The 56,264-nt window shown below is 66.5% G+C and carries 58 protein-coding genes and 1 pseudogene (1 of these 59 running past the window's edge); 28 read left to right on the top strand and 31 right to left on the bottom strand.

Annotation, left to right across the window (positions count from 1 at the left end):
* The 4 genes from AB0M45_RS25400 to narI form a co-directional block, all read left to right on the top strand.
* A protein-coding gene (locus AB0M45_RS25400) for a nitrate reductase subunit alpha (protein WP_364334041.1) crosses the window boundary here: on the top strand, window positions 1–3,124 show its 3' portion. The gene continues 587 nt to the left of window position 1, outside the view; 3,124 of the gene's 3,711 nt are visible here — the last part of the coding sequence; its start codon lies off the left edge, out of view; it ends in the stop codon at window positions 3,122–3,124.
* A gap of 71 nt (window positions 3,125–3,195) precedes the next feature.
* Window positions 3,196–4,932, top strand: coding sequence for a nitrate reductase subunit beta (narH, locus tag AB0M45_RS25395; protein ID WP_364334186.1), 1,737 nt, complete (start codon window positions 3,196–3,198; stop codon window positions 4,930–4,932).
* Window positions 4,929–5,609, top strand: coding sequence for a nitrate reductase molybdenum cofactor assembly chaperone (narJ, locus tag AB0M45_RS25390; protein ID WP_364334038.1), 681 nt, complete (start codon window positions 4,929–4,931; stop codon window positions 5,607–5,609). The genes narH and narJ overlap by 4 nt, the downstream gene beginning before the upstream one ends.
* Window positions 5,606–6,364 carry a respiratory nitrate reductase subunit gamma gene (gene narI / locus AB0M45_RS25385; RefSeq protein WP_364334035.1) on the top strand — a complete coding sequence of 253 codons (759 nt, stop codon included), beginning with the start codon at window positions 5,606–5,608 and terminating at the stop codon, window positions 6,362–6,364. The genes narJ and narI overlap by 4 nt, the downstream gene beginning before the upstream one ends.
* A 63-nt stretch (window positions 6,365–6,427) precedes the next feature.
* Here the strand turns inward: narI and AB0M45_RS25380 are convergent, their stop codons facing one another.
* The 4 genes from AB0M45_RS25380 to AB0M45_RS25365 form a co-directional block, all read right to left on the bottom strand.
* A complete protein-coding gene (locus AB0M45_RS25380) occupies window positions 6,428–6,559 on the bottom strand; it encodes a hypothetical protein (protein ID WP_364334031.1) in 132 nt (43 codons plus the stop codon).
* Window positions 6,560–6,600: 41 nt separating this feature from the next.
* Window positions 6,601–6,852: a type II toxin-antitoxin system RelE/ParE family toxin gene (locus AB0M45_RS25375; protein WP_364334028.1), complete on the bottom strand. Its 252-nt coding sequence runs from the start codon at window positions 6,850–6,852 to the stop codon at window positions 6,601–6,603.
* On the bottom strand, window positions 6,849–7,121 hold the full coding sequence (locus tag AB0M45_RS25370; RefSeq protein WP_364334025.1) for a type II toxin-antitoxin system Phd/YefM family antitoxin: 273 nt from the start codon (window positions 7,119–7,121) through the stop codon (window positions 6,849–6,851). Before AB0M45_RS25370 ends, AB0M45_RS25375 begins: the two co-directional genes overlap by 4 nt.
* 192 nt (window positions 7,122–7,313) lie before the next feature.
* Window positions 7,314–7,487, bottom strand: a complete 174-nt coding sequence (locus AB0M45_RS25365; protein WP_364334183.1) for a DUF397 domain-containing protein — start codon at window positions 7,485–7,487, stop codon at window positions 7,314–7,316.
* Here AB0M45_RS25365 and AB0M45_RS25360 point away from each other — a divergent pair.
* On the top strand, window positions 7,483–7,920 hold the full coding sequence (locus AB0M45_RS25360; RefSeq protein WP_364334022.1) for a hypothetical protein: 438 nt from the start codon (window positions 7,483–7,485) through the stop codon (window positions 7,918–7,920). The genes AB0M45_RS25365 and AB0M45_RS25360 overlap by 5 nt on opposite strands.
* A 20-nt stretch (window positions 7,921–7,940) precedes the next feature.
* A pseudogene (locus AB0M45_RS25355) lies at window positions 7,941–8,270 on the top strand (respiratory nitrate reductase subunit gamma); the annotation flags it as partial.
* 63 nt (window positions 8,271–8,333) lie between these two features.
* Here AB0M45_RS25355 and AB0M45_RS25350 read toward each other — a convergent pair.
* Window positions 8,334–8,786, bottom strand: a complete 453-nt coding sequence (locus tag AB0M45_RS25350; RefSeq protein WP_364334019.1) for a VOC family protein — start codon at window positions 8,784–8,786, stop codon at window positions 8,334–8,336.
* A 329-nt stretch (window positions 8,787–9,115) separates the two neighbouring features.
* On the opposite strand from AB0M45_RS25350, the gene AB0M45_RS25345 reads away from it, so the two are divergent.
* Genes AB0M45_RS25345 through AB0M45_RS25300 form a run of 10 tightly spaced genes read left to right on the top strand, consistent with a single transcriptional unit; the run spans window position 9,116 to window position 14,576 of the window.
* On the top strand, window positions 9,116–9,781 hold the full coding sequence (locus AB0M45_RS25345) for a hypothetical protein (RefSeq protein WP_364334016.1): 666 nt from the start codon (window positions 9,116–9,118) through the stop codon (window positions 9,779–9,781).
* A gap of 5 nt (window positions 9,782–9,786) precedes the next feature.
* Window positions 9,787–11,031 carry an SRPBCC family protein gene (locus AB0M45_RS25340; protein ID WP_364334013.1) on the top strand — a complete coding sequence of 415 codons (1,245 nt, stop codon included), beginning with the start codon at window positions 9,787–9,789 and terminating at the stop codon, window positions 11,029–11,031.
* Window positions 11,028–11,432: a gas vesicle protein GvpJ gene (gene gvpJ / locus AB0M45_RS25335; protein WP_364334010.1), complete on the top strand. Its 405-nt coding sequence runs from the start codon at window positions 11,028–11,030 to the stop codon at window positions 11,430–11,432. Before AB0M45_RS25340 ends, gvpJ begins: the two co-directional genes overlap by 4 nt.
* The gene (locus AB0M45_RS25330) at window positions 11,432–12,229 is read left to right on the top strand and encodes a GvpL/GvpF family gas vesicle protein (RefSeq protein WP_364334007.1); all 798 of its coding nucleotides are present in this window, start codon (window positions 11,432–11,434) and stop codon (window positions 12,227–12,229) included. Before gvpJ ends, AB0M45_RS25330 begins: the two co-directional genes overlap by 1 nt.
* 3 nt (window positions 12,230–12,232) lie before the next feature.
* Window positions 12,233–12,490 carry a gas vesicle protein GvpG gene (locus AB0M45_RS25325; protein ID WP_364334004.1) on the top strand — a complete coding sequence of 86 codons (258 nt, stop codon included), beginning with the start codon at window positions 12,233–12,235 and terminating at the stop codon, window positions 12,488–12,490.
* Window positions 12,491–12,494: 4 nt separating this feature from the next.
* Complete coding sequence (gvpO, locus tag AB0M45_RS25320; protein WP_364334001.1) at window positions 12,495–12,827, top strand: gas vesicle protein GvpO; 333 nt, start codon at window positions 12,495–12,497, stop codon at window positions 12,825–12,827.
* A complete protein-coding gene (locus AB0M45_RS25315; protein WP_364333998.1) occupies window positions 12,824–13,267 on the top strand; it encodes a gas vesicle protein in 444 nt (147 codons plus the stop codon). Before gvpO ends, AB0M45_RS25315 begins: the two co-directional genes overlap by 4 nt.
* Window positions 13,260–14,048, top strand: coding sequence for a GvpL/GvpF family gas vesicle protein (locus AB0M45_RS25310; RefSeq protein ID WP_364333995.1), 789 nt, complete (start codon window positions 13,260–13,262; stop codon window positions 14,046–14,048). The genes AB0M45_RS25315 and AB0M45_RS25310 overlap by 8 nt, the downstream gene beginning before the upstream one ends.
* Window positions 14,045–14,278 carry a gas vesicle protein gene (locus AB0M45_RS25305; protein ID WP_364333992.1) on the top strand — a complete coding sequence of 78 codons (234 nt, stop codon included), beginning with the start codon at window positions 14,045–14,047 and terminating at the stop codon, window positions 14,276–14,278. Before AB0M45_RS25310 ends, AB0M45_RS25305 begins: the two co-directional genes overlap by 4 nt.
* Window positions 14,271–14,576 carry a gas vesicle protein K gene (locus AB0M45_RS25300; protein ID WP_364333989.1) on the top strand — a complete coding sequence of 102 codons (306 nt, stop codon included), beginning with the start codon at window positions 14,271–14,273 and terminating at the stop codon, window positions 14,574–14,576. Before AB0M45_RS25305 ends, AB0M45_RS25300 begins: the two co-directional genes overlap by 8 nt.
* A gap of 70 nt (window positions 14,577–14,646) precedes the next feature.
* On the opposite strand, the gene AB0M45_RS25295 is transcribed toward AB0M45_RS25300, so the two are convergent.
* A complete protein-coding gene (locus AB0M45_RS25295; protein ID WP_364333986.1) occupies window positions 14,647–15,234 on the bottom strand; it encodes an alpha/beta hydrolase in 588 nt (195 codons plus the stop codon).
* On the opposite strand from AB0M45_RS25295, the gene AB0M45_RS25290 reads away from it, so the two are divergent.
* Window positions 15,221–15,469, top strand: coding sequence for a hypothetical protein (locus tag AB0M45_RS25290; protein ID WP_364333983.1), 249 nt, complete (start codon window positions 15,221–15,223; stop codon window positions 15,467–15,469). The two genes, AB0M45_RS25295 and AB0M45_RS25290, sit on opposite strands and share 14 nt — an antisense overlap.
* 1,057 nt (window positions 15,470–16,526) lie before the next feature.
* Here the strand turns inward: AB0M45_RS25290 and AB0M45_RS25285 are convergent.
* Window positions 16,527–16,973 carry a cupin domain-containing protein gene (locus tag AB0M45_RS25285; RefSeq protein WP_364333980.1) on the bottom strand — a complete coding sequence of 149 codons (447 nt, stop codon included), beginning with the start codon at window positions 16,971–16,973 and terminating at the stop codon, window positions 16,527–16,529.
* A 101-nt stretch (window positions 16,974–17,074) separates the two neighbouring features.
* On the opposite strand from AB0M45_RS25285, the gene AB0M45_RS25280 reads away from it, so the two are divergent.
* On the top strand, window positions 17,075–18,778 hold the full coding sequence (locus AB0M45_RS25280; RefSeq protein ID WP_364333977.1) for a metallophosphoesterase: 1,704 nt from the start codon (window positions 17,075–17,077) through the stop codon (window positions 18,776–18,778).
* A gap of 6 nt (window positions 18,779–18,784) precedes the next feature.
* Here AB0M45_RS25280 and AB0M45_RS25275 read toward each other — a convergent pair whose 3' ends face one another.
* Window positions 18,785–19,123 carry a TfoX/Sxy family protein gene (locus AB0M45_RS25275; RefSeq protein ID WP_364333974.1) on the bottom strand — a complete coding sequence of 113 codons (339 nt, stop codon included), beginning with the start codon at window positions 19,121–19,123 and terminating at the stop codon, window positions 18,785–18,787.
* 535 nt (window positions 19,124–19,658) lie between these two features.
* Here AB0M45_RS25275 and AB0M45_RS25270 point away from each other — a divergent pair.
* The gene (locus AB0M45_RS25270; protein ID WP_364333971.1) at window positions 19,659–21,857 is read left to right on the top strand and encodes a hypothetical protein; all 2,199 of its coding nucleotides are present in this window, start codon (window positions 19,659–19,661) and stop codon (window positions 21,855–21,857) included.
* Between the two features lie 87 nt (window positions 21,858–21,944).
* Here AB0M45_RS25270 and AB0M45_RS25265 read toward each other — a convergent pair whose 3' ends face one another.
* From AB0M45_RS25265 to AB0M45_RS25230, 8 genes are all read right to left on the bottom strand, one after another.
* Window positions 21,945–22,922 carry an alpha/beta hydrolase family protein gene (locus AB0M45_RS25265; protein ID WP_364333968.1) on the bottom strand — a complete coding sequence of 326 codons (978 nt, stop codon included), beginning with the start codon at window positions 22,920–22,922 and terminating at the stop codon, window positions 21,945–21,947.
* Window positions 22,923–23,134: 212 nt separating this feature from the next.
* Entirely contained in the window at window positions 23,135–23,974 is an 840-nt protein-coding gene (locus tag AB0M45_RS25260; RefSeq protein ID WP_364333965.1) for an NAD(P)H-binding protein, read from the bottom strand.
* Between the two features lie 96 nt (window positions 23,975–24,070).
* Window positions 24,071–24,817 carry a sirohydrochlorin chelatase gene (locus AB0M45_RS25255; RefSeq protein WP_364333962.1) on the bottom strand — a complete coding sequence of 249 codons (747 nt, stop codon included), beginning with the start codon at window positions 24,815–24,817 and terminating at the stop codon, window positions 24,071–24,073.
* Window positions 24,814–26,055: a uroporphyrinogen-III synthase gene (locus tag AB0M45_RS25250; protein ID WP_364333959.1), complete on the bottom strand. Its 1,242-nt coding sequence runs from the start codon at window positions 26,053–26,055 to the stop codon at window positions 24,814–24,816. The genes AB0M45_RS25255 and AB0M45_RS25250 overlap by 4 nt, the downstream gene beginning before the upstream one ends.
* Window positions 26,056–26,060: 5 nt before the next feature.
* Entirely contained in the window at window positions 26,061–26,462 is a 402-nt protein-coding gene (gene nirD, locus AB0M45_RS25245) for a nitrite reductase small subunit NirD (protein ID WP_364333956.1), read from the bottom strand.
* A 64-nt stretch (window positions 26,463–26,526) separates the two neighbouring features.
* On the bottom strand, window positions 26,527–29,052 hold the full coding sequence (nirB, locus tag AB0M45_RS25240) for a nitrite reductase large subunit NirB (RefSeq protein WP_364333953.1): 2,526 nt from the start codon (window positions 29,050–29,052) through the stop codon (window positions 26,527–26,529).
* Between the two features lie 29 nt (window positions 29,053–29,081).
* Window positions 29,082–30,590: a nitrate/nitrite transporter gene (locus AB0M45_RS25235; protein WP_364334180.1), complete on the bottom strand. Its 1,509-nt coding sequence runs from the start codon at window positions 30,588–30,590 to the stop codon at window positions 29,082–29,084.
* 308 nt (window positions 30,591–30,898) lie between these two features.
* The gene (locus AB0M45_RS25230) at window positions 30,899–32,044 is read right to left on the bottom strand and encodes an MFS transporter (protein ID WP_364334177.1); all 1,146 of its coding nucleotides are present in this window, start codon (window positions 32,042–32,044) and stop codon (window positions 30,899–30,901) included.
* 167 nt (window positions 32,045–32,211) lie between these two features.
* On the opposite strand from AB0M45_RS25230, the gene AB0M45_RS25225 reads away from it, so the two are divergent.
* Window positions 32,212–32,883: an FCD domain-containing protein gene (locus AB0M45_RS25225; RefSeq protein ID WP_364333950.1), complete on the top strand. Its 672-nt coding sequence runs from the start codon at window positions 32,212–32,214 to the stop codon at window positions 32,881–32,883.
* Between the two features lie 200 nt (window positions 32,884–33,083).
* Window positions 33,084–34,562, top strand: a complete 1,479-nt coding sequence (locus tag AB0M45_RS25220) for a nitrate/nitrite transporter (protein ID WP_364333947.1) — start codon at window positions 33,084–33,086, stop codon at window positions 34,560–34,562.
* Window positions 34,563–34,763: 201 nt separating this feature from the next.
* Here the strand turns inward: AB0M45_RS25220 and AB0M45_RS25215 are convergent, their stop codons facing one another.
* Window positions 34,764–35,078 carry a WXG100 family type VII secretion target gene (locus AB0M45_RS25215; RefSeq protein WP_364333944.1) on the bottom strand — a complete coding sequence of 105 codons (315 nt, stop codon included), beginning with the start codon at window positions 35,076–35,078 and terminating at the stop codon, window positions 34,764–34,766.
* Between the two features lie 150 nt (window positions 35,079–35,228).
* Window positions 35,229–35,429 carry a hypothetical protein gene (locus AB0M45_RS25210; RefSeq protein WP_364333941.1) on the bottom strand — a complete coding sequence of 67 codons (201 nt, stop codon included), beginning with the start codon at window positions 35,427–35,429 and terminating at the stop codon, window positions 35,229–35,231.
* Window positions 35,430–35,441: 12 nt separating this feature from the next.
* On the opposite strand from AB0M45_RS25210, the gene AB0M45_RS25205 reads away from it, so the two are divergent.
* Together AB0M45_RS25205 and AB0M45_RS25200 are read left to right on the top strand one after the other, a co-directional pair.
* A complete protein-coding gene (locus tag AB0M45_RS25205; RefSeq protein ID WP_364333938.1) occupies window positions 35,442–36,863 on the top strand; it encodes an alpha/beta hydrolase in 1,422 nt (473 codons plus the stop codon).
* A 76-nt stretch (window positions 36,864–36,939) separates the two neighbouring features.
* Window positions 36,940–37,437 carry an LppA family lipoprotein gene (locus AB0M45_RS25200; protein ID WP_364333935.1) on the top strand — a complete coding sequence of 166 codons (498 nt, stop codon included), beginning with the start codon at window positions 36,940–36,942 and terminating at the stop codon, window positions 37,435–37,437.
* 232 nt (window positions 37,438–37,669) lie between these two features.
* On the opposite strand, the gene AB0M45_RS25195 is transcribed toward AB0M45_RS25200, so the two are convergent.
* The 5 genes from AB0M45_RS25195 to AB0M45_RS25175 form a co-directional block, all read right to left on the bottom strand.
* The gene (locus AB0M45_RS25195) at window positions 37,670–37,993 is read right to left on the bottom strand and encodes a cytotoxic translational repressor of toxin-antitoxin stability system (RefSeq protein ID WP_364333932.1); all 324 of its coding nucleotides are present in this window, start codon (window positions 37,991–37,993) and stop codon (window positions 37,670–37,672) included.
* 101 nt (window positions 37,994–38,094) lie between these two features.
* A complete protein-coding gene (locus AB0M45_RS25190) occupies window positions 38,095–38,508 on the bottom strand; it encodes a prevent-host-death protein (RefSeq protein WP_364333929.1) in 414 nt (137 codons plus the stop codon).
* A gap of 128 nt (window positions 38,509–38,636) precedes the next feature.
* Window positions 38,637–39,050, bottom strand: a complete 414-nt coding sequence (locus AB0M45_RS25185; protein ID WP_364333926.1) for an ESX secretion-associated protein EspG — start codon at window positions 39,048–39,050, stop codon at window positions 38,637–38,639.
* Window positions 39,051–39,061: 11 nt separating this feature from the next.
* Window positions 39,062–40,378 (bottom strand): hypothetical protein, encoded by a 1,317-nt coding sequence (locus tag AB0M45_RS25180; RefSeq protein WP_364333923.1) that lies wholly within the window; start codon window positions 40,376–40,378, stop codon window positions 39,062–39,064.
* 158 nt (window positions 40,379–40,536) lie between these two features.
* Window positions 40,537–43,986, bottom strand: a complete 3,450-nt coding sequence (locus tag AB0M45_RS25175) for a protein kinase (RefSeq protein ID WP_364333920.1) — start codon at window positions 43,984–43,986, stop codon at window positions 40,537–40,539.
* Window positions 43,987–44,504: 518 nt separating this feature from the next.
* On the opposite strand from AB0M45_RS25175, the gene AB0M45_RS25170 reads away from it, so the two are divergent.
* Window positions 44,505–45,710 carry a cytochrome P450 gene (locus AB0M45_RS25170; RefSeq protein WP_364333917.1) on the top strand — a complete coding sequence of 402 codons (1,206 nt, stop codon included), beginning with the start codon at window positions 44,505–44,507 and terminating at the stop codon, window positions 45,708–45,710.
* A gap of 41 nt (window positions 45,711–45,751) precedes the next feature.
* Here the strand turns inward: AB0M45_RS25170 and AB0M45_RS25165 are convergent, their stop codons facing one another.
* A complete protein-coding gene (locus tag AB0M45_RS25165; RefSeq protein WP_364333914.1) occupies window positions 45,752–46,825 on the bottom strand; it encodes a helix-turn-helix transcriptional regulator in 1,074 nt (357 codons plus the stop codon).
* Between the two features lie 702 nt (window positions 46,826–47,527).
* On the bottom strand, window positions 47,528–48,262 hold the full coding sequence (locus AB0M45_RS25160) for a hypothetical protein (protein WP_364333911.1): 735 nt from the start codon (window positions 48,260–48,262) through the stop codon (window positions 47,528–47,530).
* Window positions 48,263–48,769: 507 nt separating this feature from the next.
* Between AB0M45_RS25160 and AB0M45_RS25155 the strand changes: the two genes are divergently transcribed.
* Window positions 48,770–49,741 carry a hypothetical protein gene (locus AB0M45_RS25155; protein WP_364333908.1) on the top strand — a complete coding sequence of 324 codons (972 nt, stop codon included), beginning with the start codon at window positions 48,770–48,772 and terminating at the stop codon, window positions 49,739–49,741.
* A 143-nt stretch (window positions 49,742–49,884) separates the two neighbouring features.
* On the opposite strand, the gene AB0M45_RS25150 is transcribed toward AB0M45_RS25155, so the two are convergent.
* The 4 genes from AB0M45_RS25150 to AB0M45_RS25135 form a co-directional block, all read right to left on the bottom strand.
* Window positions 49,885–50,268 carry a hypothetical protein gene (locus tag AB0M45_RS25150; RefSeq protein ID WP_364333905.1) on the bottom strand — a complete coding sequence of 128 codons (384 nt, stop codon included), beginning with the start codon at window positions 50,266–50,268 and terminating at the stop codon, window positions 49,885–49,887.
* A gap of 15 nt (window positions 50,269–50,283) precedes the next feature.
* On the bottom strand, window positions 50,284–50,808 hold the full coding sequence (locus AB0M45_RS25145) for a DUF3558 domain-containing protein (RefSeq protein ID WP_364333902.1): 525 nt from the start codon (window positions 50,806–50,808) through the stop codon (window positions 50,284–50,286).
* Window positions 50,809–50,923: 115 nt separating this feature from the next.
* Window positions 50,924–51,133: a DUF397 domain-containing protein gene (locus AB0M45_RS25140; RefSeq protein WP_364333899.1), complete on the bottom strand. Its 210-nt coding sequence runs from the start codon at window positions 51,131–51,133 to the stop codon at window positions 50,924–50,926.
* Window positions 51,130–52,005 carry a helix-turn-helix transcriptional regulator gene (locus AB0M45_RS25135; RefSeq protein WP_364333896.1) on the bottom strand — a complete coding sequence of 292 codons (876 nt, stop codon included), beginning with the start codon at window positions 52,003–52,005 and terminating at the stop codon, window positions 51,130–51,132. The genes AB0M45_RS25140 and AB0M45_RS25135 overlap by 4 nt, the downstream gene beginning before the upstream one ends.
* Window positions 52,006–52,324: 319 nt before the next feature.
* On the opposite strand from AB0M45_RS25135, the gene AB0M45_RS25130 reads away from it, so the two are divergent.
* The 3 genes from AB0M45_RS25130 to AB0M45_RS25120 all read left to right on the top strand — a co-directional run bounded on the left by AB0M45_RS25130 (window position 52,325) and on the right by AB0M45_RS25120 (window position 53,811).
* Window positions 52,325–52,648 carry a hypothetical protein gene (locus tag AB0M45_RS25130; RefSeq protein ID WP_364333893.1) on the top strand — a complete coding sequence of 108 codons (324 nt, stop codon included), beginning with the start codon at window positions 52,325–52,327 and terminating at the stop codon, window positions 52,646–52,648.
* 7 nt (window positions 52,649–52,655) lie between these two features.
* Window positions 52,656–52,991 (top strand): hypothetical protein, encoded by a 336-nt coding sequence (locus AB0M45_RS25125; RefSeq protein WP_364333890.1) that lies wholly within the window; start codon window positions 52,656–52,658, stop codon window positions 52,989–52,991.
* A gap of 157 nt (window positions 52,992–53,148) precedes the next feature.
* The gene (locus AB0M45_RS25120) at window positions 53,149–53,811 is read left to right on the top strand and encodes a hypothetical protein (RefSeq protein ID WP_364333887.1); all 663 of its coding nucleotides are present in this window, start codon (window positions 53,149–53,151) and stop codon (window positions 53,809–53,811) included.
* A 167-nt stretch (window positions 53,812–53,978) separates the two neighbouring features.
* Here AB0M45_RS25120 and AB0M45_RS25115 read toward each other — a convergent pair whose 3' ends face one another.
* Together AB0M45_RS25115 and AB0M45_RS25110 are read right to left on the bottom strand one after the other, a co-directional pair.
* The gene (locus tag AB0M45_RS25115) at window positions 53,979–54,449 is read right to left on the bottom strand and encodes a pyridoxamine 5'-phosphate oxidase family protein (protein ID WP_364333884.1); all 471 of its coding nucleotides are present in this window, start codon (window positions 54,447–54,449) and stop codon (window positions 53,979–53,981) included.
* Between the two features lie 297 nt (window positions 54,450–54,746).
* A partial coding sequence (locus tag AB0M45_RS25110; RefSeq protein WP_364333881.1) for an IPT/TIG domain-containing protein occupies window positions 54,747–56,264 on the bottom strand: 1,518 nt, incomplete at its 5' end.

Below are 56,264 nucleotides of genomic sequence, written 5' to 3'. Positions count from 1 at the left end.
GCAGTACGGACCGGACCGCGTCGCCGGGTTCTCGCCGATTCCGGCCATGTCGATGGTCAGCCATGCCGTCGGCGCCCGGTTCATCTCGCTGCTCGGCGGGTCCATGCTGTCGTTCTACGACTGGTACGCCGACCTGCCGGTGGCCTCGCCGCAGGTGTTCGGCGACCAGACCGACGTGCCGGAGTCCGCGGACTGGTTCGACGCGGGCTACCTCATCATGTGGGGCTCGAACGTGCCGGTCACCCGGACGCCGGACGCGCACTACATGACCGAGGCGCGCTACCGAGGCCAGAAGGTGGTGGTGGTCTCCCCCGACTACGCCGACAACACCAAGTTCGCCGACGAGTGGGTGCCCGCGCGTCCCGGCACCGACGCGGCCCTGGCCATGGCGATGGGCCACGTGGTGCTGAAGGAGTTCTTCGTCGAGAAGTCGACGCCGCGGTTCCTCGACTACATCAAGCGCTACACCGATCTGCCGTTCCTCATCACGTTGGATGAGCGCGACGGGTCATATGTGCCCGGAAAGTTCCTCACCGCGGCCGACCTCGGCCACACCGGGGAGAACGTGCAGTTCCAGACGGTGCTGCTGAATGACGAGGCGCAGCCGGTGGTGCCCAACGGGTCGCTCGGCCATCGCTTCGGCGAAGCGGGCGCCGGAAAGTGGAACCTCGATCTCGGGGACGTCGATCCCCTGCTGACTCTGTACGGTCGCACCGACGACGCTGCGGCCGTACAGATTCCCCGCTTCGACAGCGACACTCCCGGCGTGCTCACCCGCGGCGTGCCGACCACGACGGTCGCGGGCAAGCGCGTGACCACGGTCTTCGATCTGCTGCTTGCCCAGTACGGCGTCGGCCGCGACGGCCTGCCCGGTACCTGGCCGAGCGACTACGACGACGCGGCCGAGCCCTACACCCCGGCCTGGCAGGAGGCCATCACCGGCGTGCCCGCCGTGCAGGCCCAGCGCATCGCGCGGGAGTTCGCCGACAACGCCGACCGCTCCGGCGGCCGGTCGATGATCCTGATGGGCGCGGGGACCAACCACTGGTTCCACTCCGATCAGATCTACCGCGCGTTCTTCACCCTGACCCTGCTGACCGGCTGCCAGGGCGTGAACGGCGGCGGCTGGGCGCATTACGTCGGCCAGGAGAAGTGCCGCCCGGTCACCGGATGGTCCACGCTGGCCTTCGGGCTGGACTGGCAGCGTCCGCCGCGGCAGATGCAGGGCACGGTGTTCTGGTATCTGACCAACGACCAGTGGCGCTACGACCCGTTCACCGCGGAGTCGTTCGCCTCCCCGCTGGGCGCCGGGAAGTTCGCCGGTCGCACGGCCGCCGACAATATCGCGCTGGCCACCCGGCTGGGCTGGATGCCGAGCTACCCGACTTTCGACCGCAATCCGCTCGATCTGGTGGATGAGGCCGAGGCCGCGGGCAAGACCGCGCCCGAGCACGTGGTGGACGGGCTGAAGTCCGGCGACCTGCGGTTCGCCTGCGAGGACCCGGACGCGCCGGAGAACTTCCCACGCTGCCTGACCGTGTGGCGGGCGAACCTGCTCGGCTCCTCCGGCAAGGGCAACGAGTACTTCCAGCGCCACCTGCTCGGCGCCGACTCCAACCTGCAGACCACCGACGCGACCGGTGTGCGGCCCCAAGAGCTGACCTGGCGCGAGACCGCCGCCACCGGCAAGCTGGACCTGCTGCTGTCGCTGGACTTCCGGATGACCAGCACCACGCTGTTCTCCGACATCGTGCTGCCCGCCGCCACCTGGTACGAAAAGCACGACCTGTCCTCCACCGACATGCACCCGTTCGTGCACGCCTTCTCCCCGGCCATCTCGCCGCCCTGGGAGGCGAAGACCGACTTCGACGCCTTCCACCGGATCGCGCGCGGCTTCTCCTGGATGGCCGAAAAGCACCTGGGCAAGCGCAAGGACGTCGTGGCCGTGCCGCTGCAGCACGATTCGCCGGACGCGACCGCGCAGGCGGGCGGGCGCGTGCTGGACTGGAAAGCCGGTGAGTGCGAGCCGATTCCGGGCAAGACCATGCCGAAGCTGGTGGTCGTCGAACGCGACTACCCGAAGCTCGCGGAGAAGATGGCCGCGCTCGGGCCGCTGATCGACACGCTCGGCGTCACCACCAAGGGCATCACCACCTACCCCGACCAGGAGGTCGAGTACCTCGCCGGGGTGAACGGCACCGTGGTGTCCGGCGTCGCGCAGGGACGCCCGTCGCTGGCCAAGGACACGCACGCGGCCGAGGCGATCCTCGCGCTGTCGGGCACCACCAACGGCAGGCTCGCGGTGGAGGGCTTCCACGCGCTGGAACGCCGCACCGGCACCAAGCTGGCCGACCTGGCCGCCGAGCACGAGGGCAAGCGGATCTCCTTCGCCGACACCCAGGCTCGCCCGGTACCCGTGATCACCTCGCCGGAGTGGTCGGGCAGCGAGACCGGCGGACGCAGGTACTCTCCGTTCACCATCAACACCGAGCGGCTCAAGCCCTGGCACACGCTGACCGGGCGGCAGCACTTCTACCTCGACCACGACTGGATGATCGAGCTCGGCGAGCAGCTGCCGATCTTCCGCCCGCCGCTGGACATGACGGCGCTGTTCCGCGAGCCCTCGGTGGGCGAGGTCGGCGAACAGGGCGTCACCGTGCGCTACCTGACGCCGCACTCGAAGTGGTCGATCCACTCCGCCTATCAGGACAACCTGCACATGCTGACGCTCTCCCGCGGTGGGCAGACGATCTGGATGTCCGACCGCGATGCCGCGAAAATCGGTGTGGCGGATAATGATTGGATCGAGGCGATCAACCGCAACGGTATCGTGGTCGCCCGCGCCATCGTCAGCCACCGGATGCCGGAGGGCACGGTGTTCATGTACCACGCCCAGGACCGGGCCGTGGACGTGCCGCGCATCGAGGGCATCGGCGAGGACACCAAGGGCCGCGGCAAGCGCGGCGGCATCCACAACGCGCTCACCCGCATCATGATCAAGCCCTCGCATCTCATCGGCGGCTACGCGCAGCAGTCCTTCGCGCTGAACTACCACGGCCCCACCGGAAATCAGCGCGACGAGGTCACCACGATCCGCAAACGCTCGCAGGAAGTGGAGTACTGACATGAGTCCGACGAGGTCACCACACAGCGTCGGTAGACGGCCGCAGGAAGTGGAGTACTGACATGCGAGTCATGGCACAGCTGGCCATGGTGATGAACCTGGACAAGTGCATCGGCTGCCACACCTGCTCGGTCACCTGCAAGCAGGCGTGGACCAACCGCGGCGGCACCGAGTACGTCTGGTTCAACAACGTGGAAACCCGTCCAGGACAGGGCTACCCGCGGCAGTACCAGGATCAAAAGAAGTGGAAGGGCGGCTGGACGCTGAACAAGCGCGGCAAGCTCACCCTGAAATCCGGGTCCCGGCTCAAGCGGCTGCTGAACATCTTCGCCAACCCGGACCTGCCCACGGTCGAGGACTACTACGAGCCGTGGAGCTACGACTACGACAACCTGCTGTCCTCGCCGCCCACCGACACCACGCCGGTCGCGCGCCCGAAATCGTTGATCACCGGCCAGGATACGAACGTCACGTGGAGCGCCAACTGGGATGACGACCTGGGCTCCGGTCCCGAGCAGGTCGGCAAGGACCCGCTGCTGGCGAAGCTCTCGAACCAGGTGAAGCTGGAGTTCGAAGAGACGTTCATGTTCTACCTGCCGCGGATCTGCGAGCACTGCCTGAATCCGTCGTGCGCGGCCTCCTGCCCCTCCGGCGCGATCTACAAGCGCGCCGAGGACGGCATCGTGCTGGTCGATCAGGACAAGTGCCGCGGCTGGCGGCAGTGCGTGTCGGGCTGCCCGTACAAGAAGATCTACTTCAACCACAAGACGGGCAAAGCGGAGAAGTGCACCTTCTGCTACCCGCGCGTGGAAGTCGGCATGCCGACGGTGTGCTCGGAAACCTGCGTCGGACGGCTGCGCTACATCGGCGTCATGCTCTACGACGCCGACGCCGTGCTGGAGGCCGCGTCGGTCACCGAGGACAAGGATCTCTACCCGTCCCAGCTCGGGGTGTTCCTCAACCCGCACGACCCGCGCGTGGTCGCGGAGGCGGAGCGGGCCGGGATCTCGCCGGAATGGATTCAGGCGGCCCAGGATTCGCCGGTCTACAAGCTGATCGTGGACTACCAGATCGCGCTGCCGCTGCATCCGGAGTATCGCACCATGCCGATGGTCTGGTACGTGCCGCCGCTCTCGCCGGTGGTGGACGTGCTCACCGAGACCGGGCACGACGGCGAGAACGTGTCGAACCTGTTCGGCGCCATCGACGCGCTGCGCATCCCGGTGGAATACCTGGCCGAGTTGTTCACCGCGGGCGATGTGGGGCCGGTGCGCGCGTCGCTGCAGCGTCTGGCGGCGATGCGCTCGTTCATGCGCTCGGTGAACCTCGGCGAGGAGCCCGATCCCTCGATCGCGCCGTCGGTGCGGCTGGAGCCGGAGGAGATCGAGGCGATGTACCGGCTGCTGGCCATCGCCAAGTACGAGCACCGGTATGTCATCCCGACCGGCGCGGGAGCGCGTGCGCACGAATTGGATTCGCTCGCCACCGGGTGCAGCCTGGACACCGACGGCGGACCGGGCATGACGGCCTTCGACCAGATGGTAGAGAAGTTTCACCTCACCGACACCAACGGCGCGGCGCCGGAGGAGAAGTCGGGCCGGATCAACTTGCTGAACTGGGACGGTAAGAACACCGAGGGGCTGGTGCCGACCAATGGCAAGCACAACGGGCACGCGAGCAACGGTGTTCCGGCCAATGGCTCGACAAACGGCCGGCCCACCAATGGCTCGGGCATCGGCGTGGGCGCGAATGGCGACGGCGCCCACGCCGATGACCCGGCCTCCGCACCCAGCGGGGCGGGCCGATGAGCCTGCTGAAGCTGCGCCGCCGCCCGGAACCGTCCGTCGAGCTCGCGCAACGCGACCGGCAGCTGGTCTGGCGGATCGCCGCGCTGCTGCTGGACTACCCGAGTGAGCAGACGCTCGCCATGGTCGGCCAATTGGCCACCGCGGTAGCGGAATTGCCGGACGAGGTGCGCGCCCAGCTGAGCGAATGCCTCGATTACCTGCGCATGACCCCGCCGTTGGAACTCGCGGCCCGCTACGTCGAGACCTTCGACATGCGCCGCCGCGCCAGCCTGCACCTGACCTTCTACGCCTACGGCGACACCCGTAAGCGCGGGATGGCGCTGTTGCGGTTCAAGCACGCCTACCGGCACGCCGGTGTCGAACTCGGCGACGAAGAACTGCCCGACCATCTGCCGGTGCTGCTGGAGTTCGCCGCCACCGTGGATCCGATCGGCGGTGAGCGACTGCTCGGCGAGCACGTTCCGGTGCTGGAGCTGCTGCGACTTTCGCTGTCCGACAGTGGTTCTCCGTATGCCGGGGTGCTCGCCGCGGTAGGGGCGACGCTCCCGCCGCCCACTACCGCCGACCGGCGGCGCATCGCCGAGCTGGCGGCGCAAGGACCGCCGGAGGAAGAGGTCGGGTTGGAGCCCTTCGCGATGGACCCCTCCCTGTTCGACGGATCGGAAGGCCGACGATGAACGCATCCCCGAATCTGCCGATCTCGCTGTGGCTGATCCTGCCGTACATCGCGTTCACCTCGTTCCTGCTCGGGCACCTGTGGCGCTACCGCAACGATCAGTTCGGCTGGACCACCCGCTCCTCGCAGATCTACGAGAGCCGTCTGCTGCGCTTGGGCAGCCCGCTGTTCCACTTCGGCATGGTCGGGGTGTTCGGCGGTCACGTGCTCGGCGTGCTGATCCCGGAGTCCTGGACCTCGGCGGTCGGCATCTCCGAGCACGCCTACCACGTCATCGCCGTCGGCGCGGGCTCGGTGGCCGGTCTCGCCGTGCTTGCGGGCGTCGCCATCCTGCTCTACCGGCGCATCACGGTCCCCGCCGTCCGCAAGGCCACCACCGGCAACGACAAGATGATGTACGTGCTGCTGGCCGCGGCGCTGATCACCGGACTGCTCAACACCTGGGGCAGCAACCTGCTGTGGGGCACCTACAACTACCGCGAGACCGTCTCCCCCTGGTTCCGCAGCCTGTTCACCCTCAGCCCCCAGCCCGAGCTCATGGTGGACACCCCGTGGACCTTCCAGCTGCACGGGCTGGTCGTGCTCGCGCTGATCGGGCTGTGGCCATACACCCGGTTGGTGCACATGTTCAGCGCGCCGGTCGGGTATCTGGTCCGGCCGTACGTGGTGTACCGCAGCAAGGAATACGACGCGCCCGACAAGCGCCGCTACGCCCGCGCCTGGGAGGCGCCGGTCACCCCCGAACGCTGGCGCTGAACGACGCCGTCGCGCCACGCGAAGACCCGCCCGGCCATCGTCGTCCGGGCGGGTTTTCGTGTGTCAGGCGTTGTCGTAGGCGTCCTGCAAGGCCTTGACCTCCAGCTTGGACATCGCGCGCAGGGCGGTGCCGACGGCGATGGTCTTGGCGGGATCGTCACCGCTCATCAAATCCAGCAGCACTCGACTGCACATGGCTGCGGCATTTCGCGACCGAGAAAAGCCCTCCACTCGGTTCAGCGGTAGACATCGGACCTCTTGGCTACCGTGTAGATCGTCACCAACTGTTCTTCGTCATCGATCTCGTACACGATGCGGTACTGGCCGATTCGGACCCGCCAATCATCACGGCTACCGACAAGCTTCTTTGCACCGGCGGGCCGCGGCTCTTTACTCAGCCCGATGATGGCCTGCAGCGCGGCTTCGAACACATCGCGCGGAAGCCTCTGCAGTTGCTTCAGTGTGTCGGGGTGGAACTCGATCCTCACGACGCGAGAACCGTCGCCAGGTCGACACCCAGCTCCTCGACCATTTCCGACATCGACATCGTTTCGAAGGGCACTTCCCGCATCCGCCGCAATCGAAGGGCGTCGGCGATGTCGGCGTGCTCATGCAGGCGCTCGTAGTCGGCCATGCTGATGAGCACCGCGATTTCGGTGCCGCTGTCGGTGATGACGACCTCGTCGCCGGTCGCAGCGACCTCCCGCACGATGGCACCAAGCCTTGTCCGCAGGTCCCTCAGACTGTAGGTACTCATGTCACACATGTTACACAGACGTGGCGAATTTGCCTCAGTCATCGGCTGAGCGCCGGGCAAGAGGGAGGGAGCAGCAGCTTGCCGATTGACAGGCATCGACGGCACCGGGCGTCGGACGGAACTGTCCTATACACAGAACGAAGCCCCGCACCGCGTCGATTCGCGGGCACAGGGCTTGCTCGGGCAGTACTGCTATGAGCGAGTGAACTCGCCGTCTACGACGCCAGCGGTGAAAGCATCCCACTCGCTCGGGGTGAAGATCAGCGCAGGACCGGTCGGGTTCTTGGAGTCGCGCACGCCGACCATGCCACTGTCCAGGTGTGCAACCTCAACGCACTGGTCTTGCCCGGCACTCTGAGTGATGATCCATCAGAGCACAGTCGCTCCAGGCACCCGTCGGTTCATCGTCTACCGTCGATTCATCTTCCCCCGCCGGTTCATCGTCAGCGCCGACCCCAGCGAGTTGATGTTGTTCCGGATCCGGCAGGATTCTGGACGGCGCCTTACCGCACTGGGCGCAGGGCTGGAGATCACTCTGCTAGCCGCGGTTACTGGACAGATTGTGATCGCGGTACTCCTCGCGGGCCGGGTTCCGTGGCTGATGCTTAGCGGGCTGGTCGTGCTCACCTCTGGTGTGGCGGTGGCAATCGTCCTCCGCCTGCCGCAGGTCATATTTGCGCTGGCCCGCCTCGAGTCCGCGCTCAATGACAGTCCAACACGTGGCATCGGGCACGATTGCGCTGATTCTCGGGAAGCGGTAAGGCAGGGCAGCGACGATCGTCAGGCGGCGACGAGCTGAATCCCTACGCGGACGACAACGGACTGCTCAACACCTGGGGCAGCAACCTGCTGTGGGGCACCTACAACTACCGCGAGACCGTCTCCCCCTGGTTCCGCAGCCTGTTCACCCTCAGCCCGCAGCCCGAGCTCATGGTGGACACCCCGTGGACCTTCCAGCTGCACGGCCTGGTCGTGCTCGCGCTGGTCGGGTTATGGCCCTACACCCGATTGGTGCACATGTTCAGCGCGCCGGTCGGCTATCTGGTCCGGCCCTACGTGGTCTACCGCAGCAAGGAATCCGACGCACCCGACAAGCACCGCTACGCCCGCGCCTGGGAGGCGCCGGTCACACCCGAGCGCTGGCGCTGAACAACGCCGTCGCGCCACGCGAAGACCCGCCCGGCCATCGTCGTCCGGGCGGGTTTTCGTGTATCAGGCGTTGTCGTAGGCGTCCTGCAGCGTCTTGACGTCCAGCTTGGACATCGTGCGCAGGGCGGTGCCGACGGCGATGGTCTTGGCGGGATCGTCACCGCTCATCAAATCCAGCAGTACTGAGGGCACGACCTGCCAGAACAAGCCGTACCGGTCGGTGAGCCAACCGCACGGACCCGGGTGGCCGCCTTCGGTGAGGGCGTCCCACAGGCGGTCCACCTCGTCCTGGGTGTCCACGACCACCTGCAGCGACGCCGCGTCCGTGAGCGGGTGGTCCGGTCCACCGTTCATGATCGTGATCGCTTGGCCGTCCAGATCCAGCGAGACGATGAACGCCGACCCGTCGGAGTCGCGCGAGATGTCGACCACCCGCGAGTTCGGGATCACCGAGACGTAGAAATCGGCCGCTTCCTCGGCGCCGTTCTCGAACCAGAAGAACGTGTTGACGGACATGATGTGCTCCTTGCGGGTTGCTGTGTGGCCTGCTGTCACCCTTCGGTCGGAGCCGACGGCACGGTTTCGACGTAGTTCGCGAACTTTCTCGAGAAATATTTTCGCCCCTGTCGGCGACATTGAACACTCGTAAGTCGCTGGTAGACATCGCGCAATCGGATCTGACGGAATCTTCGCAGGCAACACCGGAATCTCCTCCGGTAACCCGGCATGCGCTGACCAGGTTTGGGTAGTGCGATGTGGTCTAACCCGCACGTGGGGCGAACAGCGCCTCGACTGTCTTGCTGTCTCCCCGCAACGGCAGCCGAAGGCAAGCACAAGGAGTGATGATGAAGGGCGGAGCGAAGATAGCTGTAGGGGTGGGTGCCGGGTACCTGCTGGGCCGCACGCGCAAGATGCGCCTGGCGCTGGCACTGGCGGGCGCGGCAATGTCCAGGCGGTACGGGTCTTCCGGCGGGGGGCCGACCCAAGAACTGCTGGAGCGCGGGACGTCGCTGCTCAAATCGTCGCCGGAGCTGGCCGGGATCACCGAAACGGTCCGCGAGGAGTTGATGGGCGCCATGCGGGCCGCGGCGGTCACCGCCGCGAGCAACCGCATCGATGCATTGAACGCCCGCCTGCAACGCCAGGCCGCGATACCCGAGACGGTCGAAGAACCTCCATCGGGCGCAGAAGAGTACGAAGGCGAGACGACCGAGGACGAGCAGGGATACGCCGGCGAGGACATGGAGGACGAGTACCCGGCGGAAGAAGAGGACGAGTACCCGGAAGAAGAAGGAGAGACGGAAGAGGACGAGTCCGAGGAGAGTCAGGACGAGTCCGAGGAGAGTCGGGCGCCTACCGCGGCACGCCGGACGGCATCCACCACCCGGCGGCGTGCCGGTGAGCCCCGGTCCCGGAAGTCCGGTGCACCGGATCGGACGGCCGCGTCGCCGCGTCGGCGCCGGATTCGTGCCGAGGCCGAGGAAGCGCCCATACGGCGCACGAGGAGGTGAGTCCGATGGCATCGAGATCTCTGTCGGACGCAGCGGACAAGGCGGGTAAGACCGCCGTCCGTACTACGGGAAAGGCAGGTAAGACGGCCGCCCGCGCTACCGGAGAGGCAGGCAAGACGGCCGTCCGCGCTACGGAAAGGGCGGGCAAGACCGCTGGGCGCGCCGCGGGAAAGGCTGGCACGACCGCCGGCCGCGCCGCAGGCCAGGCGAGCGGAGTCGCCACCCGCGCAGGCACGACGGCCCAGAAGGCAGTCCAGGAAGCCACCCCGGCGGGCCACCTTCAGCATTCGCTGCAGACCCTGGCCGGAACCGTGGTCGACCGCGCTCTCTTGGGAGTCTCCGGCAAGTTGTCGAACACAGCCGGCCGCTTGAACGAATACGCCGAAGGAGAGGGAAGCCTGCTGTCGGCGATAACCGGTGTCGAGAAGCTCGCAGGCGGAGCATCGCCGCTCAAGGCGGCCATGAGCGGCGGGTTGATGCAGCTCCAGCACACCGTCCAGGACACGTTCCACGAAGTCAAGCAGAACCTGGCCGGTGGGAAGGGGAAGGGCGCCGGCGGCAAGAAACTGAAATTGACGAACATCGTGGAGCAGATCGACGTCGGCGTTCCGATAGAGCTCGCCTACGACCAGTGGACGCAGTTCGCGGACTTCCCGAAGTTCATGAAGAAGGTCGAGCAGGTCGAGCAGGTGTCCGACGAGAAACTCGCGTGGACCGCAAAGGTGTTCTGGTCCCGGCGATCCTGGGAGTCCACGATCGTCGAGCAGGTGCCGTACGAACGGATCGTCTGGCGCTCCAAGGGCCACAAGGGCTACATCGACGGTGCCGTGACCTTCCACGAAATCACTCCGGATCTGACCCGCATCATCCTGGTGCTCGAGTACCACCCCGGCGGATTGTTCGAGAAGACCGCCGATCTGTGGCATGCGGTCGGCCGCCGCGCTCGCTTGGAACTCAAACATTTCGAGCGGCACGTCATGACCCAGAGCGCACTGCACCCGGACGACGTCGAGGGCTGGCACGGCGAGATCCACGACAGCAAGGTCGTCAAGGACGACGAGACCGCCCGCCGCGAGGAGCAGGCGGCCACCACCGGAGACGAAGACACCGAAACCGAAGAACCCGAATACGACGTGCGGGATGAAGAAGAGGCCGAGGCCGAGGAACCCGAGCGACGCCGTCGACCCGCGACCCAGCACCGCAGCACCGCCGCACGCCGACAGAGTGACAGGCAAGGAGACCGGACATGACTATCGAACCTGTAGGCGGCGGAGGTGGTGGCGCAGGCACAATGGCGCGGCCGAACTCGTCCAGCTTGGCCGATGTCATCGATACGATTCTCGACAAAGGGCTGGTCATCGACGCGTTCGTGCGCGTATCGCTGGTCGGCATCGAACTTGTGACCATCGACGCCAGGGTCGTCGTGGCCAGCGTCGACACGTATCTGCGCTTCGCCGATGCCGTCAACCGGCTCGAAATGGGCGCTGAACCGAAGGGCCTTACGGACCTGGTCGGCGACGTCACCAGCGGCGCGGCGAAGCACAAGACGAAGGGCGCGCTCGAGGCCGCAGGCGAGAAGGTCTTGGGCTTCCTCGACGAGGTCGAGGACAAACGCCAGCCCGTATCCCGGCCGAGGCGCAAGGAGGAATGATGACCACGCAGCATGCAACCGAAGCACGGGAAACCGAGAGCGCTCAGCGCACCGGCGTATACGTCTACGGCATCGTGCCCGCCGACGTGGAGCCCGAGGAGCAGGCCGCCGGTGTCGGCGACCCCCCGAGCACCATCGACGTGGTGCGGCACGACGAGATTTCCGCGCTGGTCAGTAACGTCGCGGTCGATCGGCAATTCGGCACACCCGATGACCTGACTGCCCACGCGCGGCTGCTCGACGGCGCGGCGGCCGTCGCTCCGGTGCTGCCGCTGCGATTCGGAGCGGTCATGTCCGACCCGGAGGCGGTGAAAAGGGAACTGCTCGAGGCGAACTACGACGAGTTCCGCGCCGCGCTGGAGGAACTAGAGGGCAAAGCGCAGTTCGTGGTCAAGGGACGCTACGTCGAGGGCACCATCCTGCGGGAGGTGCTCGACGAGAACGCCGAGGCAGCGCGGCTGCGGGACGAGATCCGCGACAAGCCGGAGGACGCCACCCGGAATGCCAGGATCGCGCTGGGCGAGATAGTCAATCAGGCGGTGACGGCCAAACGAGCGGAGGACACCCGCCAGCTGCTCACCCTGCTCGAGCCGCTCACATCCCTGGTCAACCAACGCGAACCCACCCATGAAGAGGACGCGGCCCACTTCGCGATTCTTCTCGAACTGTCCAAGCAGAGTGACTTGGAGGCGACGTTGAGTCAGCTCGCCGATGAATGGGAAGAGCGCGTGGAGCTGAGCCTGCTCGGCCCGATGGCGGCGTACGACTTCGTGACCAAGCGAGCCCCAGAGGGCTGACCCATGGGCTTGCTCACGTCGATCTTCACGCTGCCGATCGCCCCGGTCCGGGGCGTGATCTGGCTGAGTGAGGTGATCCAGGATCAGGTCGAACAGAAGCTGCGGGATCCTGCCGCCATTCGTCGCCGGATCGAGGCGATCGACGAGGCAGCGGCAGCCGGTCACCTGTCCGAAGAAGAGCGGGAACAAGCACAGCAGGCCGTCCTGGACCCCCTGATCCAGCCACCCACCGGCACCACGCCGACCGAGGAGAAGGAGTGACCGCGTGAACCGGAACACCTCCCCCGAAGAGTCCGAGGACGTCCACTCCGAATCGGGTCGGCCGCAGCTGGAGGCGCAGCAGGCCGGCGCGGCCGCGACCGAGCATCTGCTGGAGCTGACATCGAAGGAGGCGGAGGGAGTCACCTCCATCGAGCCGACGCAGGACGGCTGGCTGGTGGAGATCGAGGTGGTCGAGGCCCGCCGCATCCCCTCGTCGGCTGACATGCTGGCGCTCTACGAGGTGGAGATCGATCTGGACGGGAATCTGCTGGCCTACCGTAGGACTCGGCGTTACGGCCGCGGCAGCACCGACATCGGCGAAAGGGATCGGCCATGACGGTAGTCCCAGAAGGCGGCGCGCCGGCGCCGATGCCCTACGGGGCCGCGCGTCAATCGACGAACCTCGGCGACATCCTCGAGCGGGTCCTCGACAAGGGCTTGGTGATCGCGGGCGACATACAGGTCAATCTGCTCGACATCGAACTTCTCACCATCAAACTGCGTTTGGTCATCGCGTCGTTGGAGACGGCCAAGGCGGTGGGCATCGACTGGTGGGAGACCGATCCCTGGCTCAACAGCAAGGCACGCGCGCTGCAGCGACAGGATCACGATCTCGAACTGGAGAACCGGCAACTCCGCGAGCGGATCGCCGAACTGGAGGCCTCGGACGAGCGCCGCATATCCCTCGAACGTCGCCGCGAACCTGCCGAAGCCGACGACCGCCGCAAATCACTCGAAAGCCGTCGCGCTCCTAGGAAAGCGAGGGACCGTGACTGACGGCGTCTGGCTGTACGCGGTGACGACCGCCGAAAGCGTCGCGGAGGAGCTGGGCCAGATAACCGGGGTTGCCGGTGAGCCGGTGCGCACCGTGTTCTCGGACGGGTTGGCAGCAGTTGTCGGTTCGGTGCCGCTCGAGGTTTTCGGGGAGGAGCCGCTGCGCCGGAATCTGGAGGATCTGGACTGGCTGGAGGCGACGGCCCGGGCGCACGACGCCGTCGTCTCGGCCATGGTGCGCCGCGGCCCGGCCGTTCCGCTGCGCCTGGCCACCGTCTTCCTCGACGACGACCGGGTACGCGACCTGCTCGACGAGCGGCGAGCGGACTTCGATTCGGCGCTGACCCTGGTGAGCGGCCGGACGGAGTGGGGTGTGAAGGCGTATGGTGACCGCGCCGCACTCGTCGCCGCGGTGGCCGAAGCCGCGAGCCGCGACGAGGGCAGTGGAAAGGGAAGGGGGACAGCGTATCTGGCGCGCCGCCGCGCGCAGCTGTCCGCGCAGGAAACCGTCGAACGCGACGCCGCGGTGCGCGCCGACGAGATCCATGCGCGCCTGGTCCGGCACGCCGCCGCGGGCCGCCGTCAACCGGCGACGGACCCGGCGCTGACCGGACGGCGGGAGTGGATGGTGCTCAATGGCACCTATCTGGTGGACGACGATCGCGCCGACGATTTCGCGGCGATGGTCGACGAGCTCGGCAAAGAATTCCCCGGTATCCGGCTCGAACTCACCGGTCCGTGGCCACCGTATTCGTTCGCGGGCGTGGAAAGGGAACCCGCATGAAACACGTCGCCGAGAATGTCGACGGCGAGCGCCGCGTCGCGCTCGTCGACCTGCTGGACCGGGTGCTTGCCGGTGGAGTGGTCATCACCGGCGACATCAGGCTCTCCCTCGCGGACGTCGACATGGTCCAGATCTCGCTGCGCGCCCTCATCTCCTCCATCAGCCCCCTGTCCACGCCCGCGCTGGACTCCGCGACACACCGCGCGCTGGAGCCGCCCCCAGATGACTGAATTCGGCGGCATCCCACCGCGTATCGACTCCGACCCCGAATCAGTCGAGCGCGGGCTCGTCCAACTCGTCCTCACCCTGGTGGAACTCCTCCGGCAACTGATGGAGCGGCAGGCACTGCGACGCGTGGACGAAGGCGACCTGACCGACGCCCAGATCGAGCGAATCGGCACCACGTTGATGCTGCTCGAGCAGCGCATGGACGAACTACGCGACCACTTCGGCCTCACTCCGGAAGATCTCAACATCGACCTGGGCCCACTCGGCACCCTCCTCCCCCGCTACCCGGACGAACGCTGACAGACCTGCGGCAGCCTTCCATCGTTTCAACAGGCCCTCCCGCATCTGCGTCGTTCGGCCATTGTGGGTTTCAGCTCGGTGGGCAGGGGGTGTCGGAGTCAGGGAGTTGTCCGTTGAGGAGGTAGCCCGCCGCGAGAGCGCGAGCGCATGTGCTGGTCCCGGGGATCGTACCGGGAAAGCCGTTGGGTTTGGTTTGCGGCAAAACCAGGTGTCCGGCTTTGCCGACGACCGTGATCAGCCGTGCATCGGGGATCGACGCGCGAACAGCTCGCGCACCTGAAATCGATGTGACCGGGTCCTTCTCATTACCGATCAGCAGGGCGGAACCGATCTGGTCGTAACCCGCCGAGCTTGTGCTCGTGTGCGATTCGGGCCAGAACGCGCAGACCGCGGTGAATCCCATGCCGAGATAGGTCAGCGGCGCGCGTTCGGCCAGTTGCTCTGCGGCACTGACACTCTGGTCGAGGTCGTGGCTGAAGCCCGCGCTGTTGCAGCTGCGCGCGGTCCACCATCCGACACGGGAACCGGCGAGGTACACATTCTGGCCGATCTCCTCGAGCATCGGCGTTGCCCGGAACGTCACGGCGGCGGTGAGTTGTGTCGCGATCGAGGGCTTGTCGAGGGCCGTCCGCAAAGTCAGCAGTTTGCGTTCCAACACTTGGGCTGTTGTCGACCCCGAACAGGACAGTGTTGAGGTCGTTGCCGCTGAAGGACCGGTCGAACGGCAGAGGGACTGGATGGGCGATGAGGTCGGCGCGCAGCGTAGTCAGAGCCGCGAGGACATCCTCCCTGGTATCACCGAATTCGGTAGTGCGTGCGGCGAGCCATGGCGCGAAATGGTCTTCGATCACCTTTTGCTGCCGCAAGACTCGTTCGGTGTAGCCATCGGCTAGCGAAACCATGGGATTGCCCACCGAGTCCAGGACCATACGGTCGATACGAGCGGGGAGGTCCGGGCAAGCTCGAGTCCGAGCAGCGTTCCTGCCCCGAGAAAGCTCCATGTCGAGGTGCCCAGCAATGCGCGCACGAGATCCAGGTCACGGACGGTCTGCCAGTAAGTGATCGTCCCGGCAGTGGAATCACCTGCGGGCGTGCGTGCAGTTCGGTCGATGCAGGACCGAACCCAATCACCGGCTTGTCTCAGCTGTATCCGGATCGATTCGGCCGAGAAGTCCAGAACGTGGGTTCGGTCGTTGCGGCCACCGCTGAGCAGCATCGGATCACCGGATGCCTCGCTGTCACACTCTTGGTGGGTGCTGGACAGCCGTGTACCGCGGGGATCGAAACCGATGAGATCGTAGGTGTCGCGCAATTCCGGGGAAAGCTGTCGCCCACTCGAGCGGATTGAGTAACGTGCCGGCGCCAGGGCCGCCGGGGCTGGTCAACAGATGCCGCGGCCGATCCGAAACCGTGCGGGAACATAGCCGCGAAATACTGAAGGTGACGACAGCGCCGGAGTCGGGACGCGACCAATCCAAGGGAGTTCGCACGGTCGCGCAGTCCAACCCGTCCAGCAGGGGCGCTCGGACTCCGGCTTCCAGGCTCCAGCGCAGCGCAGAGCCCAGGCCGGATTCTGTGCACGGCTTCCAGTCCAAGCTCTGGGTAGCGATCTCCGCGGGGATCTGTGCTTGCCCTGACGGATAGTCGGTGAGCTGCGCGGGTGGCGGCTCGAACTCGCGGTTGAAGGCGCCTGTGTCGGCTGATGCATGTCCGGCGACAAGGCACAGACCGACCGCCAGAATGGGCAACACTAGGACAGTTCGCCGTGTTCGACGCATGGATCCCCTTCTGCGGCCTCAGATAGGCCGTGCGCCAATCTAATTGGTGGCTAGTTCGTTGTCGACCGCCGTCGGCACACCGGCACCGCTACAGGAGCGGTCAACGGGGAGCATGTTCCGTCGCCGTCCCGGTCAGGTCCGGTGGTGCGGCCGACAGCAACCGATACACGGCCTATGCGCAGGGCGGGGCGGGGGCGTCGACGAAGAGTGGTTTGCCGGTGGGTGGGGCGTAGACGACGTCGAGGATGAGGGGTTCGGTGCCCAGGTTCCGGCCGATGTGGACGTTCCATTCTCCTGCGGGCTCGTAGATGAAATCGCCGGTGCGGTAGACCGGGGCCGCGCAGTCGGGGCCGGGATGGGTGAGGGTGCCCGCTCGGACGAAGCCGAAGACGGGGCCGTCGTGGTAGTGCCAGCCCGTGGAACCGCCTGGGCCGATGGTGATTTTGCGGACCACCAGATCGGTGCCCGCGACGAACGGGAGTAGTCCGGCGGGAATCTGCGCTTGGCCGAGAGTGACGGCGGTGACGTCGGTGCCCGGCGTCGCGTTGGCGTTCGCCGCGCCCGCCAGCGCACCGGCGAGCACCACCGGCGCGAGGGCGACGCGGAGGAAAGGCGTCATCCTCGCAGCCTAGCCACGGTGGGGTCGCTCGTGAAGTGTTCCCGCACACGGCAGGGGTGTCGAGTTGCCTCGGTGCGCCCTGCCCGTACAGCATCGGCGGTATGCCGTCCACCCCGCTGAATCCAGCAGGCGACATCCCGGACACCGGAATTCCCGGCCGTCTCGCCACCGACATGACGATGACCGAGCAATACGAATGGCACCGCGCGTATCTGCGCCGCCATCCGGTGTCGCGGCGCAACATCCTGCGTGGCGCCGCGGCGGCAGCGGCCGTGGCCGCGGTCGGCGCCGCGCCATTCGGCAGTCGCGCCTACGCCGAGGAGGCTCGGCTCGCGGTCGGCGGACGGCGGGTGGCATTCGGGCCTGACGCGGCGAGTCAACTGCGTTTCGCGGCGCAGCTGTCGCGGCGACCAGCGGGCGCCACGGTGTATCTCGACCACGGGCCCACTCCGGCGCTGGGCGCGACGGTCGAGGCCGAGGTGCGCAATCTGCTCACCCAGGTGCCCACGGCCGATGGCGGAGTGCTCGCGGCCGAACAGTTCTACGTCCACGCGCCGGTGGACGGCCTGGCGGGCCGGGTGCCGCACTTCTATCGCTGGCGCACCTCCGACGGTTTCGCCGGCGACATCCGCGCCGCCGCGCCCGCGATGCCCACCAGCCGGGCCGCGATTCTGCCGTTCCGCTTCACCATGATGGGCGACCAGGGCACCGACGAGACGCCCGCACTGCCCGACGGCGTCGCACCCGGCGACTACGACGACAAGTACTACAAGGCCGACAACGATCCGGCCACACCGCACGCGACCAACGTGCTGCGCCAGATCGCCGCGGCCAAGCCCGATTTCCACATTCTCGCAGGCGACATCGCCTATGCCGACCCCTCCGGCAAGGGCAAGCCGGGGCAGTTCGTCGCGCACGGCGCGCACCCGTCGAGCGGGTTCGACAAGTACAACCCGTACGTGTGGGATGCCTACTTCAACGCCATAGAGCCCAGCGCCGCCCAGACCCCTTGGATGTTCACCACCGGCAACCACGATATGGAAGCCACCTACGGCGACCATGGCTACGGCGGACATCTGGCGCGGCTCGACTTCCCCGGCAACGGCCCCGCGGGCTGTCCATCGGCGTACTCGTTCACCTATGGGAATGTCGCGGTGCTCTCGCTGGACGCCAACGACGTGTCCTACGAGATTCGCGCCAATGCTGGTTATTCCGGTGGGGCGCAGACGGGTTGGGTGGAGCGCGCGCTGGCCGCCTACCGCGCCGACCCCGATATCGACTTCATCGTCTGCTTCTTCCACCACTGCGCGTATTCGACCACCGAGGCGCACGCCAGCGACGGCGGCGTGCGCGACGCTTGGGTCGGGTTGTTCGACCGCTATCAGGTGGACCTGGTGCTGCAGGGGCACAACCACGTCTACGAGCGCACCGACCCGATCCGTGCGGGAAACGCGACGAAGGTCGCGGGCGACAACTCGATCGTCTACCCGGAGACCGACGGAACCGTCTATTACACCGTGGGCGGCGGCGGACGCCCACGCTATGAATTCCAGCCTGGTTCCCCGGAGTCCTTCCGCGGCAACGAGTTACCCGATACCACGGTGCCGAACAGCTACGTGTGGACGCCCGGCGGCGGCAAACAGGACGAGGCCGCGCCGTGGTCGCGGGTCCGCTTCCGCGACTACTCGTTCCTGCGCGTCGACGTCCGGCCCGGCGTCTTCGCCAGCGAGATGGACGTGGTCGCGGTCGACGAGTACGGCCGCGAATTCGACCGGGTGCTCTTCCGTCGCCTGGTCCGGCCCTGAGGCAGGTTACTTCTTCTTTTTCGCTGGGAGGGTCCGGGCGTAGGCGACACCGCGCTCGACCCACTCCCGCAGGACTTCGTCGTCGTCGGTCGCCGCGGCGGTGACATGCAGCCAGCCGACCATCTCGCGTCCGCCCATGACCATGGGCTCGACCGACTCGCTGAGCATCCGCTCGCCCTCGTCCCGGCCGACACGGACCAGCAGGCCGCCCTGACGGCTGGCCGCGACCGCCATATTGCCGCCGATCAGGAACGCCAGGCCGCCGAACATCTTCTTCTCGGTGAGTTCCGGCCCCGGCACGATCAGTTCCCGGATCCGCTCGGCCAACTCCTCGTCGTATGCCATAGCGGCATTGTTCCCCCTCGGTACGACAGGCAGGCGGAGGCCCGCTGACTCGCCTGTCCGGTCGTGACGCGGCCGGACTCGGTGGGTGTGCGCCGAATCCACGCAGTCGGGACCGCTCCTGTCCGGCCGAGAACCCGCACGATCTTGCCCGCGGATCTCCGAACCAAGCGGCCGATCGGTATCCGAATCAGCCTGCACGGCAATGTATTTGACATTCGCTTCTGGCACACCTGCCCAAGGTGCTTACGTACATTCCCGAGCCGCATGGATGTCACCGGACGTTCAAGCGGATGTTTCCGTACCTGTCTGTAATACACGACGTGAGACCGTGGCGCGGATCGGCATTACCGCTCGCGCACAACCAGTTTCAGGACTCACAGTCGACCGCGCTCCCAGAACCGGGACGAAGGACTCTTCCGTGCACATCTGCTCCCCGGTGGTGCGATCACGCACTGTCAGCCGCAGTTCATCCAAGCGGTATTCGGTTCGAGTTTCGGGCAAGTTCCGCCGAACCCGATACGCACATCGCGCCGGTGTGCCGGGCCGGTGGTTGCGCTCGGCGGCGGGCGCTCGGCGGCGGGCAACCTGGCTCGCTCTGATCACCTTCGCGCTTTTCGTATTTCCCGGCTTCGTCGGTGCGATTGCCGTCGCACAGGACGCGGCGAGCACGACGACCCAGGTATCCGGGATCGACGGACTCAGCTGGATGAATATCCGCGACTCCTCAGGGATTCCGCTGTCCGACTATCGGTTCGCGACCGGCGACGAAAGCCTGTTCAAGCCTCGCGCCACCGTCCTGTGGGCTGTGCTCGGCTTGGAATTCATCGGCTACATAGCCATTGTGACGACCGCGATCTGGTTGATCGGCTACGCGTTGAGCTTCCGGTGGCTGGACATGTTCAGTGCGGCCTTGCGTGGCGTGGCCGATGCTCTGGCGGGGCAGATCGCGACGCCTATCATGCTGGTCACCGCGGCGACCATCGGCGCGTTCTGCGTCGCTTGGTTCATCGTGCGCGGCTACCACGCGAAGGCCACCATGCAGGTGGTGACGATGCTGGGGGTGGCGGTACTGGGGCCGGTATTCCTGGCCGAGCCTCTGGCGGATGTGCTGTCCTCGGACGGGTTACTGGCGCAGGGCCGCGATCTGGGTATCTCCGTGGCGGCCGGATTGAACGGGAACGCCAACCCGAATCCGAGCCAACTGGTGGCGACCATGCAGAGCGATCTGGCCGACAATTTCGCCCGTCAGCCGCTGCAAGTGTGGAATTTCGGGCATACCGTCGACGCGCGGCCCGGCTGCCGGTCGGCATGGTCGGCAGGGGTGGCGGCCGGCGACGACGGCCGGGTGATCAGCGGCATGAAGTCATGCGGAGACGCCGCCGCGTACGCGAAGGCAGAGAATCCCACCATGGGGCAGGTCGCCACCGGGCTCATGCTGTTGATCTGTGGCGGCATCCTTTTGGTATTCGCGATGTACCTAGGACTCAAGGTGATCAAGGCCGCGCTGGACACGATCTATCACGGCATCATGTCGATATTCGGCTTCGCGGCAGGCGGTTTCGTGTACGGCCCGACCCAGACGTTCCTGGTCCGCAACCTCGTGGACGGCTTCGTCGCAGCGGCACGGATGACGGCGTACACCATCTTCCTCGGTGTCTACGTGCTGTTCATGGGCAACCTGTTCGCGCAAGCTCGCGGCCAGGTCATGGCGGTGATCATCATCGCGGGCACCGTCGAGATCGTCGCCGTCTTCCAGCTGAAACGACTCAGCAGCGGCCTGTCCCGCGGCAACGACTGGATCGCCAACCGATTCTCCCTGGCGATCCAGGGCAGCCAGAGTAAATCGTCGAGCAGCAGCGGCGTGGCCCTCGGCATGGGCGGTGGTGGCGGGAAACCCTCGTCCGGCATGGGGTTCCTGAGCACAATCGGCGCACTCAACACCATCAACACCTCGCCCGTGACGGCGTGGCTCGCCGGGGGAACCATCAATCCGTTGAATCCCTTGGCCAACACACGCAAGAGGATCGAACGGTCCACCAGGAGAATCTTGGCCAGCCGCGAGGAGGGCTACATCGAGCATCAGCTCTCCCGGACGAACTGGCGTGGCGTCGCGGTGGCCGCGGCCAGGCAGCATGGGGGCATGAACACCCAACTCGGGGTCTCCCGCGCCCTGAAAGCCCTGCGCGACAACAAGGTTCCCGAATCGCGCGTGCATCACATGCTGCTCGCCTCGGGTGCCAGCCACGAGATGGTCAACCATTCGCTGGCCGCACTTTCCACCCAGGAATCGACGGTGTCGCAGAATCCGTACGGCTTCGCACCGTTGCAGAAGGCGATCGCGACAGCGTGGGCCGTGGAAAACCATGTCGGCCACGAGGCGCACGAGGCCTTCGCCGCCCAGGCGGTCATCGCGGCGGACAGCTTCGTCCGGCACAGCAACGCGCCTGCCCCGGGCGCCGCGGTCGACCAGGCGTTCGTGCAAAGGGTTGAGAACAATTGGCATTCGGACCGCGCACTGCGGGCGGCGATCACCCCGGACGAGTGGAACGCCGCGGGCCGTGACACCCGCTGGCACATCGGACACCGTGTGGCGACCATGCACAGGGACGCGGCCCAGGCCTACTACGCGAACCCGACCGATATCAACCGGGACGCTTTGCTGCGATCGGCCAGGCGCGTCGCCAATCTCGATCACCTGGATCCCGAGGGAGGACTCGATCCCTGGAATCCGTGATCAGGGGATCTCTGCGCGCCCAGCAGGTCCGGTCCCGTAACCTGCTCGGTTCGAGGCGATCTCCCGCCTCCCGGGTGCGATGGCCGATCAGACGTCCAGCGCGGCGGCGAACATCGGCCAGGACTGGTGCACGTCGTCTTGCCAGTACGTCCAGGCATGCGTGCCCGCGGGGCGGAGGTTGGTCGTGACCGGGATGCCGAGCGCGTGCAACCGGTCGACGAACTGACGGGTGCAACCGCCGATCACTGTCTCCATGGTCCCGCCGACCAACAGCCGATCCACCAGGCGAAGGGGGTTGCCATCGATGCCGGGATCGCCGAGCGTGTCACGGGAACCCGGCGCGCCGGTGCCCGCGGAAACGTAGAGCGCTACACCGCGCAGCCGTTCCGCCTGCACCGTCGGATCGTTCTCCACCCAGGCCGGATCGGCCGGCGGGCCCCACATGTTCGCCGCGCTCGCGCCGAACACCGCCAATTGCGAGTTGACGATCGCCTGACCCATCGCGTCGCTGGTGCGTGGGCACCCGCTGTAGGAGCCGACCGCCCGATACAGCCCCGGCGCGGCGATCGCCAGATTCAACGCCGAGGTCGCCGACATGGAAGTTCCCGCGACGGCGTTGCGGCCGTTCATCCCGAACCTGGCCGCGAGCAGCGGTGGCAGTTCCCTGGTCAGGAAGGTGGTCCACTTGTTGCGGCCGAGAACCGGGTCATCGTGCAGCCAATCGGTGTAGTAGCTGGCCCGCCCGCCCATCGGCACGATCACGTTGACCGGCTTGTCGGCGAAGAACTCGGCGACGTCGGTGCGCCGGGTCCACGGCCCGCCCTCCTCTCCGCCGTCCACGGCGTTCAGCAGGTACAGCGCGGGCGCGCCGGAACCCGGATGGGACAGCCACAAGGTGATGGGCCGCCCCATCGCTCCCGACTGGACCACGACCTCGAACTGCCGCCCGCCCAGTGGCCGCACGTCGAGAATGGCCGCGTCGGGGTCCGCGGTGGCGATCGCGGCCGGGACGAGGGCGGCGCCGACCGCGAGGAGGGAAACCAGGCATCGCATGAGCCGGTACATGGGCGGAAGTTCTATCACGGCGCGAACGCCGCACCCAGCATTCACCTGGCGTGTTCTGACAGTGAAATGAAATCGCAGCTAGCTGCTGAAATCATCGCCCGAGTAGGGCAATCTGCGAACATTCAGCAATCGAACAGCGGAACCGACGAGAACAGGCGGACGCACCCGCCGCGCGCCCAAGGTCCCGCCCGACCGCACCCGGCGACCGTCGATCAGGTGGCGGCCACACGATCGACGGGTGAGTCCTGGAAGCGGTGCGCGTGCTCGGCCACCCACTGCGCGAAAGTTCGTGCGGCGCGGCCGGTCACCCGCTCGACAGTGTCGACGACCGTCGTGGAATCTTCGCTCGGGGCGGCATACCACCCGATCACATATTCGGCGTCCGCCCGGGATACGCCGGCAGCCATCAGCCGGTCGATGGCTTGTTCATGCGTGATCGGGACGAAGGCGATGTCCCGGGCGATCGCTCGGGAGAGGATCGCGATCCGTTCACTCGGCGTCAGCGACTGCGGACCGGTGAGGTTGTACGCGCGCCCCGCGTGGCCGTCCTCGAGCAGCGCGACGGCCGCAACGGCCGCTATGTCGGCCTCGTGTACCAGTGCACTCGGGAAGTCATAGGGTTCGCGGACGACGCCCTCGGTCCGAATCGATTCGACCCAGGTCAAGGCGTTGGACATGAACTCTTGCGGTTCCAGACGCGTCCACTCCACACCCGAATCCGCCAAGGACTCCTCGACCGGCCCGACCGTCCCGCCCCACACCATGGTGATACGTCGCACGCCCGCATCGACCGCGCGGCGGATCAACTCGGTACCCACCTCGGCGAGCCCCGCCGTGAAAGTGATGTGCAGCCGGTCGGCGCCTTCCAGGACGGCGCCCAACGTCTCCGGCGCGGTGTGCGTGCCCGCCACCACTTCCACCCCAGCCGGGAACATCCCCGTTGTGGCAGATGGATTTCGCGTCAGCGCCCGAACCCGCTCTCCCCGCCGCGCCAATTCCGAAACGATATGGCGGCCGGTGTTCCCGGTGGCGCCCGTAACCAGTGTTGTCACAGTCAAGCCCTTTCGTCGGCTACGACGCTAGGAACTCAACCGCACTCGAGGTCAAGGCGAGACCAGCGCGGCGCCGAGCGGTCCCGCGAGACTCGCTCAGCGAGCGCGGACCGTCTCCCGGACAGCGACCCGGTAACGCTCGGCGATCAGCCGGACCACCGCGGGATGCACGCCGATCGGTTCGGCCACGCCGTCGGCGCCCGCCTCGTGCAGGCGCTGCTGGAACAGGCCGTGTGCCAGCAGATACGAGGCGACGAAGACCCGGCGCGCGCCCGCGGCGCGCAGTTCGGCGACAACCTCCGGTACGCGCGGCGCACCGGTGGCGACGTAGGCGATACGGACCCCGGTACCGAGGCGTTCGGCCAGCAGCGCGGCCGCGCGCCGGACGTCTTGGCGAGCGCGGGCGTCCGACGAGCCCGCGGCGGCGAAGACCACCGCGTCACCCGGGGTCCAGCCCGCGGCGCGCAGACGCATCTTCATGATTCCCGCCAGCGCGGGATCGGGGCCCATGGCCGGGGTGACCACCGTCGCGGGATGGGCGCTCTCGGAGACCTCGCGGGGTACGTCTTGGTAGACGTGATAGCCCGAAGCCAGGAACGCCGGAACCACCACGGCGGGCACGGATTCCCCGCTCGGCGCCGCCAGATCGCGCAGCACCTCCGCGGGCGACGGACCGAGCACGTCCACGAACGCCGTACGCACCCATGGCTTTTCCTCGGTGCCGGGCCCCGAAACCCCGGCGTCGAGTTCCTTCGACACGGCCTCGGCGAGCGCCGCGATCATCTGAACGCCCTTGGTGCTGCGGGTCCCGTGGGCCACCAGCACCAGGGCGGGCGGGGTCACCAGCTCCCCGCAGCCTGGATGTACCGCGGTGCCCGGGTCGGAATTCCGACGCCGGGCACCTGCGGGCCTCCTGTCGCGGTGGGCCGTGGGTTGTTGTCGGTGCATTCCGCCGGGTCCAGCGCGAGCCGGTACCCACGTTTGACCACGGTCTGAATCGCTTTCGGCGTGCCGAGCCCGGCGCGAAGGCGGGCGATGGCGGTTTCCACCGCGTGCGTGTCGTCCCCGCCACCGGGCAGCGCGGCGAGCAGGTCTTCGCGGGAGACGACCCGGCCGGGCTGGCGGGCCAGCGAGCGCATCAGCGCCATCGGCGCGGGCGCCAGCTGACGCACCTGACCGTCGACCACCACGCACCCGCCGCGCACGCTGATGTTGTGGCCGGCGGCCTGAATCCGATTGGCGCGCCTTGGCAGTTCCTCGGCGACATGGCGAGCCAGAGCTCCGAGCCGAGCACGCCCTGGCATCGAGGTGGGCACCCCGAGCTCCTCCAGTGGGGCAGCCGTGATCGGACCGACGCAGGCCGGCAGCACCCGGCCGCGCAGCGCGTACAGCAGTCCTTCCAGCAGCCCGGTTTCCTTGGCGCGCATCAACATGGACGCGACCGCGGGAGCGCTGGTGAAGGTGACGCAGTCCAGGCCGGAAGTGACGATGCCCTCGATCAGGTGATCCATCGGGCCCTGGTCGTCCGGCGGCACCCAGCGGTACACCGGCACCGGCACGACATCCGCACCCGCGCAACGCAAGACCTCACAGAAGTCCGGGACCGGTTCCCACTCGGTGGTGGCCCCGTGCAGCTGCACCGCGATCCGGACACCTTCCACGCCCTCGGCGAGCAGGTGGTCGAGCACCTCGGCGGAAGACTCGGAGGCGGGTGACCATTCCTCGCGCAGCTCGGCGGCGCGGATGGCGCCTTTGGCCTTCGGGCCGCGCGCGAGCATCCGGGTGCTGCCCAGCGTGTGGCGCAGATCCTCGGCCAGGCCCCACCCTTCGGCCGCCTCCATCCATCCGCGGAAGCCGATACCCGTGGTGGCCACGGTGATCTGCGGCGGATCGGTGACCAGCTGCCGGGTGACGCGTTCCAGTTCGTTGTCGTCGGCCAGCGGGATGATGCGGATCGCCGGTGCGGACACGATGCTCGCGCCTCGCCGTTCCAGCAGCGTGGCGAACTCTTCGGCTCGCCGGGCCGCCGTGATGCCGACCGTGAATCCGGCCAGGCTCGCGCCCGAGTCAGGTGTTGTCATGCCGATCATCCATCCGACGACGCGAGTCCGGCTGTCACCGGCTCGTTGGAAATCGAAACGATGCCGTCGTCCACGCGCACCGCGTACACCGGCAGCATCGCCGATTCGTCGTCCAGGCAGCGCCCGTCGACCAGGGAGAAGGCCTGCTTCAGCAGCGGCGAGGCCACGACGGGCACGCCGCCGCGATCGCCGACGATCCCGCGCGACATGACCGCCGCCCGTCCGATCGGATCGATATTGCCGACGGCATACAGCATGCCGTTCGCCAGCAGGAACACGGCGGCCTGTCGGCCACCTTTCAGCAACACCGCAACGCCGCGGCCGGGAATCAGATAGTCGAGACGGCATGCCTGCGTCCACCCAGTGGTGGTAGCTGCGGCGATGCCGGGGGTGTCGATCACGGTCATCGGTGTCATCCTCCAAACGCCTTACTCATTGGTACCGACGTTCTGTTTCCGGGCGGTTAAGCGGTCATTTCCCCTGCGTGGCGACCGGGACTTCGGGCAGTCCCAGCAGGACGGGAACCTTCCGCTCGCCGGATTCGTCGAACGAAATCGTCGGATCGGCCTCTTCGGGGGCGTTGACGAACGACACGAAGCGAGACAGCTTCTCTTCGTCTTCCAGCACCGCCGCCCACTCGTCGCGGTAGCCAGCGACATGCTGAGCCATGGCCGCCTCCAGATCCCCGGCGATGCCGAGGCTGTCCTCGCAGATCACCTGCTTGAGGTAATCCATGCCGCCTTCCAGCGCCTCCTGCCACGGCGCGGTGCGCTGCAAACGATCAGCGGTGCGGATGTAGAACATCAGGTACCGGTCGATGTACTTGATCAGCGTCTCGTCGTCGAGGTCGCCGGCCAGCAGCACCGCGTGCTTCGGGGTGAGGCCGCCGTTGCCGCCGACGTAGAGGTTCCACCCGTGCTCGGTGGCGATCACACCGACGTCCTTGCCGCGCGCCTCGGCGCATTCGCGGGCACAGCCGGACACGGCCAGCTTCAGCTTGTGCGGCGAGCGCAGGCCGCGGTAACGCTTCTCCAGCAGCACGGCCATGCCGACCGAATCCTGCTGACCGTAGCGGCACCAGGTGGAGCCGACACAGCTCTTCACGGTGCGCAGCGACTTGCCGTACGCGTGACCGGACTCCATGCCCGCGTCGACCAGGCGCTTCCAGATCAACGGCAGCTGCTCGACGCGCGCGCCGAACAGGTCGATGCGCTGGCCGCCGGTGACCTTCACATACAGCCCGAATTCCTTGGCCACCTCGCCGATGGTGATCAGCTGCTCCGCGGTGACCTCGCCGCCTGGCATCCGGGGCACCACCGAGTAGGTGCCGTTCTTCTGCAGGTTGGCCAGGAAGTGGTCGTTGGTGTCCTGCAGCGCGGCCTGCTCGCCGTCGAGGATGTGGTCGCTCGAGGTGGAGGCCAGGATGGAGGCGACGGTCGGCTTGCAGATGTCGCAGCCGGTGCCCTTGCCGTATTTGGCGATCAGGCCGGAGAAGGTGCGGATGCCGGTGACCTGGACGATCTGGAACAGCTCGGCACGCGACTGCTCGAAGTGCTCGCACAGCGCCTTGGACATCTCCACGCCGGACTGCTCGAGCAGCTTCTTGAGCATGGGAACGCAACCGCCGCAGGAGGTTCCGGCGGTGGTGCACGCCTTGATCGTGGGGACGTCGCAGGCGCCGTCGGCGATCGCCCCGCAGATCGCGCCTTTCGACACGTTGTTGCACGAGCAGATCTGCGCGTCGTCCGGCAGGGCGTCGGCGCCGAGTTCCGCGCCCGCGGGCGAGATCAGCGCGGCCGGTTCGGCGGGCAGCGGGCGGCCGACCAGCGGGCGCAGCGCCGAGTAGGCGGTGGCGTCACCGACCAGGATGCCGCCGAGCAGGGTCTTCGCGTCGTCGGAGACGACGAGTTTGGCGTAGGTGCCCTTGGCCGCGTCGTGCAGCACGACCGACAGCGCGCCTTCGGTGACGCCGTGCGCGTCACCGAAGCTGGCCACGTCGACGCCGAGCAGCTTGAGCTTGGCCGACATGTCCGCGCCGGGGAACTCGCCCGCGCCACCGAGCAGCCGGTCGGCCACGATCTCGGCGGTGCTGTAACCCGGCGCGACCAGGCCGTAGCACACGCCTTCGACCGCGGCGCATTCGCCGATGGCCCAGATGTTCGGGTCGGAGGTCTGCAGGCCGAGATCGGTGATGATGCCGCCGCGCGGGCCGACCTCCAGGCCCGCGTCCCGGGCGATCTGGTCGCGCGGGCGGACACCGGCGGAGAACACGACCAGCCCGGCCTCGATCACGGACTCGTCGGACAGCGTGACCTTCAGTCCCGTGTCGGTCTCCTCGATCGAGGAGGTGCCGACGCCGGTGTGCACGTGCAGGCCGAGGTCGGTGACCAGCCCCTCCAGGATGGCGCCGCCGCCCTCGTCGACCTGGGCGGGCATCAGCCGCGCGTTGTACTCGACCACGTGCGGGGTGAGCCCGAGCAGCCGCAGCGCGTTCGCGGCCTCCAAGCCGAGCAGACCGCCGCCGACGACCACACCGGCCGCGCCGGGTCCGGCGGCCTCCGCGGCGGCACGGATGCCGTCCAAGTCGTCGATGGTCCGGTAGACGAAGCATTCCGGGCGGTCGTGGCCGGGAACCGGCGGCACGAACGGGTAGGAGCCGGTGGCCAGCACGAGCGCGTCGTAGGCGAGGGTGTCGCCCGCCGACGTGGTGACCTTGCGCGCTTCCCGGTCGATCGACTCGGCGCGCTGCCCGAGCCGCAGCTCGACCAAGTCGTCACCGGCGTACTCGTTGCCGGGCAGCGCGAGCGCGGCGGCGTCCCAGCTGCCGACGTAGGCCGAGAGGCCGACCCGGTCGTAGGCGGGCAGCTGCTCCTCGCTGAGGATGACCACCTGCCAACGGCCTTCGGTGTCGCGCGAGCGCAACGCCTCGACGAACCGGTGCCCGACCATACCGTGGCCGACGACCACCGCGGTCTTGCGAGCGACTGTGGGGTTCATCTGTTGGTCCTCCTGGACTGGATCGAGTGTCAGGCGCGGGCCGACGAGCTGGTGGACTGGGCGGGGGCGCTTCCGGACGGGGAGCGGCCGGCTTCGGCTTCGAGCACGAAGTTCTCGGCTTCGACCACGACATCGGAGTCGGCGACGACGCGGGCGACCGGGCGGCGCAGGAAGACCGCCCAGACCACCAGCGCGCAGGCCACGTAGAAGGCCATGAACACCCAGAACGCGGTGGTCGCCGACTTGGTCGAGGCGTAGGAGGTGCGCAGCACCAGGTTGATGCCGACGCCGCCGAGCGCGCCGATGGCGCCGACGAAACCGATGAGCGCGCCGGAGGTGTTCTGCGACCACGCGGCCCGCGCGGCGGGGGTGGCGTCCAGGCTCTTGGACTTCGCCTCGAAGACCGAGGGGATGATCTTGGTGACCGATCCGTTGCCGACACCGGAGAGCACGAACAGTGCGATGAAGCCGATGACCAGCGCGGTCATCACCGCACCGCTGGCCACGCCGTTGTTGCGGTCGGCCATCGTGCTCGCCACGGCGACCAGCACCGCCGCCCCCATCATGGCGCCGAACACGTACAGGGTGACCCGGCTGCCGCCGATGCGGTCGGCCAGCTTGCCACCGTAGGGCCGGGCCAGCGAGCCGAGGAGCGGACCGAGGAACGCGATCTGCGCGGCATGCAGGGTGGCCTGCGCGACACTGTCGCCACCGGCCTTGAAGCTGATCTGCAGCACCTGGCCGAAGGCGAAGCTGTAGCCGATGAACGAGCCGAACGTGCCGATGTAGAGGAACGCGATCGCCCAGGACTGCGGCACCTTCAGGGCGGTGATCATGTAGGACAGATCGGCCTTCTGGTTGGGCAGGTTGTCCATGTACAGCGCGGCGCCGAGCCCGGCGAGCACGACGAACACCAGGTAGACCGCGCAGATCAGCGAGGCGTAGCTGTTGCCGAGGGTGGCGATCACCAGCAGGCCGATCAGCTGGATCACCGGAACGCCGATATTGCCGCCGCCCGCGTTCAGGCCGAGGGCCCAGCCCTTGAGCCGCTGCGGGTAGAAGGCGTTGATATTGGTCATCGAGGAGGCGAAGTTGCCGCCGCCGAAGCCCGCGAACGCGGCGATCACCAGGAACGTCGTGTACGAGGTGCCGGGCTGGTTGATGAAATACAGCGTGAGCAGCGTCGGGATGAGCAGCAGGACCGCGCTGAAGACGGTCCAGTTGCGCCCGCCGAAGCGCGCGGTCGCGACGGTGTAGGGAATCCGCAGGAACGCGCCCACCAGCGTGGGCATCGCGACCAGGAAGAACTTGCCCGCCGGATCGATGCCGAACTTGTCGGTGGGCATGAACAGCACCATCACCGACCAGATCGACCAGACCGAGAATCCGACGTGCTCGGCGACGACCGACCAGATCAGGTTGCGCTTGGCGATGTCCTTGCCGCCCGCTTCCCAGGCGGCGACATCCTCGGCATTCCAATGCTCGATGCGCGGCCTGCGGATCGTCGTCCGTAGCGCTTCCCAACGGTTACGCGTCAGCGTGCTCAACAGGGCCTCCCAAAGTCGGTTGGCCCCACGGTAGGAAATGGGTATTGCCGAAATGCTGCGCGAAATGACCGTCAAATCAACGGTTGCTCACGATTCCCCATGACGGCGGGTGAGTTCCGAGTGAATGTTTCGGCCGTGTGACACAGCGGTTTCCGCGCGTGACAAAATGTCCGATCTCGAATCGGACGGCCCGTGAGGTGTGACGCGCGCTACCCGCCTCTGCGCGTCGCCCACATCCTTACCCGGTTCGCACACCCACGCAACCCGAGTTGTGAGATTCGGCGAAATAGAGCTGAGCGTCAGCCCCAGGTGTCCTCGAGCATGCGAGGTTTGCAGGCTTGCCAGGCGCCGGCCAGCAAGACGAGTACGGCAGCGCCGAGCATCGCGAACGGAGCAAGCCAACCGCCGGTCGCCGTGTGCAGCATGCCGAACAGCAGAGGACCGGCACAGGCCACCGCGTATCCGACGCCCTGGGTGAAGCCGGACAGCGCGGCCGACCCGCCCGGTGTGCGGGTGCGCAGGTTGATCAGCGTCAGCGCCATCGGGAACGTGCTCGGGCCGAGACCGAGCAGCACCACCCACAGGATCGGCGCGGCCATCGGCGCGATCAGCAGCCCGGTGAAGGCGGTGAAGAACAGCACCGCGCAGCCGACCACGACGGGAAACGGATTACCGAACCGGGCCACCACGGTGGGCGCGGTCAGCGCGGCGACCAAGCCGACCACGGCGAACAGCCCCACCATCGCGCCGGCGTACCCGGCGCTCGCACCCGCCTCGCGCAGTATCTTCGGCAGCCAGGTGAACATCGCATAGGTGGTCAGCGAGGTCATACCGAACATGCCCGCCATGCCCCAGGCGATCGGCGAACGCCACACGCGTCCGGCGCGCGGCGCCTGCTCCGGTGCGGCGGTCCGATCCGCGTCGTCACGTCCGCGCAGCACCATCAGCCACGGCACCGCCGCCGCGAAGCCGAGCAGGGCCCACACCCCGAGCGAGACGCGCCATCCGTGCGCCTCGGCGACCGGCACCGCGGTGAAGGCGGGCACGACGGTGCCGAGTTGCACCATCACGATGTACAGCGAGCTGACCATCGCGAGGCGATCCGGGAAATACCGCTTCACCAGCGGCGGGATCACCACGTTGCCGATGCCCATGCCCGCGAGGGCGAGGGCGGAGAAGATCAGCAGCTCCACGGTGCCCGACATGAGCACCCGGATCAGCATGCCCGTACCGGCCATCAGCATGGCGGTCAGCGCGGTGCGCTCGAGCCCGAGCCGGGTGGCCAGGATCGGGGTGAGCAGTCCGGACAGCGCGAACATGGCGGTCGGGATCATGCCGAAAACACCGACAACAGCGGTGCCGTAGCCGATTTCGCCGCCGATCTGCTCGGCCAGGGGGCTGAACGCGGTGACGGCGACGCGCAGGGTGAGCGCGGACATCACCATCGCGGCCAGTACCAGCAGGCGGCCCTCGGTCAGCGCACGTCGACGACGCTCGATCAGGACGGATTCCTGGCGAGGCACGATTTCCGGGAGGGCCGCAGTCACCGAGAAATCATAGGATGACCGGATGATGAGCGGCAATAATTTGTGATGGGCGGTACTCTGTCGAGGTGCAACCCGTCCGGCGCACCAGCCTCATCGCCCAGGTCACCGAGCAGCTGCGGGCCGAAATTCGTTCCGGCCGTTGGCCGATCGGCTCCCGCATTCCCACCGAGCCGGAGCTCACCGAGCTCACCGGCACCGGGCGGAATACCGTGCGCGAGGCCGTCCAGGCCCTCGTGCACGCGGGCATGCTGGAACGTCGCCAGGGCTCGGGCACCTATGTGATCGCGGCTTCCGACCTCGGCGGCACCTTGGGCAAGTATTTCGCCGACGCCGAGGAACGCGACGTGCTCGAGCTGCGCCTCGCGCTGGACACCACCGCCGCCGCGCTGGCGGCCCGCCGCCGCGACGACACCGACATCGCGAACCTGCTGCGCCTGCTCGCCGAACGCGACAAGAAGTGGGACGAAGACCAGGCCGCCGCGATCGAGGCGGACGTGCAGCTGCACCGCGCGATCGTCGTCGCGAGCCACAACGCGGTTTACCTCGAGTTCTACGATTCGCTGCTGCCGATCATCGAACAGGTGATCCGGGCACGGACGGCGAAGTCCGACGACTCCTATCCCGAGGAGCACGCGGCCTTGGTGCACGCGGTGATCGACGGCGATCCCGAACGGGCCGCCTCAGCGACACGATGCTTCCTCGATTCCCTCATTGCCGAATATCCGGACGTGCGGTAATCGAGAGACCGCGGAGGTAACCAAGTGGTCACCATCGGTATCCGGCCAATGTGAGTCGGAATTGCCGGGAACGTCATCGAAAGCCACGGGGACGCAACAACCGGCTTTTACCTTTGTCTCGACCGTAGCTAGGCACTCGACAGCCGCCGGCGGCAATGCGCCGCGATGAGGGCCGGTCGAGCCGAATCGAGAGGAAGCCGATGACCGCCGTAGCCACCGGCCAGCAGTCGCAGCCAACGACTTTCGAACACAAGAAACGCGGACGCTGGATCGACCACTGGGATCCGGACAATGCGAAATTCTGGGAATCCGGCGGCGCGAAGACCGCGCGCAAGAATCTGATCTTCTCCGTGTTCGCCGAGAATCTCGGCTTCAGCGTGTGGGTCATCTGGGGCACCGTGGTGACCAGCATGGGCGCCGCGGGCTTCGACTTCCTCGCCGGCCTCGGCAAGGGCAACCCCGTCGCGGTGAGCAACGCGCTGCTGCTGACCTCGACCCCCACCCTGGTCGGCGCCGCGCTGCGCATTCCGTACACCTTCGCCATCCCCAAATTCGGCGGACGAGCGTTCACCGCGTTCAGCGCGGCCATGCTCTTGCTCCCGACCCTCGGCCTGGCGTACTTCGTCAACCAGCCCGGCACGCCCATGTGGGTCTTCCTGCTGCTGGCCGCGCTGGCCGGCGTCGGCGGCGGTAACTTCTCCTCGTCGATGGCGAACATCTCGTTCTTCTTCCCGGAAGGGAAGAAGGGTGCGGCTCTCGGCATCAATGCCGCGGGCGGCAACCTCGGCGTCGCGCAGACGCAGCTCGTCCTGCCGCTGCTGATCACCCTCGGCACCCACATCCTGGCGAAGGACCCCGCCGGCTACCGGTTCGGCATCACCCTGTCGGTGCTGGTCTGGATCCCGTTCATCCTCGTCGCCACGTTCGGCGCGCTGCGCTACATGGACAGCATCAGCACCGCGAAATCCGACGGCAAGTCCTACAAGCTGGCGCTCACCAGCCGGCACACCTGGGTGATGTCGTTCCTGTACATCGGCACTTTCGGCTCGTTCATCGGGTTCTCCTTCGCCTTCCCCACCCTGATCAAGGCCAACTTCCCGGACCTGGCCAAGATCGGCTGGATCACCACGCTCGGTAACCTCGCCTTCCTCGGCGCGCTGGTCGGCTCGTTCAGCCGTCCGTTCGGCGGCTGGGTCTCCGACAAGGTCGGCGGCGCCAAGATCACCGCGTTCGTGTTCGGCGGCATGTCGGTCGCGGTCGCGCTCATCATGGTCGCGCTGGAGCTCAAGAGCTTCCCGCTGTACCTGACCGCGTTCCTGCTGCTGTTCGTGCTCACCGGTATCGGCAACGGCTCCACCTACCGGATGATCCCGATGATCTTCAGCGCGCAGGCCAAGAAGTACGCCGCCGAACACGGCCTCGACCTCACCGAATCGGTGGCCTCGGCCAAGCGTCAGGCCGGCGCGGCCATCGGCGTGATCGGCGCGATCGGCGCCTCCGGCGGCTACCTGCTCCAGCAGGCTCTGCGCCTGTCGAACATCAACTTCGGCACCATGGCCCCCGCATTCTGGGCCTACGCCGCGACCTTCCTGGTCATGGCGGGCGTCACCTGGTGGTTCTACCTGCGGTCCTCGTTCGCCATCCAGCGCGTCCCCTCGCTCGCCTACGCGAACGTGTAACCGCCACAGCGTGTCCCGCGGTCCGGACCCCGCGGGACACGGGCGCGGCGGCCGCCGTTCCCCTCCGGCTGCCCCCGCGCCCACCGCAAGAGACCGAACCTCCGCCCCATCGACCGGGTGAAATCCCGGGTCCGGCAACGGATCCCGGCCTGCACCGGGACGACGGGCGGACGTTCGGTTTCGTCGTGCCGCCCCGCCGGCTCAGAGGTCGAGGCTGGACGATTGCGACGTCAGCTGGGTGCTCCTCGATTGGTCCTGCGACTGGAGGTTGCTCGCCGCGGTGGTCAGCGATTCCGACAGCTCACCGAGATTCTGTTGCAATAGGTTCCGGCGGCCTTCCAGATACCCGGTGAATCGCCCGAACGCGCTTGCCGCCGATTCCTTCCATCCGTCGCCGCTGTCGGCGATCGCTTGATCGACCTCTCGAAGCTTCGTGCCCGAGTCGTTGAACAGAACATCGAGCCGACCGGCCGCACCGCGTAGCAGTTCAGGATCGACAGATACGGAATCAGCCACCAACGCCCCCCTGTGTCTAGCGAATACACGTAATCGACCGCTACGATACCGGTCAGCGCAAGCAATGCGATTTCTTGGGGGGGACGCAGATCGATGCTGCTACCGGACATCCGTTGGTGGAACGAACTCGCACTGGAGATGCTCGAAACGTCACTGTCCCGCCGTCTCACCACGCTGGAGGACGTCGACAAACAGCTCGCGGACATCGGCAAACTCCCTGGCTGGCAAGGCGAAGCAGCGGACGCGGCGCACCGCAGGTTCACCCTCACCGCCGACCAGCTCACCGACGAAGCCGCGGCGCTCGGCGCCGTTCGAGAACTGACGAAACAGACCAGGGAAGCCGTCAAGCACCTGAAGGCGACCTTGGCCACGATCGACCAGACCGCCGCCGCGCACGGTCTCGAAGTCTGGGACAACGGCCACGTCACCATCGCCGACCAGCCCGGCGCTCCCGACCCGGCGTCGGTGGAGGCCTTGCGCCTAGAGCTGATCGACGCGGCACGCGCGGTCATGCGCCAAGCCGACGACATCAACGCCGACGCGGCCGCGGTTCTGAACAAAGCCGCCGACGGACAGATCGACGACAAGGACGCCGCAGACGTGGCCGCGGCCTCCACCGCTGGCGCATCCCAAGGCGGAGTGACCGCCCCCGCTCCCCCGGAAAACGCGACTCCACAGCAGAACAAGGAGTACTGGGATGCGATGGACGAACAACAGCGCCGCGAAGTCATCGAGCAGCACCCCGAATGGATCGGCAACCGGGACGGCATACCGTCCATGGCCCGCCACGAAGCGAACGTCAATCGTATCGATGACGAACGCACTCGATTGACGCAGGAGCGCGACAGACTGCGCGAGCAGCTGAAAGACGCGCCCGACGGGTCAAGGTACCCGAACGCGCCTGATCCGTATGCCAAGGAGAAAGCGGAACTGGCCGGCGTCGAGGCGAAGCTCAAGGATCTCGACGCGATCGAGGGCATCTTGAAAGACCGTCCGCTGGACCCGGCCAACCCGGACAAAGGTGCCCGCCTGCTGTTGCTGGATATGCACTCGGGAGAGAAAGGCATGGCCGCGATTGCCGTCGGCGATCCTGACAACGCGGACCATATCTCGGTTACCACGCCTGGCGTCTCCACAACGGTGCAGTCATTGGGAGGCATGACCCGCGAAGCTGCATCCGTGCAGGAAGAAGCGATGGACCAATTGAGAGCCGAGAACCGTCCGGGCGAGCGGGTGGCGTCAATTGCTTGGCTCGGGTACGAGCCCCCGCCGGAAATCGGACCGGAGGCGGCAAACGCCGACCGAGCGAAGGAAGGTGCACCCAAGCTGGCGAACTTCTTCAACGGTCTCGATGCCGCCTCGAACAAACCGGATCCGCATATCACGGCCTTGGGCCACTCCTACGGGTCCTATACGACGGCGCTCGCATTGCAGGATCCAGGCCCTGGCCAGCCGGTCGACGACGTTGTCTTTTACGGTTCACCCGGTATCAATGCCGACGACGAACCAGATCTCGGTCTACCACAGGGCCGTGGCTATGTGATGCGCGCACCGGACGACCCGATCACCTGGGCTGACGGCACCGGCATATTCGGCCCCGATCCTGTGACGACAAATCTGGAGCAACTCTCGGTTGCCGAGGCTACGACGAAAGACGGCGTCCATCGCGAAGACTCGAATGGCCACAGCGAGTACCCAAGGCCGAGTGCGAACGGCGAACTCCGCACAGCCGGATACAACATGGCTGTAATCGTCGCGGGACTGCCGCACCTGGCGGTGCGCTGACATGGCGACAAAGACAACTGCGCGAATCTTTGCGCCGATCGTCGCCGCGGCGATCCTGAGCGGATGTGGAAGCAACTTGGACGACCCGAACCACCCGGTGACCAAAGACGAGATTTCCCAAGCTGAGGCCAAGATGCGACAGCTGCCGTCTGTGGAAGCCAGTGAGCGACAACTCGCCGCGATAATCCAGCAGATCGCGGATGCCGCGAAAACCGTTGCACCTGGACTGGACTGGCGTGTCGATGCCAATCGCGGACAGGACACGCAGGGTTGCCCACCTCCGTACCTGCAGACCGACGGAGTGTCGATGTCAACCGACCGCCTCGTCTCGTCGGCACCGATTGCCGACAGCGCGTGGTCCAGCGTCCTGAATCTCGCGCGCGACATCGCAGCACCACACGGGATAACGTCACTTACCGTTCGCGTCGACAAGCCCGGAGATCACGACGCGATACTGCACTCCCTCGACAACGGCAATGAGATCAAGATCCTCACCCGTAAGGCCGCCGTCATCGGAGGCTCAACAGGCTGCCGCTACCGCGAAGAAGACCTCCGGCAGCAACCCGGAAACTGATCGGCAGTGGGGCTCGAACCCACGTCGACAGCTACCTGGCAATGCCCTCGATCGCGATCCATCGCACTGCCGCCTTGCGCCGATCCTCACATTGGCCCGCTCAGGCCCACGAACACAATCCGTCCACACTTGGCGGCAGGCAGACGCGGATGCCCCCGTGACTCGACAGGCAACCGCGCCGCACGCCTTCATCTGTGGGATGTTCGGCCTGACGTGTCGAGTCGTTGTCAGGTCACTCCCCTTCGGTCCAGAAACGTTGTAGACGCGCGATCGCCTCGTCCTTGCTCATTGCCGCGACCACATCAGCGCCCAAGCCCACTCGATGGATCAGCAGGTGCACAAGATCGGCGGGGAGAGACCCGCGTGGCGGCTCCACGGTGCCCCGATTCGGTACCACTCCGTCGAGCACGCACTGCCAGAAGGTTTCCTCAGTGACATCGAGTTGGTCCCGAAGGATATGGGACCACAGGGCATCACCATAACCTGTGCGATCGACTGGGTGGGAGATACGAGTGCGCAGGATTCTGCCGTCCGGAGCATCGAACTCGTATGTCACGTGGTGCGTTCCGGTACGGCCGCGCGCATCGCGCACCTGTTGCCAACCCTCCGTCTTACAGAACCGCTCGTGCCGCTCCCGGGTCGGTTCCGGCCATGCCATCAGGCGGCCCCGACCAACCAGTCGCGCAGCTGCGCGTCGTCGCTGAGCCCGATCAACTGAACCAACCCCCAGTTCTCCCGATGATTCGGCGCGGCACGCAGTCGACTCTGCCAGTCGTCGGCGTACTCACGCAGCGCGAGAATCATCTCGTCCACAGCTTCGTCGAAGGTGGCGCCGTCTGCCGCGACGGGAAGTCCCGGCAAAAACACAGACCACCCCCCGTTCTCCGCCACCACCTGGGCGTTGGCGGCGCACAGCTTGGTCAGGGCATAACGTAGGCGTTCCGCATCGACGACCGCAGTGTATTCGTCGTCACGACGGACAGTGGCAACTCGCCCCTGTCCCGCGGCATCCAGCAGGTCCTTCAGATGTGCACGGGCTTCGGTGTAGCTCTCGTAATGCACGGCGGACATGGCAACCTCCATTCGCTGTGACCAGCATGCCGACGAGCCTGCGGTACGTCAAGTACGTAGCTCGCCAAAAGGTTCAATTGGGCGCAGTATCGCTCGAATAGGTGATACGTCCCGGCCCCCACTGATGGTCAATAAGGTAGGTGGACCCTGTCGCGCACTTCCGTGACGGTGCGGTTGATCATCTGCTGCAAGGTGGTGGCGATGCGTTCATTGGTGGTGGGTTTGACAGTCAGCGTGTCGGTGCCGAAGGTGACACGCACTCCGGCATGCGCACGCAACCTGCGGTCGCGCCGGGCGCCGGCGAACGCGGCCAGTTCCACCCGCGCCTCCGGCGCCAGCAGCACTTCGACCGCACGCAGCAGATTGTCATCGATGCGCGGGCGCAACGACTGCGCCGCCGCCCGCCGCAACCGCAGACTTTCCGACTGGAACTCGGTCGTGTACTGGTGCCGCAGTGGATAGGGCAGCACGTCCCGTCCGGTGGATTCCCACAGAATCCGGAATTCGAGCGCGCTGAACCGCCAGCTCTGCACGTCAGGCATGGGAGAGGTCCTTACGACGCCGGGTTGTCACCGATGACCGGCGGCACCGTCCTCGGCAGGTCATCCAGCCCGGTGAGCTCATTGCCGTGTTCCTGCGTGATCAGGTAGTCGGGAACGCCCTTGCTGGATTCGTCATCGGACTTGCCGCCGCGCGCACCGGGCGCCATTCCGCCCGGCATACCGCCCATGCCGGGCCGTCCGGACGGGCTACCCGACCGGGAGGCGGCCGGGACGGCTCCGGTCGGGTTCGGTGTGCCCGGACGCCCCGCAGGGGGCACGGAAACACCCGGCGCGCCGGGACCGGTGGGACTTCCGGGGCTGCCCGGCGTGCTGAGATTCGGGCTGCCGGGAGTGCCAGGGGTACTGGGAGTGGTGGAGGCGGGTGTGGTCGAAGCCGGCGTCGTGGACGCCGGATCGGTGCTGGTCGACTGCGGTGTCCCCGCCCGGTTATCCGTGGGCTGGGTGCCCGCGGGAGTGGTCGAGTCGGTGGGCGAGTCGGTGCCGGGCGGGTTGGAGCCGGGAGACGGTGTGCCCGAGGGGTTTCCGCTACCGGAATTGGTCCCACGGGGATTGGTACCGCCCGGGTCGGTGCCGCCCGGATTCGTGACAGGCGTCGGACGGGGGATCACCGGCACATTGGTATCGGACTCCATCACAACCGGCGCGTACACGGTACGTAGCACGCGCAACGCCTCGGCCTTCGCATTGTGCTGGGCGACATCGTCGTTGCGCCAGCCACGCCCGGCCACCCAGGCACGCACGTTGTCCACGCCGCTGCGATGTTCCGGTGCGTGCGGGACCAGCTGCACGGTGGGCTCCAACCCGGTCCGCAATTCGGCCAATTTGCTGCTGGTCAGACGAGCCGCATTCGTGACCTGCTCGCCCTGGGCGGCGTAGTCGCGGACCGCGCTCGCCGCCGCGTCACGCGCCGCTCCGCGCCAGACGCTCTCGTCGGTTCCGCGCGCCATTGCGGTGGTGAATTCGGTCAGAGAATTATGGTTGCGGTCAGCGATGTTGTTCCAGCTGGCGATCAGGTCATTGACCGCGGCCAACCCGATTTGATCGACTTTGTGACGCAGCGTGGCAACGTCGAACTTTTCGAACTCGTCCGCATCGAGCACTTCCCTGGGCCGGAATTCTCCCTGAAAGCCCAGGCCGGCAGCCCCACTGCGCACGCCGTCGCGCTGTCGGTTGTATCTGTCCTGCACAGCGAACGGATCGACATCGGGCCGCAGCTCTTCGCCGGAGATCCAGTTGGTGACGTTGCGGAGCACCGTCGAACCCAGATCGAAGTTGAGGACCTGTAGGCCACTGAATGGATTGCCCATCAGCGCATCTGCTCGGTGGCGTTCGCGATCGTGGCCGGGTTCTCGACGTCCTGACCCGTGACGCGCTCGAACGAGATCGCCATGACCTCACGCATGTTCTTCACGGCACCGCCCACGCGTGGCCGAACAGCTGTGAGAGCACACTCGGCCGTGCTCGTTCATCTGTGATATCGCCGCTCGCCGATCCCATCGATCTCCTTCAGCACCTGCCGCAGGAAGGACTCAGGTGGCCGACCGGCCCCCTCCGGGGCGTCGAGCAGGGTTTCCAGGACCGGCGCGATCGAAGGGGCGCTATCCACGGCAACTCGGACGAGACCGAGTTCGGCACACCGAGACAGCGCTGGAGTCAGGCAGGTAGCCGCCTGATCAATCCGTCCGGCGGCGCAAAGGCAACCGCCGTATAGCAATTGAGCCTGCAAGAGCGCGCGGGGGCGAGGCTGGGTACGGATTTCGGCAACGATCCGTTCGGCGGCGGCGGCGGCACGCTCGGCGGCGTCCGGTGACTGTTGGGAGAGCAGGAGGCGAATGGCCGACTCGTGGGTGAGTTCGGCGGTGACCGCGAGTGGGTGGTTCGGTTGCCGGTGGTACGCGGGCAGGTGCTCGAGCCTGTGCCGGTCTTCGTCGGTGATCGGCAGACCCAGTCGTACCCGCTCGTTCACGATGCGGGCGGTCAGCCGCGGCAGCGCGAGATGCTCCGCGACCATCTGTCCCTCGTCCAACCGTCGTCGTGCGGCATCGAGGTCGCCGCGCAGTGCTGTCAGTCTGGCACCGGTTCCGTAGGTGGCGACCAGGAATTCCATAGCACCGGCATCGACGCCGGGACCGGGGGCCAGCAGCTCGGCGGCTTCGGTGTATTGCCCTTTCTGATAGAGCAATTCGCCGAGCAGGCCGCTGGCCAGCCTGGTCGCGTGGGACTGGCTGCCGGTATGCCGGGCGAGGTCGAGTGCGGAGCGGAAGATCGCCTCTGCTTCGGCGACATCGAGCTGTTCTGCGGCGGCTTCGCCGGCGATGCTGGCGCCGTATACCACGCCGGCCGGGCCGTTGGTGCGGGTCCGGTAGGGCGCGGCCCATGCGTGCCAACGGCGGGCGTCGGCGAAGTCGAAACGATAGAAAGCGGCCGCTTCCGCGGTGGTGGCCGCCAGGCTGGCGAAGAACGACCGTCCCGACCGCCGCAGCCATGCCGCCGCGGCATCCGGGAAATCCTTGAATCGGTCCGTCACGAGGTATTCCGCGGCTCGCGTCACATCGGCCTGGATGCGCAGGTCCGCGGTCCCGGAATCGTCCGCTGCGGCGGTTGCCAGGGCGGCGTCCACGCGATCCAGCGCGGTCCGGATGGCGGCGGGGCGCTGCAGTGAGATGTTGGCCCAGGCAACCGACAATTGCAGCCGTGGATCGGCCACCGTGATCGCAGCGGGCAGTTTCTTCACCAGCCCCAGGAAGGTGGCCATGCGGGAATCTTCGATCAGCGTGTCAGCGTGTTCTTGCACCAGTTGTTTCGCCTGCTCGGCGGCGCCTGCCGCGAGTGCGTGATCCACGGCTTCGGTGAGCATTTCATGCCCGGCGAACCAGGTCGACGCGGTCAGGTGCAGTTGTTCGAGCCGGCCGGGATGCTGCCGGATCAGCCTGCGGCGCAAGAAGTCCGCGAAGAGGCCGTGGTAACGGAACCAGCGCAGCTCGTCGTCGACGCTACGCAGGAACAGGTCTCGACGCCGCACCTCCTCGAGCCGTTCCTGCCCTGACTGCACTCCGGTCAGCGCCTCCGCGAGATCACCGCAGATGGTGTCGGTGACCGCGGTCCGGGTGACGAAGTCCAGCATCGCGGGTTCCAGCGCGCTGACCACGTTTTCCATCAGGTATTCGCCGATGGCATAGTGCTGCCCCGAGATCTGGTCCAGATGGACCCCGGGATCATCCTTGCCGCGCAGTGACAGTGAGGCGAGCTGCAGCGCCGCCACCCAGCCCTCCGTCGACTCGCGCAGCCGGTTCACGTCGGCGTCGGAGAGGTGCAATCTCTTCACACCGACCAGGAAATCCGCCGCTTCCCCGGAATCGAAGCGCAATGCGCTCTCATCGATTTCCACCAGCTCGTCCTGAACGCTCATGCGCGCCAAGGGAAGACCGGTACGGGTGCGGCTGGTGACGATCAACCGCAGATGGTGGCACCCGTTGTCGAGCAGGAACTCCATCGCGGCGAGTGTCGCCGGACTGGTCACTTGGTGCCAATCGTCGATCACGACGGCGACGGGCTCCCCACTGTCGTGGATCTCGTTGATCAGGGCCGTCATCACCTGCTGTGCGGCGCCGGCGGAACGCTCCTCGAGAATCTGCGTCAGTTCGATCGCCAGCGTCGGGCGAACCTGCCGAATCGCCTCCACCAAGTGGCTCAGGAACCAGACGACATTGTTGTCGTCCTCCGCTATCGCCAACCAGGCGGTCCGGACGCCGTCCGCGTCGAGGGCGTGCGCCCACTGCGCGGCCAGGGTGCTCTTGCCGAAACCGGCCGGGCCGTGAATGAGGACCAGCCGCCTGGATTGTCCCTCCCGTAAGGTCTCCAGCAACCGTGGGCGAGCGACCAGTCGGCGCAGCGTCGTCGGTGGACGGAATCGGGTCTTCGGGGCCGATTGCGGGCGCAACGCGATGGCGGCCGACGCTGTCGGCGCCATCGGGCGGCCGCCGACGACCGACCGGGTTTCGGCGAACCCGTCGTGCTCCGGGACGGCCATCGTGTCCAGCGGCAGCCCGCAGGAGAACTGCACGCTGCGCAACCGCTCGCCGAAGTCCCGGGCAGTGGCAGGCCGGTCGGCGGGATCGGTGGCCATCGCGGCTTCGAGGACGTCGCACACCATTGCCGGTACACCGGCCGATCGCAGGTCGGGGACGGGTTCCGAGGTGATGCGCACGAACTGCGCCACCATCGACTCGCCCGCCTGGCGCTCGAACGCGGCGTGGCCGGTGAGAGCCGCGAACAGCGTCGCGCCCAGCCCGTAGATATCGGAGCGTACCGACGGAGGTTCGCCGCGGATCACCTCCGGAGCCGTGTAGGCCGGGGTCCCCGCGACGAGACCGGCCGCTGTCTCGAACGCGCCGCCGACCCGCGCGATACCGAAGTCCGCCAGCTGCGGTTCGCCGTAGTCGCTGATCAGCACGTTGGCGGGATTGACGTCGCGATGGATGACGCCGCAGGCGTGCGCGGTCGCCAGCGCGCCCGCCAGCTTCACGCCGACGGACAGCACCTCCTGCCAGGGCAATGGTCCGTCGGTTCGAATCCGTGCGTCGAGTGAGCCTCGGGCGTGCAGGGGCATCACCAGGAACGGCCGTCCGGTCGCGGTGATGTCGGAGGTCAGCACCTGGACGATGTTCGGGTGAGTGGAGAACTTCCCCAGCGCACGTTGTTCGCGCAGGAAGCGGGCGCGGTCCTCAGCGTCGACCGTGGAGCCGAGAACCTTGACCGCCACGGCCCGATCGAGTGCGGGCTCGGTACACCGGTACACGATGCCGAACGCGCCGCGGCCGATTTCCTCGGCATCGGCGAACCCGGCCGCGGCCAGCTCCGCCACGATGCCGAACGTCGGGTCGCGTTGCGTCCCCTCGGTCCTACCCTCGGACACGCTCGATCACCGGCGCGTACTTCCCGGAAACTCGCGTCTGCGCCGACCTGCCACCCCGACCACACCATGAGAGACTCATGTACTCACCTCTGGAGGCGAAAACCTGTTGGTCCCGATAAGTCGATCATAAGCCGTTGCGACGAGGGCACGGCGTGCCGGCTGTCGAACCGGCCGAGGCAGCTCCGCCGGCATGGGGTCGGTCGTGCTCCACCGGCAACACTCTGCCGCATCCGGCGGAAAACCCGATCACCGACATCGAGGATCCGATTTCGGCCCCCCGGATCGGCCGGCCTCAGGTCACGACGCGTTGGTTCGGGCGCGGGCGCGATGGTCGCGATGGTGTGTCACCAACTCCGTGGTCGGCACACGTTGGCACGAAACCGGCCCAGAACCTATGTTTTCTTCGCGATTCGTACCGTTGCGGGGCACGAGAAGCCGGTGTTACTGCTCCGGTGGGCCTGGTTGGCCGATGCTGGTCGGCGTACCGATCCAGTCCCTTTGTTCGTAGAGGTGCCGTCGTGACCGAGTCAGTCATCCAGCTCCCCACACCCGGAGAGCTCGCTTTCAAGACATTCGACCGAATTGCCAAACGTGGCCCGGTCGTTCAGATCGAACTTCCGGGAGGTGTGCCGGCTTGGATCGCAACCAGCCATCAAGCGGTCAGCGAAGTCCTCGCCTGCGATGCCAAACTGTTCAGCAAGAACGCGAAGAACTGCCCTGCGCTGCACGACGGCACAATCCCGGCCGACTGGCCCTTGCGCGCACTCACCGACCTCGACCATATGCTCAACAAGGACGGCGCCGAGCATCGGCGGCTGCGCAAGACGATCAGCCAGGCATTCACCCCGGGGAGGGTAGCCGCGCTCGAGCCGCGGATCCAGAAAATCGCGTCCAGCCTCATCGATAACCTTCCCGACGGTGACCAGATCGATATAGTCGACTCCTTCACCACACCACTCCCGGTCCACGTAATCTGCGAACTGTTCGGTGTGCCGGAATCCGATCGTCCGCAGATCCGGCAATGGGCCACTACAGTCGTGTCACATACGAGCACAGCCCAGCAAATGCAATCCGCGGTGCAGGGCATGTTCGGTTACCTCGCCGAACTGCTCGAACGTAAACGAACCGAACCGGGCGATGACCTCACCTCCGCGTTGTTGCAGGCCAATGCGGAGAACGACCTGTCCACCGACGAGCTGGTCAATATGCTGTGGTTGGTACTCGTCGCCGGCCACGAGACCACCGTCCACTTACTGAGCAACGCGGTGGTAACGCTGTGCGCCCATCCCGAACAACGAGCGATCGCGCTCGCCGAAGATCGATGGTCCGACGTCGTAGAGGAAATGCTCCGCTATCGCTCGTCGGTAACCATCCCCTTCGTGCGGTACGCACAAGAAGATGTCACGATCGCCGGATCCCGAATCCCCGCGGGCAGCTTGGTGTTCTGGTACGGCGGCGTCGGAAGAGACCCCGAGCACTATCCGAATGCCGATACGTTCGACCTCGATCACGACCACCGCGACCAACTGGCATTCGGCCGAGGGCCGCACTTCTGCCTCGGCGCCCCGCTGGCGCGACTGGAAAGCCGAATCGCGCTCTCCGCGCTATTCACTCGGTACCCCCGGTTGAGCCTTGCCTGCGACCCGGAAGATGTTCCATTCGGGCCACAGTTTCTGACCGTCGGCCCGCTGACCGTTCCGGTTCGCCTCGCTCCCACCGTGTGACCACGCGGGGGCCGGATCACATGAACCGAGATCCGGCCCCCTCAAGGGCGATGTTCGAACTCTTGTCGAGCACCGATCCGCGGCACCGGCTGGTCGGCAAGTTCGGCCAGCCTCCGCCGCCGGAATTCGCCCGGAGTTTCGCCGTAGCGCGCTTTGAACGCAGAAGCGAACCACGTTGGAGCGAAGCCGCTGCTGACCGCCACCTGCCGGATGGACATGGCATCACGTCCGGGGTTCGCCAGCAGATCGCGAGCCGCACGCAGTGTCTCGTCCTGACGCACATCTCGGTATGTCGTTCCGGATTGCCGCAGCACGGACCGCAATTTGCGCGGCGACCATCCGAGCGCGCGCGCAACTGCAGGCAACCGGAGGTCGCCGACGCCGACGTTCTCCCGCACATACCGCCGGATGGCCTCGACTGTCTCGCTCAGGTGAGCCTGCTGCGGGTGCATATCGCCGACGGCGAGCATGCACAACAGTTCACTGATCCGTTCACAGACGGCATTGAATTCTCGATCGGAAAGATTCGACCGCTCGGCGTGTACGCGACGGATCATGTCCCATACGACCCGCCCGAGCCCGGAATTCAGGTCATGCACCCGCGCCGGCGCGACGCACGGCTCGACTCGATGGTCGATTTCCACACGCGGTACTTGGAAGGCGTAGCTCACGGAAGACGGCATGTGAATCTGAACTACCTCGTCGAACCGCATCATCATAAATCCGCCCGGCATAACTCGAATAGTGTCGTCGCCATACCGGAGCGAAAAAGGGCCGCGCTCGGGAAGAACTATCCAGTAGATCTCATCGAGCGGAACCTTGCGGACATTCGACGGGGTGCGGTACGAAATCCGCTCACCGCGCTGATTCCAGTGCAACATGTTATAGGCTGCCGTTTCCTGGGCCACCAGCGTCGCATGCCATCGCTCTGGTTCGCGGTACTTCTGCTCCATCGGAACGAAGCTGTTGCTGACTTCCGTCCAGAGTTTCGAATCGTCGACGGTAAAGTCATAGTATTTCACAGCAAGCACCGCCTCGTCTGCAACATTCCACGTACGAAAAGCTGGTTCCGCGCGGTCGACGACTCGGGTCGGCAACTCGAGCGTCGAGTCCATGGCCGGGTCGTTGCCGAGAACACAAACCGCCACAAGACAAGCCGCCGACCAACACCATCCATAACCGTCACCGCGTAGAACCCGGCGGTACCGGTGTACGGCTGGGCGACGGACGCGGACATGCCCTCTCCAGGAAAGCAATCAACAGGTGACACACGTGCCCGGCGAGCACGTGTCACGTCAGTGTCGACGGCTGCCGCGCGTCACATCACGATAACCGGTAGACCCTGCCCCGCAACAGAATTCGACGGCAACGAAAACATAAGCGCCGAGCGGTGAGCAAGGCAACAGCCCTGCCCTGGTGAACGGCCGAGGTGAGGCGGAGGGCCGGGCTATGCCCTGCCCGGCCCTCCTGTATTGCGAGCGGGATTCGAACCCGCGCCCCTCGGGTTAACAGCCCGATGCTCTTCCATTGAGCTATCGCTGCACCACCTGTGACCACTGCGCCCGCGAGTGCGATTCATCATGATGTACCCCGCGCGTTGCCTTTACGCCACAGCGCCACGTAGAGGCGCTGCCCGGACTCGAACCGGGATTTCGGGGGTGCGTCGCGTCCGCACCCATGAGCTCGAGGTCGATGGAGTTGTTGAGCTTGGAGCAAGAGTCTGAGTCTCATCGGCTGGGCACTGCCCCGCCGTCAGCTTGACCTTCAACTTCAACTTGTGCTCCATCCCCCCGAAGGGGGAATCTATGGGCCCCGGGCTAACCGAACAGATAGCCGAGGATTGCCTCGCCCGGCTTGACGTCGGTCACCGGGGTCGAATTCGCTGTTTCCCGAGCGTACCTCACCGCATCGGTCAGCTTCGCGAGCCGAGCCCGCATCTCACTGACCTCCTTGGCCGGCAGCGCCCCCGAGAACTTCGTGGTCGTCCAGCGCCCCACCACCACATCCTCGTGGTACACCTGCACCTGGGCCGGGTGCTTGTCGGTGGCCTCGGCCAGCACGTGGTTGCGCGGCACCTTCTTGGTCCGCACCGTCTGGCTGGGCTCGGTGGCGAAGCAATCGGCCACATCGTCGAAAGACCAGGCCTCGGCCGGGTCGAGAGTCGGCAGCTTGGCGATGAACGACTTCAATTCACCCAGCTGCTTCTCCAGGAACAGCAGGTAGGTCACCGGCAGGTCCGTGGCGAGGGTGTGTCCGTCCACCACCAGGTCGGCCTTCGCCGAACAGTTGGCCACGTCCTTCGTGGCAGTGACGTCCAACAGCCTCGTCAGGGCGGTCTTGACGTCCGCGATCACTTCGCTGACCCGGACCTGAACCCGCTTCGACTCCGGCGGGAGCGCCTCACCCTCGTCGTCCAACGGCCGGTAGGCACGGGCAATGCCGGCGAGCAGCTCGGTCTTGCCCACCCGCTGGTACGCGGTGGCGAGGTCGGCATTCGCCTGAGACTTGGCACCCTTCTCGATAGCGATGAGCTGGTTCAGCTTGGCAGTCACGATGGTTCCTCTCCGGTTGCCCGGTCCGACTACGGTGTCACAGTAGTGGAGCGACGCCGCGTCCACCAGCGAATTACCCGCCGATGACATCGAAAGCCGTTGCTGTGCGGGCATTCTCATCATCACTGGGCGCGATGGTCGGCGCGACCGTGGTCCCGGATTCGGGGCCAGGGTTGCGCACTGTACGTGGCGCACCTGCGCTTCGGGCATCCCCGTGCGTGATTCCGCGGAGTCCGGCCGCATTTCGCTCCTCGAAGTCCTTCTCCGGCAGGAGACGCGGCCTTGGGGCCCGATATCAAGAAGACCACCGAGGAGCACGCTCGGCGAGCAATAGACCGGCTTCGTCGCTGCCGAATCAAAATCCTTCTCCGATACGGGAATAGCGGCTAAGGACTTGTATGGGCCGCGCGTAGGGTGGCGTTTCGAGCAACCACGTTGATCGTGAAATCCCGAGCCGATGGTCGCTGCAGAAGGGACGCATCCCGGCTTAGGGCGGGGAGGAACTCGATGAAGATACGTTCCGCTGCCGTCGCCACAACTGTGGTCGGCGTCCTGGCCGTGGGCTCGGCAACAAGCAACGCCGGCCCCGCGGCGGCAGCACCGCTGCCGCCGGAATGCACGGCGCAGGGTCATCACGTCACCTGCACCTACACCGCCAACCAGCCGCTACCGGTCGGCTATGGCAGCGGCACATTCCTGCCGCTGCCCCTGACGGTCGTCCATGTGCGCATCGATGCCGTCGGCGATTCAGGCGAGGACAGCTGCTGCCACACCATCGCCCCGGGTGGACGCGCCGCCCGCGTGACGGGCGACGTCTGGGTCCCGCCCGGGGCGCGGCTGATCATCCGGGTTGCCGAGCCCGCGGGCGGCAGCAGTGGTGGGCGTACGCGCCCATATCCGGGCGCGAATCCCGCGGCCTACCCGAATGTCATGGGCGGCAATGGTGGTGGCGCGTCGTCGGTAGGGCTGGACCTCGGTGTCAGGCTCCCGCCCAGCACGGTCCCCAGCACGGTCGAACTCGCCACTGCCGCCGGTGGTGGCGGGGGCGCGGCGACCTGGGACGGGCGGCTGTCCCCGGGTGGTGACGCGGGCATGCCCGGTGCCGGTGCCCGCGGTGGCGCGGCGGGCGGTCCGGAGACCGCGCTGGCACCGGGCGGCGGCCGGGACGTGTTCGGTCCCGAATCGCATGCGGGCGGCGACGGCGGCCCCGGATACGGGGGCTTCGGCGGCGGCGGGGTCGCGGGCACCGGCAGCGGGATCGGTGGCGGCGGTGGAGGTGGCGCGGGATGGCGCGGCGGCGGTGGAGGCGGGGTCGGCGGGCGCAGCGACGACGGGCGCGGCGACCCGGACACCCCACCCGGCGCCGGCGGTGGCGGCGCATCACTGATTCCGCCCGGCGGCGCGGTCACGCTCGCCGAACGCAACGAACAACCGCGGGTCGTGATCAGCTTCGACGTGCTGCCGATCCCGGGCAGTTAGCGAGTGTCCGCGTGGAGCTGTCGATCGCGGCCAGCCTGTTCATGGCGGAGTTGTACGCGCCCGAGCAAGGCTCGAGCTACCGGCGCTCAGAGACAGAAGTTTCGGACTCCTGCGATGTCCGATCGACTGAGCGCGGCTGCACATCAGCCCGGCTGGTCGGTGGTATTGGCGATCTGGGTGGCGTTCTCGATGTCTTGTCCGGTGATGCGCTTGAAGGAGATCGCCATGACCTCGCGCATGTTCTTCACGGTCTCGATCTGCTCGAGGATGACCTGGTCGATTGAATTGGCTTCGCCGGTGGCCTGTTTCAGGAACTTCTTTTCCAGGTCGTGCGCCATCTTGAAATCGCCGAAACCGGAAACACGCTGAGTTCTGCGAGCGTCGATGAGTATTTCTTCTAGGTCGGCGATGTGCTGGTCACATGCTTTCGCGCAGTGATATGCGGCGTTCTCGTCGTCGAGGTACAGCTCTCCTGCTCGCGCTTGGCTGGCAAGCCGACTCCACACTGATGCATTGTCCTCGCTCATGTGATCCCCCTCTGATCAACGCGGCAGCACAGGCACAATCGATTCGCCAACCCGATGCAAGACTGTGCACGGCTCTTCGAGATCGTCCTGACCAGCCCGATTCGAAATGGACAATTGCAGTACCCCTTGGGACGCGGGGAACACGACATCGCACTCCAGATCTTTCGCTGCGCCCTCGACCCTGAACTGCCGTCCTTGACGGCCCGCGACCGCGACATCCTTGAACTCGACGTTGCCGGGCTTACTCTCGACCTCCGAGACCGTGCGGCCGGTTGAATACACCGTAATGAAGTACTTGGGCCCCCTCCAGCCGCAGATCTCCCAGCCGGACTGATGGACTCCGGCGATACCGGGCTTCTTGGTTGCCGGATCAACCCCCGCCGCCCGCAACGCATCATCGGGAATCCCCGTGCACGGGTCGAACAGGGCCTTCGCAGCGGTGGTGCTTGCGGTGGGCGAGTCGCTCGTGTCGTCTCCACACGCCGCGATACCCGAGATAGACAGGAAACCAAGCAGCACCAATGTGATTCGACGGCCCATTCCCCACCCTCTCGACCCGTGACGACGCAGGTTGCGCCAACAATAGCAGACGGTGGCCTCGACCGTTGTACACCGGAATCGCGGACGCCGTCTGCTTGTGACATCGTTCGACTGATCAGGCTGGCCAGGCGAATTCGTTGTTTATCACACCTGTCGTGAAGGCTTCCCACTCGCCCGGCGTGAAAAGCAGTGCCGGGCCGGCCGGGTTCTTCGAATCACGGACACCGACGTGATCGTCGACGAGCCAGGCGACTTCGACACACGATTCGCCGCCGCCGCTATGGGTCGACTTGAACCACTGCGCGCCGGATAGGTCGATGGTCAATGCTGGTAACTCCTTGCGATGTTCCTGAGCAGATCTCTCGATGGCTGCTCTTCCAGTGCAGCCCCCCGGAGGGCGTCAAATATGTCGAGATAGCGCTCTACATGGTCGTTCTCCTCGAAAATTACTGTTCCTATGGCACTTTCGGTGTAGACGACGGAGGGCTCCTCGTGCGGAAAGTCAATTAGGATGCACGGTGGTATTGCCAAACCGGCAGGGAAGCCCGCGATAAACGGAACGATTCGGATCGAAACGTTGTCTCGGGTCCCCATATCGGCAATGTGGCGAAGTTGGGCGGACATGATCCGCTCAGACCCGACGACGGTACGCAGCACCGACTCGTGCAGCAGGAACTCAGCTGGGACTGGCCTGTGTCGGCGAGTGAGTATTCTGGATCGTTGTACTCGCAGAGCCACGCGCCGCTCCACCTCTTCCCTCGTATCAGTCGGCCGATAGGCTTCCACGTTTCGTGCATAGTCGGCGGTTTGCAGCAAACCAGGAATGACGAGTGACTGAAAAAAGTGCAATCCTGTTGCTACCACCTCCAATTGGAGATAGGTGTTGAATCCTGGTCGAATAAGACTCCGGAAGTCCTGCCACCAAACCTTGCTATCGGATTGCGTTACCAGCGACTTCAGATACTCGGTCTGATCCCTCGGCAGCCCATAGAACTGACAGATGTAATCCACATCCCGAACCTTGACCTTCTCATTCTGGCCGAGTTCGAGCCGACTGAGTGTGGAGCGGCTGAACTCCAGGGCTTCGGCCACCTGTTCGAGGGTGTAGCCGTGGGCATGGCGCGCGTCGCGCATCGCTCGGCCCAGCTGACGATGCGCCAACGTCGTCCTGCTGCGGTCTGACTTGGTACCCACCATTCCGCGTTCCTCCCCTGCTTCCCACGTTGTGACCTGTGTTTTCCCACGGCGAGAGACCCCGTGCGCCGAACTCAGGAAGCATTCAGGGCATACACACCGATTGCCGCGCACCGGCCGTTTCGAGCCTCGCTTCGTGAGTACGCCCGCAGCATATGCGCATGCCCGAGCAACACGGAAGACAACTCGAGATCATGACGAATTCCCGACTGGCAGAACGCACCACGCCTGCTAGCCGGGTCCACCTGGAAGCAGTGTGCCCGCATACCAAGTGGACACGTGTCGCCGCACCGGCTCCGACCATCAAGGAGGTGGCGGGGCGATGAATCAGTACTCCCTGCTCACCCCACCCGACGTTTGTCGCCGGGCCGACGTGCGGCTGGCACACGCGCAGATGCGGGCGCATCGCACCTGCCGCGTGCAACGGTGCGTGTGGAAAGCGGCGGCGTATCACACGCTGGTGGCAGCGGGTCGGCTGACACCGCAAACACTCAGCCCACGCGAACGCGCCGCCGCACGCGGTATACCGTTCCCGGCCCATGACTGGTCCGGTGCCGCCGACCCGCGACCGGCCGCGCGCACACTGCATGAAGTGCTGGAACGGCTGTCGGAACTGGCCGTACCAGCGGAACCGCCGCGGGGGTGAACGGCGGTTGCATCGGACCACAGTCGGCGACACCCACGCTGGATGGCGGTTGGTCGGTCATCGCATCGAAATCCTGTTCTTGCGCGACGAGCGCGACCCCACACCCGCCTACCGGCTGCGCAACAACGGCGACACCGTGCCGATCCCGTTGGGGCAGAGCGGATTTATCGCATTCGACGAGCGCGGTCTGCCGGATCTCGCGCAGGTACGCGAATGGTTCCCCCGCCACTTCCAGCTCTGGGACGCCGTCCGCAAGCACTACTGGCACCTGCTGCTGCCCGCCAACGGCCCACGCACCACCGACCTACCCATCCCACCCAAGCCGCCCTACCCAACGGGCTGACGACGCACACAGCACTGCGGCGAGTGGCACATGGCTGCGGCGAAACGCGAGTAGACCCCTTCACGGTGTGCCACTCGCCAGAAGTGCCAGACCTTCCGGCCGCCGCGCGCGCCGGGTGAATTCGACCTTGTGGGTCGCCTTTGATCGAAGAGAGAGAATGTCCAAACGACGAAACCGGTCGCGGTACAAGGCAAAATCACTTCGGCAACCGCAGACGGCATCCAGCATCCGCTACCCGCCGGACACCACTATCGATGCGCTGCTGGCCACCATGATGGCCGAACGCGGCACCGACCGGACAGATCCGGGTGCCGACACCATTCACTTCTGGGGGTTCGCCAGCGCCGGCCACCCGGCCACCCAGGAGACGGCCCACACCGTGATCGCCCTCGAGCCGGACGCCGAACGCTCCCCCATCCTCGATGCGGCCGAATGGCTGATCCGCAGATTCCCGGGTCGCCTGTGGGGATTCGGGCTCGCCTACCGCACCATCGGGGAAATGTTCACCGGACCCGGCGGCGTCCCCGACGACGCGATACGGGCGGCGACATCGGGCAAACTGCACGGACGCGCAGGAGCCGACGAGATGTGCGCGGCGACGATCTTCGACGCCCGTGCACGCTCCTACATCTCACTCACCTACACCCACCTCCCTGAACTCGGACCGACACCCACCTGGGTGAACGACACCCGCACCAACACCGACACCTGGATCGACCTGTTCGATCAACGTGTCGTCGCGGCACACGCCTGGGCGGCGGCGATAACACTCGACCCCGACCGCAACCACGCCGCTATAGCCCAGCTACGGACACCGTAGGGTCGGGATCACGACTGCGGCGGGACCGGTCGGCCGAGATCCGTGCGCGTGCGCTCGGGCAGCGCATGCACCGTTCCACCGGAGCAGATCAGCGGATCGCCGCCCCGCGGGTATACACCGACCTGATCGCCAGCCGATTCGCTGAGCAGCGCCGGGAGAACACTCGCTCAGAGTGCGGCTACCCGCGGGGTGAAATTCTTCGGGACTTGGGTGCCGTCGAGCACCTGGATCCGGTCCGGCTCGAGGCGCAGGGCGGTGACGCTGTCCGGCCCTGGAACGCCGAAGGCGCGCAGATCGTAGCCGAGCGGCGGCGGCGTGGTCATGAACAGGTCCCACACGTGCTTCTTCTCCTCCGGGTCCTCGACCCAGGTGGCGATCGCTTCACCCTGCACGGCATGCTGATCCGGGCACCAGTACGAGAACGCCACCACCGGGTTGGCGGCAAGATGCCCGACCTTGACCGGCGTCTTGCCGGTGACGATCCAGCCGACCGGGCGGCCGTCGACAGATTCCCAGATCGGGTGCAGAATTCGCGATCGGGGCCTCCCGTCGCTGCCCACCGTGGTGACTGTGCACCAGATGATGTCGGAGGTGAATCGGAAGAAGTCATCCGAGATCACCGAGAAATCAGTCGCCATACCGAACTCCTCGCGTCATGTTGCCGCCAGATACTCGCACAGGGCACCGACATTGTTCGGTGGCACAACGGATATCGTCGAACCAGTTGTGCGGCATGATGTTCGACTCGTCATCGAAGCTGTCTCGTGCCCGGCGAACTGTGCGGTCTGGTGGAGCCGTTGCTACCGAAGTTTCACTCCGTGTGCGCTCACCCTGATGCGATCGCCCTCAGGCGCAACGGGAACCGGGTGTTACGCACCAAGCCTGGAGACGTGCTCGAACTATCGCCCGACGGGCTGACCCGTCGTGGTGAGCGTTTATGTATGGGTGTAGGTGTAGGAGACGCCATTGCTGGTGCCGCCCGGTGTGGTGACGGTGACGGCACGTACGCCCGTCCCTGCGGGCACCGTGGCCCTGATCCGGGTGTCGGAGGCGACGGTGAACGATGTCGCCGCCGTCGCACCGAAACGTACCGCGGTCGCGCCGGTGAATCCCGTGCCGGTGAGCGTGACGGTGTTGCCGCCCGCGGCCGGACCCGAGCTCGGGACCACCGAGGCCAGTGTGGGCGCGGCGGCGTAGGTGTAGACGACGCCATTGCTGGTGCCGCCCGCGGTGGTGACGGTGACCGCGACCGTTCCCGCGGTACCGGCGGGCACCACGGCACCGATCTGGGAAGCCGATATCACCGTGAAGGAAACAGCCGCCGTCGCATCGAAGCGCACGCCCGTGGTTCCGGTGAGGTTGGCGCCGGTGAGGGTGACTGTGTTGCCGCCGGTGGCCGGACCCGTGTTCGGGACCACCGCGGCCAGGGTGGGCGCGGCGATGTAGGTGTAGACGACGCCGTTGCTGGTGCCGCCCGCGGTGGTGACGGTGACCGTGACCGGTCCGGCGGACCTGGTGGGCGCCACAGCGGTGATCCGGGTGCCGGAGACCACGGTGTAGGAGGTCGCCGGTGTAGCGCCGAAGAGGACGGCGGTCGCGCCGGTGAATCCGGTGCCGTCGATGGTGACGGTGTTGCCGCCGGTGGTCGGCCCCGAGTTGGGGACCACCGCGGTAACCGTCGGCGCCAGGACGTAGGTGTAGAGAACGCCATTGCTGGCGCCGCCGGTCGCGGTCACCGTGACGGTAGCCGTCCCGGCGCCCCCGGCGGGTACCACGGCGCTGATCTGGGTATCCGAGACCACGACGAAGGAAGCCGCCGCGTTCGCACCGAAGGTCACCGCGGTCGCGTGGGTGAATCCCGTGCCGGTCAGGGTGACGGTGTTGCCGCCTGTCGTGCGACCCGCGTTCGGGACCACCGAGGCGAGTGTCGGCGGCGGGACGTTGGCATAGAGGACCGGGTTGCTCGTGCCACCGGCGGTGGTGACGGTGACGCCCACCGTCCCGCTTCCAGGAGGAGCGGTGACGCTGATCTCGCTGTCGGACACGACCGTGAACGCCGCGGACACCGCACCGAAACGCACCGCGGTCGCGCTGGTCAGATTCGTGCCGGTCAGGACGACCGTGGTGCCCCCGGTGTCCGGGCCGGAGTTCGGGACGATCGAGACCAGTGTGGGTGCCGGAACGTAGACGTAGGAGACGCCGTTGCTGGTTCCGCCCGGGGTCGTGACGGTGACCGCGGCTGTGCCGGTTCCCGCGGGAGCGACCGCGCTGATCTCGGTATCCGACACCACCGTGACGGAAATCGCCGCTGTGCCAGCGAAATCGACCACTCTGGCCCCGGTGAATCCGGTGCCGGTCAGCGTGACCGTGTTGCCACCGGCCTCCGGACCGGCGTCAGGATCGACCGAAGCGAGGGTCGGCGCTGGGACGAACGTGTAGAGGGCAGCGTCACT

Source organism: Nocardia sp. NPDC051787 (assembly GCF_040681325.1).
Lineage (GTDB): Bacteria > Actinomycetota > Actinomycetes > Mycobacteriales > Mycobacteriaceae > Nocardia.
The sequence above is the reverse complement of the archived record's forward strand: the minus strand, read 5'-3'. Positions and strand labels throughout refer to the sequence as shown.

Bases quoted from the DNA above. Each gene is read 5' to 3' on its own strand.
- AB0M45_RS25115 (WP_364333884.1), bottom strand. From the start codon at position 54,449: ATGGCGACTGATTTCTCGGTGATCTCGGATGACTTCTTCCGATTCACC.
- AB0M45_RS25135 (WP_364333896.1), bottom strand. From the start codon at position 52,005: ATGGTGGGTACCAAGTCAGACCGCAGCAGGACGACGTTGGCGCATCGT.
- narI (WP_364334035.1), top strand. From the start codon at position 5,606: ATGAACGCATCCCCGAATCTGCCGATCTCGCTGTGGCTGATCCTGCCG.
- AB0M45_RS25230 (WP_364334177.1), bottom strand. From the start codon at position 32,044: ATGGTGATGTCCGCGCTCACCCTGCGCGTCGCCGTCACCGCGTTCAGC.
- AB0M45_RS25275 (WP_364333974.1), bottom strand. From the start codon at position 19,123: ATGGCATACGACGAGGAGTTGGCCGAGCGGATCCGGGAACTGATCGTG.
- AB0M45_RS25185 (WP_364333926.1), bottom strand. From the start codon at position 39,050: ATGCCTGACGTGCAGAGCTGGCGGTTCAGCGCGCTCGAATTCCGGATT.
- AB0M45_RS25330 (WP_364334007.1), top strand. From the start codon at position 11,432: ATGACCACGCAGCATGCAACCGAAGCACGGGAAACCGAGAGCGCTCAG.
- AB0M45_RS25265 (WP_364333968.1), bottom strand. From the start codon at position 22,922: ATGTACCGGCTCATGCGATGCCTGGTTTCCCTCCTCGCGGTCGGCGCC.
- narJ (WP_364334038.1), top strand. From the start codon at position 4,929: ATGAGCCTGCTGAAGCTGCGCCGCCGCCCGGAACCGTCCGTCGAGCTC.
- AB0M45_RS25180 (WP_364333923.1), bottom strand. From the start codon at position 40,378: ATGGGCAATCCATTCAGTGGCCTACAGGTCCTCAACTTCGATCTGGGT.
- gvpJ (WP_364334010.1), top strand. From the start codon at position 11,028: ATGACTATCGAACCTGTAGGCGGCGGAGGTGGTGGCGCAGGCACAATG.
- AB0M45_RS25285 (WP_364333980.1), bottom strand. From the start codon at position 16,973: ATGACGCCTTTCCTCCGCGTCGCCCTCGCGCCGGTGGTGCTCGCCGGT.
- AB0M45_RS25145 (WP_364333902.1), bottom strand. From the start codon at position 50,808: ATGGGCCGTCGAATCACATTGGTGCTGCTTGGTTTCCTGTCTATCTCG.
- AB0M45_RS25250 (WP_364333959.1), bottom strand. From the start codon at position 26,055: ATGACAACACCTGACTCGGGCGCGAGCCTGGCCGGATTCACGGTCGGC.
- AB0M45_RS25305 (WP_364333992.1), top strand. From the start codon at position 14,045: ATGAAACACGTCGCCGAGAATGTCGACGGCGAGCGCCGCGTCGCGCTC.
- AB0M45_RS25190 (WP_364333929.1), bottom strand. From the start codon at position 38,508: ATGTCCGCCGTGCATTACGAGAGCTACACCGAAGCCCGTGCACATCTG.
- AB0M45_RS25150 (WP_364333905.1), bottom strand. From the start codon at position 50,268: ATGAGCGAGGACAATGCATCAGTGTGGAGTCGGCTTGCCAGCCAAGCG.
- AB0M45_RS25120 (WP_364333887.1), top strand. From the start codon at position 53,149: ATGTCCAAACGACGAAACCGGTCGCGGTACAAGGCAAAATCACTTCGG.
- AB0M45_RS25220 (WP_364333947.1), top strand. From the start codon at position 33,084: ATGACCGCCGTAGCCACCGGCCAGCAGTCGCAGCCAACGACTTTCGAA.
- AB0M45_RS25280 (WP_364333977.1), top strand. From the start codon at position 17,075: ATGCCGTCCACCCCGCTGAATCCAGCAGGCGACATCCCGGACACCGGA.
- AB0M45_RS25340 (WP_364334013.1), top strand. From the start codon at position 9,787: ATGGCATCGAGATCTCTGTCGGACGCAGCGGACAAGGCGGGTAAGACC.
- AB0M45_RS25300 (WP_364333989.1), top strand. From the start codon at position 14,271: ATGACTGAATTCGGCGGCATCCCACCGCGTATCGACTCCGACCCCGAA.
- AB0M45_RS25370 (WP_364334025.1), bottom strand. From the start codon at position 7,121: ATGAGTACCTACAGTCTGAGGGACCTGCGGACAAGGCTTGGTGCCATC.
- AB0M45_RS25130 (WP_364333893.1), top strand. From the start codon at position 52,325: ATGAATCAGTACTCCCTGCTCACCCCACCCGACGTTTGTCGCCGGGCC.
- AB0M45_RS25380 (WP_364334031.1), bottom strand. From the start codon at position 6,559: ATGTGCAGTCGAGTGCTGCTGGATTTGATGAGCGGTGACGATCCCGCC.
- AB0M45_RS25350 (WP_364334019.1), bottom strand. From the start codon at position 8,786: ATGTCCGTCAACACGTTCTTCTGGTTCGAGAACGGCGCCGAGGAAGCG.
- AB0M45_RS25325 (WP_364334004.1), top strand. From the start codon at position 12,233: ATGGGCTTGCTCACGTCGATCTTCACGCTGCCGATCGCCCCGGTCCGG.
- AB0M45_RS25155 (WP_364333908.1), top strand. From the start codon at position 48,770: ATGAAGATACGTTCCGCTGCCGTCGCCACAACTGTGGTCGGCGTCCTG.
- nirB (WP_364333953.1), bottom strand. From the start codon at position 29,052: ATGAACCCCACAGTCGCTCGCAAGACCGCGGTGGTCGTCGGCCACGGT.
- AB0M45_RS25165 (WP_364333914.1), bottom strand. From the start codon at position 46,825: ATGGACTCGACGCTCGAGTTGCCGACCCGAGTCGTCGACCGCGCGGAA.
- AB0M45_RS25360 (WP_364334022.1), top strand. From the start codon at position 7,483: ATGATCCATCAGAGCACAGTCGCTCCAGGCACCCGTCGGTTCATCGTC.
- narH (WP_364334186.1), top strand. From the start codon at position 3,196: ATGGCACAGCTGGCCATGGTGATGAACCTGGACAAGTGCATCGGCTGC.
- AB0M45_RS25345 (WP_364334016.1), top strand. From the start codon at position 9,116: ATGAAGGGCGGAGCGAAGATAGCTGTAGGGGTGGGTGCCGGGTACCTG.
- nirD (WP_364333956.1), bottom strand. From the start codon at position 26,462: ATGACCGTGATCGACACCCCCGGCATCGCCGCAGCTACCACCACTGGG.
- AB0M45_RS25315 (WP_364333998.1), top strand. From the start codon at position 12,824: ATGACGGTAGTCCCAGAAGGCGGCGCGCCGGCGCCGATGCCCTACGGG.